The 50353-nt window shown below is 60.6% G+C and carries 49 protein-coding genes; 17 read left to right on the top strand and 32 right to left on the bottom strand.

Going from position 1 to position 50353, the window contains the following annotated elements; translation table 11 throughout:
- The first annotated feature begins 192 nt into the window (after positions 1-192).
- Both HYT87_18900 and HYT87_18895 read left to right on the top strand, forming a co-directional pair.
- Positions 193-2028 carry a hypothetical protein gene (locus HYT87_18900; GenBank protein MBI2061813.1) on the top strand — a complete coding sequence of 612 codons (1836 nt, stop codon included), beginning with the start codon at positions 193-195 and terminating at the stop codon, positions 2026-2028.
- Positions 2029-2046: 18 nt separating this feature from the next.
- Entirely contained in the window at positions 2047-2826 is a 780-nt protein-coding gene (locus HYT87_18895) for a polyprenol monophosphomannose synthase (GenBank protein MBI2061812.1), read from the top strand.
- Here HYT87_18895 and HYT87_18890 read toward each other — a convergent pair.
- A complete protein-coding gene (locus HYT87_18890) occupies positions 2804-2989 on the bottom strand; it encodes a hypothetical protein (protein ID MBI2061811.1) in 186 nt (61 codons plus the stop codon). The genes HYT87_18895 and HYT87_18890 overlap by 23 nt on opposite strands.
- Positions 2982-3497 carry a nucleotidyltransferase gene (locus HYT87_18885; protein ID MBI2061810.1) on the bottom strand — a complete coding sequence of 172 codons (516 nt, stop codon included), beginning with the start codon at positions 3495-3497 and terminating at the stop codon, positions 2982-2984. The genes HYT87_18890 and HYT87_18885 overlap by 8 nt, the downstream gene beginning before the upstream one ends.
- A gap of 122 nt (positions 3498-3619) precedes the next feature.
- Here HYT87_18885 and HYT87_18880 point away from each other — a divergent pair, with 122 nt between their 5' ends.
- Positions 3620-4168 carry a Uma2 family endonuclease gene (locus HYT87_18880; GenBank protein ID MBI2061809.1) on the top strand — a complete coding sequence of 183 codons (549 nt, stop codon included), beginning with the start codon at positions 3620-3622 and terminating at the stop codon, positions 4166-4168.
- Positions 4169-4176: 8 nt separating this feature from the next.
- Here the strand turns inward: HYT87_18880 and HYT87_18875 are convergent, their stop codons facing one another.
- The 7 genes from HYT87_18875 to HYT87_18845 form a co-directional block, all read right to left on the bottom strand.
- The gene (locus HYT87_18875) at positions 4177-4890 is read right to left on the bottom strand and encodes a glycosyltransferase family 2 protein (protein ID MBI2061808.1); all 714 of its coding nucleotides are present in this window, start codon (positions 4888-4890) and stop codon (positions 4177-4179) included.
- Positions 4891-4899: 9 nt separating this feature from the next.
- Entirely contained in the window at positions 4900-6192 is a 1293-nt protein-coding gene (locus tag HYT87_18870) for a glycosyltransferase family 4 protein (GenBank protein MBI2061807.1), read from the bottom strand.
- Positions 6164-7342, bottom strand: coding sequence for a glycosyltransferase family 4 protein (locus HYT87_18865; GenBank protein ID MBI2061806.1), 1179 nt, complete (start codon positions 7340-7342; stop codon positions 6164-6166). The genes HYT87_18870 and HYT87_18865 overlap by 29 nt, the downstream gene beginning before the upstream one ends.
- Positions 7321-8001: a class I SAM-dependent methyltransferase gene (locus tag HYT87_18860; GenBank protein MBI2061805.1), complete on the bottom strand. Its 681-nt coding sequence runs from the start codon at positions 7999-8001 to the stop codon at positions 7321-7323. The genes HYT87_18865 and HYT87_18860 overlap by 22 nt, the downstream gene beginning before the upstream one ends.
- A gap of 271 nt (positions 8002-8272) precedes the next feature.
- Complete coding sequence (rseP, locus tag HYT87_18855; GenBank protein ID MBI2061804.1) at positions 8273-9838, bottom strand: RIP metalloprotease RseP; 1566 nt, start codon at positions 9836-9838, stop codon at positions 8273-8275.
- Positions 9828-10985 (bottom strand): 1-deoxy-D-xylulose-5-phosphate reductoisomerase, encoded by a 1158-nt coding sequence (locus HYT87_18850; protein MBI2061803.1) that lies wholly within the window; start codon positions 10983-10985, stop codon positions 9828-9830. The genes rseP and HYT87_18850 overlap by 11 nt, the downstream gene beginning before the upstream one ends.
- Positions 10982-11704, bottom strand: a complete 723-nt coding sequence (locus HYT87_18845) for an isoprenyl transferase (GenBank protein ID MBI2061802.1) — start codon at positions 11702-11704, stop codon at positions 10982-10984. The genes HYT87_18850 and HYT87_18845 overlap by 4 nt, the downstream gene beginning before the upstream one ends.
- A 68-nt stretch (positions 11705-11772) precedes the next feature.
- On the opposite strand from HYT87_18845, the gene HYT87_18840 reads away from it, so the two are divergent.
- The 5 genes from HYT87_18840 to folK are packed head-to-tail and all read left to right on the top strand — an operon-like array spanning position 11773 to position 16158.
- Positions 11773-12669 carry a diaminopimelate epimerase gene (locus HYT87_18840; GenBank protein ID MBI2061801.1) on the top strand — a complete coding sequence of 299 codons (897 nt, stop codon included), beginning with the start codon at positions 11773-11775 and terminating at the stop codon, positions 12667-12669.
- 4 nt (positions 12670-12673) lie between these two features.
- Positions 12674-13597 carry a 4-hydroxy-tetrahydrodipicolinate synthase gene (locus tag HYT87_18835; GenBank protein ID MBI2061800.1) on the top strand — a complete coding sequence of 308 codons (924 nt, stop codon included), beginning with the start codon at positions 12674-12676 and terminating at the stop codon, positions 13595-13597.
- Positions 13598-13621: 24 nt separating this feature from the next.
- A complete protein-coding gene (locus tag HYT87_18830) occupies positions 13622-14425 on the top strand; it encodes a 4-hydroxy-tetrahydrodipicolinate reductase (GenBank protein ID MBI2061799.1) in 804 nt (267 codons plus the stop codon).
- A complete protein-coding gene (locus tag HYT87_18825) occupies positions 14422-15654 on the top strand; it encodes an LL-diaminopimelate aminotransferase (GenBank protein MBI2061798.1) in 1233 nt (410 codons plus the stop codon). Before HYT87_18830 ends, HYT87_18825 begins: the two co-directional genes overlap by 4 nt.
- A gap of 36 nt (positions 15655-15690) precedes the next feature.
- Positions 15691-16158 carry a 2-amino-4-hydroxy-6-hydroxymethyldihydropteridine diphosphokinase gene (folK, locus tag HYT87_18820; GenBank protein MBI2061797.1) on the top strand — a complete coding sequence of 156 codons (468 nt, stop codon included), beginning with the start codon at positions 15691-15693 and terminating at the stop codon, positions 16156-16158.
- Between the two features lie 357 nt (positions 16159-16515).
- Here folK and tatC read toward each other — a convergent pair whose 3' ends face one another.
- The 7 genes from tatC to HYT87_18785 form a co-directional block, all read right to left on the bottom strand.
- A complete protein-coding gene (gene tatC, locus HYT87_18815) occupies positions 16516-17229 on the bottom strand; it encodes a twin-arginine translocase subunit TatC (protein ID MBI2061796.1) in 714 nt (237 codons plus the stop codon).
- A 57-nt stretch (positions 17230-17286) separates the two neighbouring features.
- Positions 17287-17592, bottom strand: coding sequence for a twin-arginine translocase TatA/TatE family subunit (locus HYT87_18810; GenBank protein MBI2061795.1), 306 nt, complete (start codon positions 17590-17592; stop codon positions 17287-17289).
- A gap of 54 nt (positions 17593-17646) precedes the next feature.
- Complete coding sequence (gene atpC / locus HYT87_18805) at positions 17647-17904, bottom strand: ATP synthase F1 subunit epsilon (GenBank protein MBI2061794.1); 258 nt, start codon at positions 17902-17904, stop codon at positions 17647-17649.
- Positions 17905-17906: 2 nt separating this feature from the next.
- Positions 17907-18497, bottom strand: coding sequence for a Holliday junction branch migration protein RuvA (gene ruvA, locus HYT87_18800; protein MBI2061793.1), 591 nt, complete (start codon positions 18495-18497; stop codon positions 17907-17909).
- On the bottom strand, positions 18494-19006 hold the full coding sequence (gene ruvC, locus HYT87_18795) for a crossover junction endodeoxyribonuclease RuvC (protein MBI2061792.1): 513 nt from the start codon (positions 19004-19006) through the stop codon (positions 18494-18496). The genes ruvA and ruvC overlap by 4 nt, the downstream gene beginning before the upstream one ends.
- Positions 19007-19100: 94 nt before the next feature.
- Positions 19101-19847 (bottom strand): YebC/PmpR family DNA-binding transcriptional regulator, encoded by a 747-nt coding sequence (locus HYT87_18790; GenBank protein ID MBI2061791.1) that lies wholly within the window; start codon positions 19845-19847, stop codon positions 19101-19103.
- Between the two features lie 62 nt (positions 19848-19909).
- The gene (locus tag HYT87_18785; GenBank protein MBI2061790.1) at positions 19910-21199 is read right to left on the bottom strand and encodes an SH3 domain-containing protein; all 1290 of its coding nucleotides are present in this window, start codon (positions 21197-21199) and stop codon (positions 19910-19912) included.
- Positions 21200-21482: 283 nt separating this feature from the next.
- On the opposite strand from HYT87_18785, the gene HYT87_18780 reads away from it, so the two are divergent.
- Complete coding sequence (locus HYT87_18780; protein ID MBI2061789.1) at positions 21483-22346, top strand: hypothetical protein; 864 nt, start codon at positions 21483-21485, stop codon at positions 22344-22346.
- Positions 22324-23733 carry an O-antigen ligase family protein gene (locus HYT87_18775; GenBank protein MBI2061788.1) on the top strand — a complete coding sequence of 470 codons (1410 nt, stop codon included), beginning with the start codon at positions 22324-22326 and terminating at the stop codon, positions 23731-23733. Before HYT87_18780 ends, HYT87_18775 begins: the two co-directional genes overlap by 23 nt.
- 42 nt (positions 23734-23775) lie before the next feature.
- Here the strand turns inward: HYT87_18775 and HYT87_18770 are convergent, their stop codons facing one another.
- Positions 23776-24861: a glycosyltransferase family 9 protein gene (locus HYT87_18770; protein MBI2061787.1), complete on the bottom strand. Its 1086-nt coding sequence runs from the start codon at positions 24859-24861 to the stop codon at positions 23776-23778.
- Between the two features lie 9 nt (positions 24862-24870).
- A complete protein-coding gene (locus tag HYT87_18765; GenBank protein ID MBI2061786.1) occupies positions 24871-26061 on the bottom strand; it encodes a glycosyltransferase in 1191 nt (396 codons plus the stop codon).
- 298 nt (positions 26062-26359) lie between these two features.
- Between HYT87_18765 and HYT87_18760 the strand changes: the two genes are divergently transcribed.
- The 5 genes from HYT87_18760 to HYT87_18740 all read left to right on the top strand — a co-directional run bounded on the left by HYT87_18760 (position 26360) and on the right by HYT87_18740 (position 33091).
- Positions 26360-27634 (top strand): hypothetical protein, encoded by a 1275-nt coding sequence (locus HYT87_18760; GenBank protein MBI2061785.1) that lies wholly within the window; start codon positions 26360-26362, stop codon positions 27632-27634.
- A 110-nt stretch (positions 27635-27744) separates the two neighbouring features.
- Positions 27745-29592 (top strand): asparagine synthase (glutamine-hydrolyzing), encoded by a 1848-nt coding sequence (asnB, locus tag HYT87_18755; GenBank protein ID MBI2061784.1) that lies wholly within the window; start codon positions 27745-27747, stop codon positions 29590-29592.
- Positions 29593-29595: 3 nt separating this feature from the next.
- Positions 29596-30735 carry a glycosyltransferase family 4 protein gene (locus tag HYT87_18750; GenBank protein MBI2061783.1) on the top strand — a complete coding sequence of 380 codons (1140 nt, stop codon included), beginning with the start codon at positions 29596-29598 and terminating at the stop codon, positions 30733-30735.
- On the top strand, positions 30723-31913 hold the full coding sequence (locus HYT87_18745; protein ID MBI2061782.1) for a glycosyltransferase family 4 protein: 1191 nt from the start codon (positions 30723-30725) through the stop codon (positions 31911-31913). The genes HYT87_18750 and HYT87_18745 overlap by 13 nt, the downstream gene beginning before the upstream one ends.
- Complete coding sequence (locus tag HYT87_18740) at positions 31910-33091, top strand: glycosyltransferase family 4 protein (protein ID MBI2061781.1); 1182 nt, start codon at positions 31910-31912, stop codon at positions 33089-33091. The genes HYT87_18745 and HYT87_18740 overlap by 4 nt, the downstream gene beginning before the upstream one ends.
- Before the next feature lie 23 nt (positions 33092-33114).
- Here the strand turns inward: HYT87_18740 and HYT87_18735 are convergent, their stop codons facing one another.
- The 14 genes from HYT87_18735 to HYT87_18670 all read right to left on the bottom strand — a co-directional run bounded on the left by HYT87_18735 (position 33115) and on the right by HYT87_18670 (position 48049).
- Positions 33115-34314: a DegT/DnrJ/EryC1/StrS family aminotransferase gene (locus HYT87_18735; GenBank protein MBI2061780.1), complete on the bottom strand. Its 1200-nt coding sequence runs from the start codon at positions 34312-34314 to the stop codon at positions 33115-33117.
- Positions 34229-35188, bottom strand: coding sequence for a glycosyltransferase family 2 protein (locus HYT87_18730; GenBank protein ID MBI2061779.1), 960 nt, complete (start codon positions 35186-35188; stop codon positions 34229-34231). Before HYT87_18730 ends, HYT87_18735 begins: the two co-directional genes overlap by 86 nt.
- Positions 35185-36186, bottom strand: a complete 1002-nt coding sequence (locus HYT87_18725) for a glycosyltransferase family 2 protein (GenBank protein ID MBI2061778.1) — start codon at positions 36184-36186, stop codon at positions 35185-35187. The genes HYT87_18730 and HYT87_18725 overlap by 4 nt, the downstream gene beginning before the upstream one ends.
- Before the next feature lie 6 nt (positions 36187-36192).
- Positions 36193-37698 carry a cobalamin B12-binding domain-containing protein gene (locus tag HYT87_18720; protein MBI2061777.1) on the bottom strand — a complete coding sequence of 502 codons (1506 nt, stop codon included), beginning with the start codon at positions 37696-37698 and terminating at the stop codon, positions 36193-36195.
- Between the two features lie 11 nt (positions 37699-37709).
- Positions 37710-38882 (bottom strand): DegT/DnrJ/EryC1/StrS family aminotransferase, encoded by a 1173-nt coding sequence (locus HYT87_18715; protein ID MBI2061776.1) that lies wholly within the window; start codon positions 38880-38882, stop codon positions 37710-37712.
- On the bottom strand, positions 38883-39929 hold the full coding sequence (locus HYT87_18710) for an alpha-ketoacid dehydrogenase subunit beta (protein ID MBI2061775.1): 1047 nt from the start codon (positions 39927-39929) through the stop codon (positions 38883-38885).
- Position 39930: 1 nt separating this feature from the next.
- Positions 39931-40881: a thiamine pyrophosphate-dependent dehydrogenase E1 component subunit alpha gene (locus tag HYT87_18705; GenBank protein ID MBI2061774.1), complete on the bottom strand. Its 951-nt coding sequence runs from the start codon at positions 40879-40881 to the stop codon at positions 39931-39933.
- A 38-nt stretch (positions 40882-40919) separates the two neighbouring features.
- A complete protein-coding gene (locus tag HYT87_18700) occupies positions 40920-41855 on the bottom strand; it encodes a GDP-L-fucose synthase (GenBank protein ID MBI2061773.1) in 936 nt (311 codons plus the stop codon).
- A gap of 26 nt (positions 41856-41881) precedes the next feature.
- Positions 41882-42937, bottom strand: a complete 1056-nt coding sequence (locus tag HYT87_18695) for a kinase (GenBank protein ID MBI2061772.1) — start codon at positions 42935-42937, stop codon at positions 41882-41884.
- Positions 42934-43758: a nucleotidyltransferase family protein gene (locus HYT87_18690; GenBank protein MBI2061771.1), complete on the bottom strand. Its 825-nt coding sequence runs from the start codon at positions 43756-43758 to the stop codon at positions 42934-42936. Before HYT87_18690 ends, HYT87_18695 begins: the two co-directional genes overlap by 4 nt.
- 12 nt (positions 43759-43770) lie before the next feature.
- Entirely contained in the window at positions 43771-44709 is a 939-nt protein-coding gene (locus HYT87_18685) for an NAD(P)-dependent oxidoreductase (GenBank protein ID MBI2061770.1), read from the bottom strand.
- Positions 44710-44770: 61 nt separating this feature from the next.
- Positions 44771-45787, bottom strand: a complete 1017-nt coding sequence (locus tag HYT87_18680; GenBank protein ID MBI2061769.1) for a glycosyl transferase — start codon at positions 45785-45787, stop codon at positions 44771-44773.
- A gap of 60 nt (positions 45788-45847) precedes the next feature.
- Positions 45848-46735: a glycosyltransferase family 2 protein gene (locus HYT87_18675; protein ID MBI2061768.1), complete on the bottom strand. Its 888-nt coding sequence runs from the start codon at positions 46733-46735 to the stop codon at positions 45848-45850.
- A gap of 159 nt (positions 46736-46894) precedes the next feature.
- Positions 46895-48049: a glycosyltransferase gene (locus tag HYT87_18670; GenBank protein ID MBI2061767.1), complete on the bottom strand. Its 1155-nt coding sequence runs from the start codon at positions 48047-48049 to the stop codon at positions 46895-46897.
- Between the two features lie 105 nt (positions 48050-48154).
- Here HYT87_18670 and rfbF point away from each other — a divergent pair, with 105 nt between their 5' ends.
- Positions 48155-48928, top strand: coding sequence for a glucose-1-phosphate cytidylyltransferase (gene rfbF, locus HYT87_18665; GenBank protein MBI2061766.1), 774 nt, complete (start codon positions 48155-48157; stop codon positions 48926-48928).
- Positions 48929-49086: 158 nt separating this feature from the next.
- On the top strand, positions 49087-50353 hold a 1267-nt coding region (locus HYT87_18660), incomplete at its 3' end, for a B12-binding domain-containing radical SAM protein (protein MBI2061765.1).

Here is a 50353-nt window from a genome sequence, read left to right as displayed (position 1 = left end):
ACCTGTGCCCTCATCAACCGCGGGCTTCTCAAAATCGAGGGACCGAAACTGTTACCCTTTTTCAAGAGCCAACTGGGACAAAGGCTGTGAGGCCGCACAATCCTGTTCAGCCTTCTCGGCCTCCAATACTGGTCGAAGTGGTCCGACGATGGATTGCGGAGTTCCGCCCTGCTTGGATCGTGTGGTGTCTCCTTGGCCGTCCTTTTGAAACCAACGAATCTCTATCTGGGTATCCCCGTCGCGTGTCTTGTGCTCCAGCGTCTGGGTGGGAGATTTTGGCGGTTTCCGATTGTGTGGATATGTGCAGCCCTCTCAGTCGGTCCGACCGTTCTCTGGTGGCTCCACTGCTATGATTTCCCCATCGCTTTTACGCCGTTTTGGGATTTTGGCCCGGGAGAGGACAAGTGGGGAGGCAGCCGGGTTTGGCTTGGCGATGATTTTGCGTACTTTTGGAAGCATATCCTATTCCACTACGTGATGGTTCCTGCGTCCGGCACTCTCCTCTTTCTTGGATGGTTGAAACTGACGCGCGCCAATGCGGCGGCCCTGGTCGGGTGGACCGTTGGAGTCGTCCTTTTCGCATTCACCATTTCGGAGGGTCTGCTCGGTCACGACTACTACCGGATACCTTTCATTCCCCTCTGCAGCATTTGGATGGGAGCGGGTACGGACGTACTCTGGTCGCGGCGGCGTACTTGGAGTCGCCTGATTCTCCGTGGGGGAGCGGTCGCGATCTGGGTATTTGTGTGGCGACAAAGCAGGCCCCAGATTCGGGGCTACTACGAGCGCGGTGACCCGACTGATTTTCGGCGCCTGGTCGAAATGACCAAGCGCAATACGGAGCCTGACGACCTCATCATCTGGCTCTCTGTGTGGGGGCACCCCGAGCTTTTCTACTATGCGGACCGCCGCGGTTGGAAGATATGGGAGGACTTCCCTGACCCGCCGTCGAGCTTCCTGGCACGAGCACGAAGGAATCTTTACGCCGTTATCAGCGCCTCGCGCCCTGAGGATCTCGAGCGTATTCTCCGAAATTCGGCTCCCGGGCAGGAGCTGATTCGTTTTCCTATGATGGAGCGCGACGGGGCCAACGCCGTCTTTGCGCTCCGATCGAACAAACTTCCACCCCGTACGTCGGGGCCGTTTCAATGGGTGGGGTACGGGGCGGTGTTGTCCGATCCGCTTACCTCGGCACCTTCCGCCTTCCTCTGGAAGGATGGTTACATGCAGGTGATCGCGCTCGGCCCAAACGGCAAGCCGTGGCATGCCTTTCATCAGCCGGGCATGGCCTGGCACTCCAATGGAGAGATCTTGGACGAACGCTTGTACTTTGACCCGGTCGGCTTCCTGCAATCGGATGGATACGTACAGTTTCTCGCGGTCAGCCCGAATTTCAAGCTCTGGCATGCCTATCGCGATGCCCAGTTCCGATGGGACAGCAGGGGCGAGGTCATGAGCCCGCAGGGGCTCTTGACAGCAGGAGTCTCGGGCTACGCGACGAACGACGGTCTCTTGCACGCTTTCCTTCTTGCCAAGGATGAACGGCCAGGACTCTCCCCCGGCGAAGGCCTGTTGAGGGAGGTGTTCAGGGACGCGACATCGAATTGGAGTGATGTCCCCCTCGGGAGAAGCATCCTTCTCTCGTCGGCCGCGAGCGGATTTCTCCACCCCGATGGCTCGACACAGGTCTTGGCGAGGAGTCCAAACGGCAGGCTATGGCACGCATTCAGAGATGGTCGGAACAATTGGCACTGGGTAGGGGAGGTGCTTGAGGACGTACTCACGTCGCGCCCGACGGGATTCATTGGACCGGACGGATTGATCCACGTGGTCGCCTTGGGGACGAGCGGCCGCTTGTGGCACGGCCACCGCGATTCTCAGGGCGCATGGCATTCGAACGGAGAAGTTCTAGCCGAACCACTCGGATCGGCGCCCTCGGCGGTGGTGGCACCCGATGGAATGGTTCACGTTTTTGCGCAGACTCAGGACCATCGACTTTGGGAAGCCGTGATGAGAAGTGTGAAGTAGGCGAGCGCCACCCGGAGCGTGGTACCCAGCTTCTCCTCCAAAGGGCCGTCAGTTCGCCGACAGGCCCTTCTTTCGCTTGCAATCCCGACCTACAACGAGGCTGCGAATTTGGAGGTGCTCCTGGCCGAGATTTTCGGGATCATGGGGTCGGCCGGCATCGAGATCATCGTCGTAGATGATGACTCACCGGACGAAACCTGGCGACTGGCCGAGGACTACGCCAAGAAGGATGCGCGGATCCGGGTGATCCGGCGCCGGTCGGAGCGCGGCCTCAGCGGCGCGGTGGTGGAAGGGTTCCGGCACGCCCGGGGAAACATCCTTGGTGTGATGGACGCGGATTTGTCTCACGACCCAAAGATCCTCCCGGAGATGATCGAACGGATCGAAGCGGGCGCCGACGTGGTGATGGGTTCACGGCGAGTACCCGGGGGCGGCGCCGACGATTGGCCGTTTCACCGTCGGTTGACCTCCAACGTGGCTACCGCCCTCGCCAGGGCGGTGATTTCCGTGAAGCTGATGGACCCAATGAGCGGGTACTTCGTCCTCCGGCGGGAGATCTTCGAACGCGTGAAGGATCGGCTCCGGCCGAAAGGCTACAAAATTCTATTGGAGATCGTGTCGCGCGCCAAACCCAGGCGGGTAGAGGAAGTTCCCTTCGTTTTTCGCGGCCGGACGCAAGGGCACAGCAAGCTGTCGCCCAAAGTCATGATGCATTTCCTCGAAATGCTTTTCGATCTCCGCTTTGGATTCTCCCCCATCGAAGCCTTCCGCCGCTTCAGGACCTGGGGTCGTTCCTGACCCTCAGCTTTGTGCGAGGAGCGGCCGCCCGGATGGCGAGCGTGCAGAAGCGTTTGGCGTCTTCCAACCATTCCAGCCTCTGCTCGTATGTGAGCCTGAGCCAGGCTTCCTGCTGTTCGCGTCGATGACGGGTCCAGCCGTCGTCCCGTTCGCGCTCAGTCATCGGGTGCATTCCTCCGAAGCCTGAAAATCTCTTCCAAAGCGTCGAGATCCGCAAGATCCTGCGGCCTTCCGGCTTCGCGTTTGAGGGTGATCAGATCCTCCAAACCCATCACTTTCAGTGCAACTTTCCCAATCTTCACGGGCACGCCCCGCGAATACGCTGCGTCGAACGGGAATGGTTCCTCCACGAAAAGATCGACCTCCGTGACCGGCATGTCAGGACTCCAGAGCGAGAAAACCCGCAACGACTTCTCCGCGATCCACTGACGCCGTTTACCCGGGTCGGCAAACTCGTCGGCTGACACGGGTAAGCGGGGACGGAAGCCCAGGCCGGCAAGCGCATGGAGGGCCGGGCGCACGTTTCCGGGTTCAAGGTCGATGAAGAGATCCAAGTCTGCCGTGAAGCGAGGGTGTCCGTGCAGGACAACCGCTACCCCTCCGACCACAAGATATCGGACCCGCGCCCGTTCCAGTGCGCCGAAAATGCGAAGGAGATCTCCCTCGGCCACGCTCAAAGATTATCACAGGCTTCACGAAACATCCCGCTTGGGGCCCTAATCCGACATGGCGGCTTCTTGTGTACGGGTCGAAACCTTGAAAACCCGTTGCTGGGGGGTATGATGAGAGTGCGATGAGCGTGATGGCGCAGGTCCGGTTCAACTATGAGGATTACTGCTCGCTTCCGGAGGGCAAGCGGTACGAGATTATCGACGGGGGATTACACATGACACCAGCACCAACAACCAAGCACCAGCACATAGCGAAGAAGATCGCCATGAGCTTCGTTGATCAGGTGGAGAAAACAGGGCAAGGCGTGGTCTTCTTCTCCCCCATCGATGTCTACCTCTCCGATGAAGACGTCGTCCAGCCTGATGTCCTAGCCGTTGAAAAGAATAGAGTGAAGATTATTCAAGAGAAGTATGTTCGCGGGGCCCCGGACATCGTTGTGGAGATCATTTCGCCGGAACACTCTGAGAGGGACAGGGTTGCGAAAAAAAAGCTCTACTTCAAGTACGGCGTCAAGGAGTACTGGATCGTTGACCCGGAGGCGCGGTCGATTGAAGTGTTGGTGTGGGAGAATGCCGGTTACAATCTCAAGGGAAGCTTTACAACCGGCACGGCGAATTCGTCGGTATTTCCTTCCTTGTCAGTCAACCACTCAGATATTTTCGCGAAGTAGTTCTCTTTTCAGTCGAAAAAGCGGAACCAGACCATGCAGAGGAGGTGGATGACGCCGTCCTTCCAGGTGATTTTCTTTCCTTCCGCGTACGTCCGGCCGTAGTAGGAAATCGGGATTTCGTACATCCGGCAACGCCGCTTGGCCACTTTCATCGTGACTTCCGGCTCGAAGGCAAATGTGTCGGAACGGAGTCTAAGACCGCGCAGGAGTTCGCCCCTGAACGCTTTGTATCCCGTCTCCATGTCCCGGAGATTCGTGTTGGTGAGGACGTCCGCCAGGAACGTGAGCAGCCGGTTACCCAGGTAGTGCCAGAAATAGACGACGCGCTGCGGGCCGCCGTGAAAGCGATTGCCGTAGACAACATCGGCCTTGCCGTCGAGGATCGGTGCGATGAGCTTCGGGATCTCGGCCGGGTCGTATTCGAGATCGGCGTCTAGAATGATGACGATGTGGCCTTTGGATTCCGCAATGGCAGTTCGAACGGCGGCGCCTTTTCCTCGATTTTTAGCGTGTCGCAGTACCCGGACCGGGAGGGTATTCTTGGATGACCAAGGCGCAAGCTTCATCGGGGTGGAGTCGGTGGAAGCATCATCCACGACGAGAACCTCCCGCGGGAATCCGAGCTCCACCAAGGCGAGTTTCTCAAGGAGCGCATCCACGGTGTTCTCTTCGTTGTAGACGGGTACGATGATCGTGAGCTTGGGGGAATCGAGAGTGGACATCCGGCGCTTCTATCGCATCGCTGCGGTCTTTTCAAACATGGCGGCGAGTTCCCCCGGCAGATCGTAGTCTGACCATCGCTCCCGCGCCTCTTTCCGGGCGAGTTCGCCAACGCGGGCGCGCCCATCGGCATCGGCAAGAAGTTCTCGGATGGCGCCGCTCAAGGCCGAGGCATCTCCCACGGGGATAACGATGCCCGTACGTCCTGCGCGAATGAGATCCGCCGTCCCGGCGGTGGCCGTCGCAATCACCGCGCGCCCGGCGGCCTGGGCTTCGAGTGTCGATCGCCCGAACCCTTCGTGCCAAGACGGCACCACGCAGACATCGGCCGCCGCGTAGTAGCCTGGGAGTTTTCCGTAGGGCCTCCAGCCGAGGAATTGAACCGAATCTTCGAGACCCCATCGACTTGCAAGCCGCGCGGCTTTCGGAGCGTCCGGTCCACTCCCCACAAAGACCGCTTTGACGGCCGTCTTTTCTTTTGAAAGTTCTCTCATCGATTCGAGAAAAACGTCCCACCCTTTTTCCCAGCTCAACCGTCCGGCAAACAGAATGAGCCCGCAGGTCTTCGACAATCTCCCCAGAAGGCTCTTCCTTGCGCTGCCCCCTGCGCGCGCCGCGAAGAACGGCTCAAGCCCGAATACAAGCGGAATGTAGAGGCAGCGCCTGTCGGGCATGCCCAACGCCCGGCATTGCTCCATCGTGCGGCGGTTGACCACCCGGATGGTTTGGGCACGCTTCAGCACCGTTTTCGCGAGACGATTCTGGACCCGGTTGAGGGCCGCCTCACGCAGATAATACGGGTTGTCCAATTGATCGGAGTGGACCTGGACGTTGAGAGGAACATGGAGCCATTTTGCAAGTGCGAGGCCGGCCCATCCCGCCACAAAGGGGTCCTGCGCGGTGATTACATCGGGTCGAAGTTTTCCGCTCACGGCCCTCCAGCGTGCGAGGGCGGCGGCCGGAAAGGCCAGCGGCGATCCGGGGACCACGGGATGGACGCTCACTTTGGCATCCAAAGCGAATGAAGGTGTGCGCGCACCGGATGCCCCCACAAGAATGTCCATGCGATCGACGCGGCTCGCATAGGCAATGTGTCGCAATTGGACGTCATTCAAATCTCCTCGCTCGGCGAGTCGCGCATCTCGGCTGATCATTAGAACCCGCATTTTGGATCCTTTCCCGAACACATCCATCCAAAGCGCCTCCCCGCCCACACCCTCGCCCTCGAGGGGGGAGGGGAAGGGAGGGGGTGACTTCTCGGGGATGGCCCCTCTTTCATTGGCGGGCGGTCTTTGAATACTCATCCAGGATCTCCGAGCCGTACCGGTGAATGTCGAACCATTTGGCCCGCTCGGCGGCCGCCAGCCCCATTCGAGAGACGAGCTTGGGGCGCCGGATGAGGTCATTGATGCAGCCTGCCAGGGCCTCCGGAGTGGGCTGATCGACGAGGAGGCCCGTCCGGCTCTCCTGCACCGCTTCCTCGATTCCCCAGACGCGAGCCGCGACCACCGGCAATCCGTACGCCATGGCCTCGGCGGCCGCGAGGGGGAAATGTTCGTAGATCGAGGGGAGGACGAATACATCGGCCGTTCGATAGTGCCCGGCCATCCTGAGGGGAGAGGTTTCTCCCGCGAGGCGAACGCGATCGGCGAGGTTCAGCTCCCGAATCAGGCCCTGAAGTTTGATCTCAATTTCTGTGTACCCGCCGCCCACGATATCGAGCGACACGCCGGAGTCCTGAAGAAGCGGAACGGCGCGAATCAGGGCGTCCAGATTCTTGCGTTGGATGAGTCTCGAGACCGTGAGCAGACGGAGGTGCTTGCCGGCATGTGGTTTGTGCGACGGGATCTCGGGAATCACCGCCAGGTTCCGGTGGGTGAAGATCTTCCCTGGAGGGAGCTTGAGGACGGTTTCGAGGAACCGGGTTTGGTCGTTGCTCAGCGACCAAACTTTCCTGCACAAGGAGAGGGCCAGCCGTTCCACTGCAATCAACGCGCGGGCGGGGAACCCTGAATTGTGCAGGGGCTTTTTTCCCGTTGCTGCGCTGATGCTGAATCGGGTCAATCTTTCCCAAGCCAGGTCGCCCGCATGTTTCACAAACACGGGTACGCGGTAGCGCCGGCCCACCAGCCCGGTTACAAACGTGAGGTAGTCCACTCCTGTCTGATGGACCAACAAATCCGGCTTGCGTTCGCGGACCATCCGGCCCAGCGCCGCGGCCGAGGCCGCATACTTCGCGGCCGGGCCGATGCCTGGGTCACGAATGGTCGTGATCTCGATGCCATCCTCCGACCGTTTCGCAGACCGTTCTGCAAAGGTCAGCACGCGGGCGTTCCACCCCCGTTGACGGCAAAGCCGGGCCAGCCGATGGGTTTGGATGGACGGCCCGCCGATCCGCGGAGGGTAGACTCCCGTGACGAAAAGAATATCCATCATGGCCTGACGGCCAGGCACAGCATGTCCCTTGCCAGCGGAGAAGGGCGGCCGTGCCCGGGGCGCGCAAGGGCATTGAGAACCCGGGATCTCCATCGTCCGTCGACTGCCGGCTCATACGGGAGGCTCTCTACACCCATTACTTCGAAGCCTGCCCGGTTCAGCATCTTTTGAAGTGCACGAGGAGAAAAATACTGTAGGTGACCTCCGGGTTCGAGATAGAGCCAGCGGGGTACATTCCGACGAAGGGGGTCGAGAATCGCCAGCTTGAGGCGGGTGTAGGCAAGGGAAGGGGTCTTGATGGCAAGGATCCCGTGTTTTCTCAGGAGCCGGCCCGCACGGTTCAGCGCGCCAATCGGGTCGTCGAGATGTTCGATCACGTCCAACAGGGTGAGGACGTCCACGGAGCCGCTTTTGACGGGTGCGCGATCGAACGTGGTGCTCCAGATCTTGAACCGTCCGTACCGGCGGGCCAGGCGAGCGGTGGGCAGGCTCGGCTCGACCCCCGTCACTTTGAATCCGCGCTCGCGGGCCAACAAAAGAAAACCTCCGACGTGACTGCCGACATCGAGAAGGCTCCCGCCGCGTTTGTGAACTTGTATGCGATCCAGAATCCGGCCATAGACTCCCGACTTGGCCACGTGGAGATGGCCGTCCCTAACATACTTTGACGTGTCCAAAGAATGAGCTTCGCGGAGCCCGCCGGAGCGGCAGAGCCTAAAGGCTCTGCTACAGGCGGCCCCGCTACGGGATCGGAGGGAGCCTCCAGGCATCAGGCCTGAAAGTCCGGGGGGTCTTGGCCAGATATACAGGAGCCGGCAGGACCGACAATCATGGAGGGCAGCTTCATCGCCCTTCCAAAAGATCCGACTCACACCGCCACAGATGAAACACCTCCCCTCCCCCATGGAGATTTGAGATTTCAAATTTGAAATCTCAGAGGCGTAGGAATCACCCTTTGAAGAAGTCGAGAAACCGGCGGAAGAAAGCCGTGAGCGTGTCCCGATCCCGCATGACATCGTTGTAGAACGCGAAGACCATCATGCTGAGAAGAAGTACCAATCCCGCGTGCTGCACGATCTCGAGCGCCCGCAGGCTGAGCGGCCGGCGCCGGATGGCCTCGATGCTGAGGAGGAGCATCTGTCCGCCGTCCAGGAGAGGAATGGGGAACAAATTGATGATGGCGAGACCGACGCTGATAAACGAAAGCATCATGAGATACGGCTTGAGGCCTTCCCGTGCGGAGGACGAGGCGGCCTTGATGATCAGGATCGGACCGCCGATGTTTTTCATGGATACTTTTCCCCGGATGAGATTGGCCATCACCTTCACGTGCAGAATCGTAATCTCGGCCGTCTTCCGGGCGCCGAGCACAAGGCTCTTGAACGGTCCCGATCGGATGACCGCGGTTTCCGGCGCGGCGAGAGAGATCAGCGGCTGAATCCCGATGCGCCCCACGGTCTTGGCGTCGCCCGTCGGTTCCTCGATCCTCGCCGAGGCGACGTCCACGGGAATCTGGAGCTCTTCCCCGCCGCGGAGGAGAGTCAGGCTGATCTTCTTGCCCTCACTTTTCTGAATGTACTCCACGAGTTGGCTCCACCGATAGACAGGGACCTTTCCGAACTCGATGATCTTGTCGTAGGGCTTGATTCCGGCCTTCTCGGCAGGCGAACCGGGCATGACTTGGGCTATGTAGAGCTCCGGTTGTTCGATGCCGGCCATCTCCTGGGCGGTCTTCAGTTGAACCTCCACCGTCTTCCCCTCACGATCCACCGTGACGACCAAGGGGTAGGTTGTGCCGTGGAGAGCGGCGGCAAATTCCTCCCATGTCTTCACTTCGGTTGAGCCGACCTTGGCCGCCCGGTCGCTGTTCCGAAACCCTACGCTCTCCGCCGGAGATCCACGTCGCACCGCCAGGAGCGGTTCGTAGGGATACGGGCTGAGGTGCTTGAACTCATCCACCGGGATGGGGTAGCCGACCCGTTGCCCGCTCCGCTCAACGACAAGCGTGACGTGTCCTTTCTCCGGGACCTTTTCCTCGACCTCCGTCCACGTGCGCACGGGCTGGCCATCCACGTGGCGAATGACGTCGCCCGCGCGGAGGCCCTTCTTGGCCGCGAAGGTCATCGGCTCCACGCGCTGGATTCGAGGAGTAACTTCGGAAACGCCGACCATATACATGAAGCTGAGGGCTACGACAGGGAGAATGAGGTTCCCCACCGGCCCCGCCACGACGATCATGGCCCGTTGGAAAATCGGTTTGTTCAGGTAGCTCCGGGGGTCCTGGTCCTTCTCTTCCGCGGTTTCGCCCTGCATCTTGACGAACCCGCCCAGAGGGAGGGCCGCGACCTGGTACTCCGTTTCCCCGATCTGCTTCCGCCAGAGTGAAGGACCAAACCCGATGGAAAACTTCAGGACTTTCACCCGGAAGAGTTTGGCCACCAGGAAATGGGACAATTCATGTCCGAAGATGACGAGTCCGAGGAGGAGAATCGCTCCGATAATGCTAATGAGCATGGCACATCCCTTGGGCCGTCTCGCGCGCGCGGCGGTCCACTTCAAAAATGTCGCTTACATTTTCAATCCGGCTTCCCGTGACTTTGTCCAGCGTGCCCGAGACGGTGCGCGTGATCGCCGGGAACGGGATTTTGCGATCGAGGAACGCGTGAACGGCGACTTCGTTTGCCGCGTTCATCACCACCTGCGAGCCGTTCCCCGCGCGGAGGACTTCATAGGCCAGCGGAATCGAGGGGAAGCGCTTGGGGTCGGGTTCGAAGAACGTGAGGGACTCCAGCCGCGCGAGGTCCAACCGCGGGAGCGTCATCGGCAATCGGTCCGGCCACGCGAGGGCATAGGCGATGGGCACTTTCATGTCTGGAAGGGCCATCAGAGCGAACGCGGCGGTGTCCACGCACTCCACCACGGCATGAACAATGCTCTGGGGATGCACCAGAACGCGCAGCCGGTCCGCCGCCACATCGAAAAGCCAGCGGGTCTCCACCAGCTCCAGCGCCTTGTTCATCAGCGTGGCGGAATCAATGCTGATTTTTCGACCCATCCGCCAGACGGGGTGCTTCAGCGCCTTCGTGGGCGTAACCCGTGAAAGGCTCTTCAGCGAAGTCCGGAGAAAGGGCCCGCCGGAAGCCGTAATCGTGAGGCTGAGAACCTGGGAGGAGGGCTTCCCATCGATGCACTGAAAGATGGCGTTGTGTTCGCTGTCAATCGGAATAATTCTTGCGCCGGATTCGCGCGCCAGTCGCATGAAGAGCTCTCCTCCCATGACGATGCTTTCCTTGTTGGCCAAGAGAACCGTTTTCCCGGCCTTGACGGCCGCGAGAGTGGGCGGAAGACCGCTCGATCCGGAGATGGCGGAAACGACGACGTCCGCTTCGGCCGAGCCGGCCAGCCGATCCAAGCTACCCTTCCCCGAATCGATGCGACAGGCGAACCCCTTGAGATGCTTCCGCAATTCTTTCTCCGCGGCCGGGGATGGGACCGCGACGATGCCCGGATGGAATTCGCGAACTTGCGCGGCGAGCTTCTCCGGGCTCGATCCGGCGGCCGAGAGGCCGACCACGTCGAATCGATCAGGGTGGCCGCGGATGACGTCGAGCGTCTGGGTTCCGATCGAGCCGGTCGAACCGAGGATGGCAGCTTTTTTCACGCTGTTACCTGTTCGCGCGTCAACCCGAATCGGCGTTCGCGTTTCTCGTAGGCCCGCAGGGCGCCCTTGAATTCTTTTTCCCGGAAGTCCGGCCACAAGGTCTCGGTTACATAGAGCTCCGAATAGGCGGATTGCCAGAGCAGGAAGTTCGAGAGGCGAAGCTCGCCGCTGGTGCGGATGACGAGGTCCGGATCCGGAACGTCCGGCGCGTAGAAGTGGCGCCGGAGGCCGGCCTCGGTGATGGAACTTTTCCCGGCGTTGCCGTTGCGCGCGCGGACCGCCGAGTTGACGGCATCCAGGATTTCCTGTCGCCCGCCGTAGCTGAGGGCGAGAATCAGATCCATTCTTCGATTCCTTCGGGTCGCGCGCATCGTCTTTTCCAACTTCTCCCGCGTCGGGCCCGGCAGTTGATCCAGGCTTCCAATCGCCCGCAACCGGATCTGCTGATCCATCATCTCTTTCAATTCGTCTTCCAGATATTCTCCCAACAATTCCATCAAAGACCGCACCTCGGCCGTCGGCCTTCCCCAGTTCTCGGTGGAGAAGGCGTAGAGGGTCAGATATCGCACGCCAAGCCTTCGGGCGGTTTCAACAATCGCCCGTACGGATCGAGCCCCCTCCCGATGACCTTCCACGCGGTCGAGTTTCCGGGACTGTGCCCACCGACCGTTTCCGTCCATAATAATAGCCACATGCCGTGGCAGCGATTTCCGGGGCATCGATCGATTATAGAGTAAAGGGTGGTCCTCTTGCAATTTCGGGTCCCCGGCGCTAATCGTAAAGGATCATGGGCACGCTTGATTTCCTGAAAATGCAGGGGACGGGAAACGATTTCGTCTTCTTCGACGCCCGTGAGCACAAACTCCCCCATCTTTCCAAACTAGCGGGGGAATTGTGCGACCGCCGGTTCGGTGTCGGGGCGGATCAGATGCTTCTCTTGGAGCGATCCTCCAAGGCGGATTTCCGCATGCGCATTTTCAACGCTGACGGCAGCGAAGTGGAGCAGTGCGGCAACGGTATTCGGTGCCTTGCCCGGTATGTGTGGACGCGGGGACTGTCGAAGAAGAAGGTGCTCTCGGTCGAAACGGGCGCCGGGATCGCTCGTTTGCAACGCGCGGGCAGTCTCGTGGAGGTGGAAATGGGCGAACCCGTATTGGACGGGGAGAGAATCCCCACGCGGGCGCGGGGTCGCGTGGTGAACCGGCCGCTCAAGGTGGAGGACCGCGAATTCCGCGTCACCTGCGTATCGATGGGGAACCCCCACTGCGTAATCTTCGGGAAATCCAATGGCGTCGATCTCGTCGAGCAGTACGGACCTTTGCTTGAACGCCATCCGTTTTTCCCGAAGCGGACAAACGTGGAATTTGTCGACGTGAAGCGGCCGAACCGGCTCCAGGTGGGTGTTTGGGAACGGGGTGCCGGACGAACGCTGTCTTGCGGTACCGGCGCGTGCGCCACGGTGGTGGCCGGCGTGTTGAATGGCAAGACGTCCAGGGATTGCGAAATCGTTCTCCCCGGTGGAACCTTGAGGGTGCGGTGGGATGCACGATCGAATCGGGTATACATGACGGGGCCGGCGGAGGAGGTTTTTGCCGGTCGAATCCCACTCTCCCCGCTATCGCGGGCGTCCTGCCCGCCGAAAAGGTCGAGAGTGCGATCGGCATCACGCCGGATCGAAGTATGAGGACATGACTGCGGTGAGACATTCGGGGCAACGTATTCGCGGCGCGCTCAGCGCCCTTGTGACGCCGTTTTCGGGCGGGAAGATCGACCGCAAGGCCTTCCGCAATCTTCTGGAATTCCAGATCGGGAAAGGAATCGATGGATTCGTTCCGGCGGGAACCACCGGTGAGTCCGCCACGCTAACGTACGAGGAGCATGAGCACATCGTGGAGCTGGCCATCGAAATCAACGCCGGCCGTGTTCCCATCATCGCGGGGACCGGAGCCAACTCCACGCACGAAGCCATCCGGCTGACCAAGTTTGCCGAGCGCGTCAAGGCGGATGCGGCGCTCGTCGTCACGCCCTACTACAACAAGCCGACCCAGGAAGGGCTCGTGCGGCACTACAAGGCGCTCTGCGAAGCGGTTTCCATTCCGATCATTCTGTACAACATTCCGGGCCGGACCGGTCTGAACATGCTTCCCGAAACCGTGGCGCGGATTGCGGAGAACAAAAACGTCATCGGGATCAAAGAGGCCTCGGGAAACATCAAGCAGACGTCGGACATTCTTGCGTTGTGTGGGCAGGATTTCATCGTGCTTTCGGGCGAAGATCCCATCAATTTCCCGCTCTTTTGCCTCGGGGCGGTGGGGACGATATCGGTTCTGAGCAACATTGTGCCGGACGAAGTGTCCGCCATGTGCCGGAACGTGCACACGGGCCAGATCGAAGTGGCCCGGCACGCCCACTACCGGCTGGCTCCGCTGTGCGATGCCCTGTTTGCCGAGACCAATCCCATCGGAGGAAAAGCGGCGCTTGCTATGATGGGTCTTATTCCCCCCGAGCTTCGTCTGCCGATGACACCGATGTCCGCCGCGCGCCGCGAGCGGTTGCGACGGGTGATGGAGGATCTGAAGATCCTTCGCAGGGGTCGCGCCAAGAGCGGCTGATTTTCGCGGGGTTCCCGGCATTCCATGATCCGACTTATCGTGTGCGGCGCCGCAGGGAAAATGGGGCGGCGAATTCTTGCCTTGGCGCTCCAGGACCCCAAGCGCTTTCGAGTCGTCGGTGCCGTCGAGCGCAAGGGACACCCGGACGCCGGCAAGGACATCGGCGCCCTCGCCGGTGTCCCGACCACGGGCCTTGCGCTGTCGGCCGACCTCGGGTCCGTTCTTGGTCCGGCGGCCGTCGTCGTCGATTTCACCCGGCCGGATTCGGCGGTGAACCACGCACGGCTGTGTCGGACCCGAAAGACGCCCATCGTCATCGGGACGACGGGGATCGATGGGCCGCAGCGGCGAGAACTTCAAACCTACGCGCGGGCGATCCCCATTCTCCTCGCCCCGAACATGAGTGCGGGCGTGAACGTCATGTTCAAGCTTGCGGCCGATGCGGCGATACGGCTGGCAGGGTATGACGCGGAGATCGTGGAAACCCATCATCGACACAAAGTGGATGCTCCGAGCGGGACCGCCTTGAGACTGGGGGAAGCCATCGCCGAGTCGCGGGGTGTGGCTTTCGAAAAGGTTGCGCGTTTTGAACGTCACGGTCAGATCGGAGCGCGCCGCGAAGGCGAAATCGGCGTTCAATCGCTCCGGGCAGGCGATGTGGTGGGCGATCATACGGTCCTATTCTCCGGTCCCGGCGAAAGCATCGAGATCACGCACCGGGCCCATTCGCGTGACGTTTTTGCGCACGGCGCCTTGCGGGCGGCGGAGTGGATGGCCGCGAGGAAACCGGGCCTCTATGAAATGGCCGACGTGTTGGGGTTGAAATGAAGAAGAGGACGCAGGGCGCAGGACGCAGGGCGCAAGGTGCAAGACAGAAGGCGCAAGTCGGCCTTCCCGTTTCGAGGGTCGCGAGACGGATTCTTGAATTGCCGCCCTATCTGTTTGCGGAGCTGGATCGGCGGAAGCGGGCGGTGAGTGAGCGCGGGATCGACGTCATCGACCTAGGCGTGGGCGATCCGGACCTGCCGACGCCGGAATCGGTGATCGCCGCCCTGATCCGGGGGGCGAGAAAACCTGAGAATCACCGCTACCCTAGTTACAAAGGGCTTCCATCTTTCCGGCAGGCTGCCGCCGACTGGTACGCCGAACGATTCAGCGTGACGCTCGATCCCGAGGAGGAGGTCGTTTCGCTCATCGGATCCAAGGAGGGCATCGCGCACGCGCCTCTGGCGTTCATCAATCCGGGCGATGCGGGCCTCGTGCCCGACCCGGGCTACCCCGTCTACCGGACATCCATCCTCTTTGCGGGTGGGAAGCCGATCCTCGTTCCCCTTCTGGAGAAGAACCGATTCCTGCCCGATTTGAAAGCCCTGGACCGAACCCTGCCCGCGCGCTGCCGCCTCCTCTTTCTCAACTACCCGAACAATCCCACCGGCGCCGGCGCCTCTCTGGAATTCTTAGAGAATGTAGCCCGCTGGGCCCGAAAGCGAAACGTGATCGTGTGTCATGATGCTGCCTACACGGAAGTCTCCTTCTCGGGCTCGTCCCGACCGGTCAGCTTCCTCCAAGCCAAAGGGGCGAGGGAGGTCGGCATCGAATTCCACTCTCTGTCGAAGACCTGCAACATGACCGGATGGCGGATCGGCTTTGCCGTGGGGAACCCCGAGTTGGTGGGGGCGCTGGGCAAGGTGAAAACGAACATCGACTCCGGGATCTTTCAGGCGGTTCAGGAGGCGGGCATCGAGGCGCTCAGGGTGGCGCCGGAGCACGTGCGATCGATGGCCGGAGTATACGCAGACCGCCTGCGGGTGGTTCAAGAAGGGTTGCGCGCCGCGGGGATCGAGTTTTGCCCGACCGATGGGACGTTCTACGTGTGGGCGCATGTTCCCAAGGGCGAAAGGTCGATGGATTTCGCCGGCCGGGTTCTGGAGAAGACGGGGGTGGTCGTGACGCCGGGAGTCGGTTTTGGCCGGTATGGGGAAGGCTACTTCCGGGTGACGATTACGCAGGATGCGAGGCGCTTGCGTGAAGCCATGGATCGCCTCCGCAGAATTTGAGATTTCAAGTTTGAAATTTGAGATCTAGCGGTCGTGCTGGCAACCGCCTTCATCGGCCTTGGATCGAACCAGGGCGACCGGGAAGCCACGCTGGATCGGGCGTGCAAGGAGCTGAACCGGTTTCCGGGGACGCGGCTTGTTCGGCGCAGCCCCACGATTGAGACCGCGCCCGTAGAGGCCGAGGGTGGGCCGTTCCTGAACGGCGTGGCGGAGATCCAGACCTTTCAGCCTCCGATGAGTCTGATGGCCGGCCTGATGAATATTGAAAAACTGTTCGGGAGAATCCGGCCATCGGTTCGTACGGAACCGCTCTCTCCGGCCCGCCTTCTCGATCTGGATTTGTTGTGGTACGCGGGTATGACTTTGAGTCAACCAGGACTGGAGATCCCCCACCCGCGCATGCGGGGCCGGCGGTTCGTTCTGGAGCCGCTCTACGCCCTCGCTCCGCGGCTCAGGGACCCGGTCACCGGACGTCCGTACGCCGAATTCCTCCAAGAACTGTAGATTTTCGCCTCGAAATCGCCCGGCAGACCCTTCTTTTCCCGGAAAAAGAAAACAGGGGCGGGGCCTCCTGCAGGACGGAGGGCTGAGAATCCTGAGCAGGAGGGAGGGGCAGCCCCACCCCGTGGTACTAGGGAGTGTGATTAATTGCCGAATGGCGGAAAGAAAGAGTAGACGGGAGCGAAGGAACCTGAACGGCCCTGAAAAACCCCTTGAAAATCCCCTGTTCCTCCACTTCTAACTCCTAAGTGGACATTATAGCGGTGGGGATTACATTGTCAAGTCTTTTGTAAAGAAATGTATTTGTTTGTAATTGCTAAATGATTTCAAGACCTTACTACCATATGTAGAGCGTGACTACTAGGTATTGTGGTCCTTGTACAGCATCTTTGCCGCAACAATTCCCATTTCAAAGAGTACGAGCAACGGTATGGCGACCAGCATCATGCTGACCACATCGGGCGGCGTGACGATGGCGGCGAGAACAAAAATCCCGACGATGGCGTAGGAGCGATTCCCCGTAAGCGTCTTTGGGGAGAGGATTCCGATCCAAGCCAGTAGGGCCATGATCAGCGGCGTTTGGAACGTAAGGCCGAATATCAGGGCGAACCACGCCACGAACGACAAATACTCGCCCATGCGCGGCGCGGCCAGGAGTTGCGGGGTGGCAAACGACAGAAAAAATCGGAGGACGAGCGGCAACGCCACATAGTAGGCGAAGGCCACACCCGCGAGAAGGAGTCCTGACGACGCGATGGCAATCGCGAAAAGGGTCTTCTTCTCTTTTCGGTGGAGACCGGGGGCGACGAACGCCCAGAACTGCCAGAACAGGATGGGGCTGACGAGAACGATCCCGGCGGCCACGGAGATCCACACGTAGGTGTTCAGAGCTTCGCCCACGCCCGTGAAGATGATTCCGACTTTCGCTTGGGGAAGGGCCTTGTACAGCGGTTGGGCCAGCCAGTCGAAGAGTTGTTGCGAAAAAGTGAAGGAGGCGAACATGGCCACGCCCACGGCCACGAGGCTGATGATCAGGCGGCGCCGCAGCTCCCCGAGGTGGTCGAGGAACGACATCGACTTGTCGGTCGAGGATTCGCCCCGGGAGAAGAACCGGATGCCGATGGGAGTGAGCTACGCTTTGGGGGTCGCGGGGGGGGGGGACTTCGGTTTGGCGGAAGTGTCCTCGCTCCCTGCGCCCGCGGGTTTTGCCTGGCTTTGCGTGAGGCCCGCGTCCGGGGCCGACGAGCCGATTCGCCATGGGGTCTTTGTGTCGTCCATGCCCGAGAGGATGGTTGACCGCGCGTCATCCGCCGCCTCCCGGAGGTCTTTCAAACCTCTTGAAAGTTTCCGGGCCACCTCGGGCAGGCGTTTGGGACCGAACACGAGAAGGGCTACGATGAAAATGACGACGAGCTCGGAAAACCCGATGCCAAACATCTACGCTCCCTCCGCTTGGCTCATGGGACGGCGAGGGGACGTTCCATGTCTTTCCTACGCCGCGAGGCCCTGGGCGATGATGGTGACCTGGTTGTTCAGGACCTCGAGCACGCCGTGATCCAGGTTGAAGGCCTTGGGCTCTCCGGCGGTGTCCAAGGTGACCGTTCCCTTCCGGAGAGGCGTGACAAAGGCGATGTGATCTTTCAGGATGCAGACGTCCCCCTCGTGGGCCGGCGCGCGAACGCTCCTGACTTCCCCTTCAAACACCGTTCCATGGGTTGCCACGATCCTGCACTTGAGAGTTTCAGCCATGCCTACCTCCGATAGAGATGCCGCAAGGCTTCCCGGAGGAGCTCCTCCACGGGAGCGCTGGGCGATTTTTTCATGACTTCGTAAATCACCGGACTCACCTCCTCCGCTTTATAGCCCAAATTCTTGAGAGCGGAAAGCAGGTCCTCGCGTACGCTCGGCGGTCCGGAGGCTTCGGGGAGGCCCGCGGCCATGCCGTCCACCTTGTCCTTCAGTTCGACGAGGAGTTTTTCGGCCTTCTTGGGGCCCAGGCCCGGCACTCGGCGCAGAGAGGTCTGATCCTTCGCCGCCACGGCCCGCACGAATCCCTGCGGACCGAGAACGGAAAGGATATTGACCGCCAGTCTGGGCCCGATCTCAGGGGTGTTGATGAGGAGGCGGAAGAGGTTCAACTCCTCGCGGGATTGGAAGCCGAACAGTTGGAGGGCGTCTTCGCGCACATGCGTGTGGACGTGGAGCTGGGCCTCCGCGCCCGGCCCGGGAAGCTTCGAATACGTGGTGACGGGAACGGCAATTTCGTACCCCACGCCGCCGACGTCGAGAATGATCCGATCGGGTGTTTTTTCGGCGATCTTTCCGCGGAGAAATCCGATCATGGAGTTGAACCGGCGAGGAGCCTGGCTTTCCGGGCTTGAAGATGGCACAGGGCTAGAGCCATCGCGTCGGCCTCATCGGGTCGCGGCAGATCCGCCAGACTCAGGAGTTGCCGGACCATGAACTGGACCTGTCGTTTCTCGGCCTGGCCGTAGCCCACCACGGATTTCTTCACGGTCAGGGCAGGGTATTCGAACACGTCCAGATTATGCCGCGCGGCGAGGAGCAGAACAACGCCCTTGGCGTAGACCAGTTTCATCATGCTCTGGAGGCCCTTTGCGACGAAGAGGGCTTCGAGGGAGAGGCATTCCGGCCGATGGGCGAGGATTTTCGATTCGAGGGCATCGTGAATGGCCAGGAGACGGCGCGGGAGCGGGGCCTTGGCCGGCGGGGAAATCTCGCCAAAGTCGCGCACAACGAGGCGGCGGCCGGTTTCCACCACAAACGCATATCCGGTGGTCAGGCTGCCGGGGTCGACACCCAGAACGGGAGAAATTATTGGACTGCGCACGGAGAGTGCCGCCAGCACCCTTCGACAAGCTCAGGGTGAGCGGCCTTCTTCCGCTCGTGCTGAGCGCCGTCGAAGCATGAGCGGAAGAAGCGCGTCAGGCCGCTTTTTCGAGGATCTCGTCGGGGATGTCGAAATTCGCGTAGACGTTCTGGACGTCGTCGTGCTCTTCAAGCGTGGACATGAACTTGACGAACTTCTCCGCCTCCATGCCCGCGAGCGGAACGGTGTTCTTGGGGATCATGGAAATCTGAGCGATCGTCGGTTTCAGGTTCTTTTCCTCGAAGAGTTTGCGCAATTTTTCGAATTCGTTCGGTGGGGATGTAACGGTGACGTCGTTCCCATCCTCTTTCACGTCATCCGCACCGGCGTCAAGGGCCATGTCCAGGAGTTTCTCAGGGTCCACTGCACTCCGGTCGAAGGTGAAGACCGCCTTCTTATCGAAGACCCAAGAGACGCATCCCGATTCGCCCAGATTTCCGCCGAGCTTGGTAAACAGATTTCGGAGGTCGGCCACGGCGCGTTTTCGGTTGTCCGTGACCACATGGACCAGAACAGCCACGCCTCCCGGACCATATCCCTCGAATACGGCCTCTTCCAGTGCGAAACCTTCGTCGCCACCCGTGGCTTTCAAAATGGCCCGTTCGACGTTGTCGTTCGGCATGTTCGCTTCGCGCGCCTTGGTGATGGCGAGACGGAGCGAGGCGTTCATTTCGGGATCGGGTATGCCGTTCCGGGCGGCCACCATGATTTCGCGGATGAGCTTGGTATAGATTTTGCCCTTCTGGGCGTCTGCCTTGCCCTTTTTGTGCTTAACTTTGCTCCACTTATTATGACCGGACATCGGCTTGGATTATAGCCGCTCGACGCGCTGTGTCAATGCGGCCTGTGGGGATTAAATCCCGCCTACGAAGAGGGTCCGATGAGCCGGAGCGTCCGCTTGGCGTCTTCGGGATAATTCAGGGCCTGGTAGGCGGAGGCGATTTTCCGGAGGGCCTCCTTTCGAAGTTCAAGATGAGTCATTCCGGTGACGATGCCCAGAAAGGAGTCGACGGATTTTTTCAGTACCGGTCGCTCGTTCGTCCGGATCCCGGCGGTTTCACGCAGGTCCTCGAGGAGGATTTCGACGCCGGTTTCCTTTCCCTTGACCGTGGCCCGTCCGTCGAAGACATCCCGGAAGACTTCCAAGGTCGCGGTGAAGTTGCAGCGATCGGCGGAAGAGCAGACCTGCTGTCGGCGAACGATGGCCCGTTCGAGCAGGGCGGCGGGCGCCACACTGCTTTGCGGGAAGCTCCGGAGCACGGATTCGAAATCGCTTCCATCGTATAGGGTTTGTCCCTTGTTCGGCAGGGTGCGAAAAAGGGCGGGGTGTGTGTCCACGTATGTTTTTGCATCCTCGTCCCGGTGGACATTGTGAAGCTTGGCGAGCGCGGCGCGCGCAAGTCCGAGGTAATAATAGGCCCGGCCCGTGTGTGAGGAATCGGGATAAACTTCCACCCATTTTTCGAGGAGCTGCGCTCCTTCCAGGACCGCGGCTTTCGAGGGGATTTCAAGTTGTGTCCCCACACGCCGGCAGCCGGCCTCCACCAGGGCCTGCGCACCTCCGAGATAGGTTTCGGGCCGGATCAAGCCTACGCCCAGCGAGACCATCGGCGCGATGACCCAGCCTTCACGTCCGTCCGGAGTGTGGATGTTGTACCAGTAGTCTTGGACCTTGAGGACTTCGATCCGCTGCCCCTGGACGAGAGTGAATTTGACGGAGGACGGATCGAGGACCGGGCGGCTTCGGACGTTTACCCGCGGGCGGAGGACTACGCCGCGGCTCTGGAGAACGTCCGGCAGATCGGTGGCCCGTTCGGGTGGCAATCCGGCTGGGCCCGGGGAGGGCTCCAGTTCAGCGGCCGGAGTGCTTTGCGGAAGCGGGGATGGAGAAACTGTGGGGGCGTGTGCTCCGACATATTCCTGGCGCACCCAGCCGACGAGGGATTCCTTACGAACTTGGAGCCAGCCCTCCCGGTGTTCCAGAACCTCGATCGTTTGGCCGGCGATCAGACGTCCGATGACGTTTGAAGCCTCGATGGCGGGTGAGCTGCGCACATTCACGCTTCGCGCGGTGATGACTCCCTGCTCGGCGCAGACCTCGCCGGCCCAGAAAACGAGAGTTGCAACGAAGAGAGCCCTCTTTAGACCTTCCATTTGTCGCCCCGTCGAGATCGTATCGGAGCGCAAGGAATCAATCAAGTTCCCGGCCACCCCCTGCATCCGGGGGCAAGAGGGAGCACCTGTAGGTGCTCCCCTACGAGGAGGCAAGGACAAGAGGGAGCATCTGAAGATGCTCCCCTACGAATCGGCATTCTGTCAGAGGCTCTGGGTCGGACCCCTCCGGACACGGGCCTTCGCCGACTAAAACAAGTTGCGACTCCGCGGGGTCATGGCTATACTCCTGCCGCCATTTGATGCCGGCCATGCACCAACGAAGATGAACGCTGAGAAGGAATCATTCGATTTATCCGGCTACCTTCATGCCCTCTCCGGGGAAAAAGTAAGGCTTATCCTTTGCGGGGTCATTGCGTGTGGAGTCGCACTGGCATTGTCCTGGGTACTGCCCAAGACCTACGAGACGCACTTTACTCTGCGTCTCGGTCGCGTTTGGTTCGAGGGCAGTCAGGGGGGGTCCTACAACCGCGCCATCCTCTCTGAATCGGCTCCGGAACTGGCAGAAATTATTACGAGTCCGGCTTTTCTGAAAGGAATAGCTACCGATCTGAAATTGAAGGGCGACGTCAATACCTTGAAGAAACGCATTCGTCCCATCCGTCCGGAGCATTCGGATCTCGAAAGGATGGCCGTATTCACCGTTGGCGTCCGAGGCCCGACTCCGGAAGAATCCCTCCGCCTCGCTGAAGCCATTGCGGAACGGACCATCGAGCGGCACAACAACGAGTATCGCGATGTTCTCGCGATCCGCAAGAACTGGGAGTCCGATTTCGCCGGACAGATCACCTCGGCCGAGAGTGAACTGGCCGATCTCAAGCGAACCTTGGCGGAATACCGCAGATCCGGAAAAACCGACTCCGCGATGGTGGCCCTCAACGTCGACATGGAAAGCAGGCAATCCTTGGTGTCAAAACTGCGCGAGAAATTCCGCCAAGTGCAGCTGGAGAATTCCGAATTCATGAGCCGCCGGTCTCAAATCGTGAGCCCTCCCTACCGGCCTGAAAAACCCATCAAACCCGATCTTCGGCTCAACGCCGGGATGGGGCTGGTGGCGGGGCTCTTCCTCTATCTCGCTTACATTTTCGTCAGGGAAGCCGTTCGAGTTGGCTCCATCCCCCGGCCGTAGGCGTCGGACCGCCGTTACCATCGTCCTTGGAACCGTTGCGGGGGTGTTCTACCCGTTTGTAACGCTTTTTCTGCCCGTCCTTGCCGTGCTCGGGTGGCTCCTTGCCTCCGAGTTCACGGCCATGGCCCTGTTCGTATTGGGGTTGCCCTTGGATCAATTCCTGACGCGGGACGTGGGTGGGTTTACGGTGCGGCTCTCACACATCGCCGGATTGGTTCTCGCTTCGCGACTCATCCTGAATCGGTTGGCTCGCAGGGGAGATGCCTACCGGCTGCCGGAGCCAGATCTGTTCGCCCCTTTGCTGGCATTTGGAGCTGTCCTCACGTTGAGTCTCATCTCCACTTTCAACCTCAAGAAGAGCGTCGGCTATCTTGGCTGGTTTTGCTTCGACCTGCTGGTCATTCTGCCGGGGGTCTTCACGTTCGTTCGAACCCCGGGACGCGTCTATTGGATCACGAAGGTGTTCCTGGCCTCCCAAGTCATGGCCGCGGTCTACGGCCTCGCTCAGGTTGTGGCCTACACGGCCGGGGGAATCGAGCTGCCTTTCCTCGCGCAGAAATTTGGAGGGTGGCCGCGGCTCAACGCTTTCCACTACGAACCGCAATACTACGCCTTCTTCAGCATCCAAGCCCTCTCCATCCTGGCGTACCTCTGGGTCAAGGGTCGCTCCCCGTTTGGTCGCTGGACCGTTCCCCTGTTGCTCGGATTTCTCACCCTCACGACCTTTCTATCCACCTCCCGTTCCGGGTGGCTGGCCCTGTGCCTCCTCGTCATGTTCGTGTGGGTCCGATCCCCGCTCCTGGCTTTCAAGCGGTGGGGTGTCCTGCTGCTCCTGGCGGCCGCGGTGGCCGCCGGCACCGCGACGTTTCCGGAGAGGTTCCAGAATGCGCTTCTCCGGTTGGGATCCGCCGCCTTCGATCCGACGGAACCGTATTCTTCCGCGCCTCGCCTTCAAACCGTAAGGGAAGGGGCCCGGATCATCAGGGAGAATCCGTTTTTCGGCGTGGGGATTGGGAACTATGGCGGCTATCTGGCCGGAGAACTGTGGGCGAAGAACATCGGCGAGGGGAATCGTGAAAAAGAGTGGCACCGACTGGTGCCCGCGAACATGTGGATTGAGACGCTATCCGAGACGGGGATCATCGGCACCGGCTTCTTTCTCCTTTTCCTTCTTTTCCTGTTCCTCAAGATGGGTGATGCGGCGCGACGCGCGCGTGATGAGGGCCTTGCCGACCTGATTCGCGGATATCGTCTGGCATTGTTCATGACGTTTTTCGTCATGTACCAATTCGCCCAAACCCTTTACAGGCTGGATACGTGGTTTCTGATCGGTGTGTCGGTTGCGCTGTGCCGCGACCGGGACGGGGGCGGCACCTGCATCCGCTGACCGCGGCCAAGGAGGGCCGCATGATGAGGCACGTGCCGGGTCTCAGACCGGAAGACGGCGCCCGCCCTCCTGCCGGTTCCCCGGCGCGAGAAGGAAGCCTCTCACCTTCTCCCACACCTCCTCGGGTGTGATCCGGCGCAGGCACGCCACGTCAATCGGACAGGCGGGGAATCTCCCGTCCCGATAGCAGGGGCAACAGGCGAGCCCTTCGGGCTTCCACAGGTGGATGCTGCCGTCGTTCAGGGGAAACTTCTCCCTGGGATCGGTCGGTCCGAATAACGAAACGACCGGGACCTCCACGGCTGCCGCGAGGTGCATGGGACCGCTGTCGTTCGCCACCACTACTCTGCACTGTTTCATCATCGTGGCCAGTTGGGGAAGATCAGTCTTTCCGAACAGGCGGTGGACTCTGGGCGGCTTCCCTTCAAACGTTCCCGCAAGGAACCGGTCGCTCTCCGCGCCGAAAACCAGAACTTCCGAATCCGATCGCTCGACGATCAAGTCTACGAGCCTTCCATAGAACTCAACGGGCCAGCGGCGGGTGTCCATGATTTCGCGAATGTTTCGGGCCCCGCCGGGCGCGATCCCGACAAGCTCTCTTCCCGGTGGAACTCCATTCCTGGTCAGGAGATCCTCCGCCCGATCAGGCGTGCCTGGATGATAGTCCATGTGGATTCCGTCGGACGGCACGCCTGCCGTCTCCAGGACGCCCAAGTACTGCCGAACATGGTGCGCGCCGTCCGTAGGCCGGAACCGCCCGGTGAGGAACAATCCTTCCCCGCCCCGATCGAACCCATACCTCCTGTGAATGCCGCCCAGGAGTGCGAGGAGATTGAATCTCCAGTCCCGGTGGAGCACGAACACCCGGTCGAACTTCCTCCTGCGGATTTCCAGGGTGAGACGGAGGGTGAGGGCCAGGCGATCGGTCCGACCACCCCGATAGAGGATCCGATCGTCGATTTCCCACAGCTCATCCACGGCCGGGTTCCGTTCCAGCGCCACTCGGCTGGATCGCCCCACCATGACGGTCAATCGACCTCCGGGATCCGACTTCTTCAAAGCGCGCAGGGCAGGAGTGGACATGAGGATATCCCCTATGGCGCCGATCTTGACAACAAGGGTCTGCAAGGCCCGTGGTCAGACTTGGATGGCGGCAGGGTGTGGGCCCTGCCCGTGCGCCCGAAGCGCTTCGACATGCTGCGAATACAGCTCCTTCAGACGCCGGCCGAGCGTTATCTTGAAAGCGTCGCGGGAGAAAGATTCCGCATGACGACGGATCTGTAGGGGATCGAAGGCCTCCCTCCTCGTTTCGAACAGCGCGAGAGCGTCGACCAGGGATTCGACCGTCTGTTCTTGAAAGTGTACGGCCGTCGGGGGGCCTGCGGACCCCGGCCCATCGAGTGGACGCGTCGTTTCGAGGATTCCCCCTTTTGCATAGGCCAAGACCGGCTTCCCACAAGCCATCGCTTCGAGCGGGACGATTCCGTAGTCCTCCTCGCCTGGAAAAACCAGCGCTTCACAACCGCGAAGGAGATCCACGACTTCCCGGTCGTCGGGTTGCGGTACCAGCCGGATGGTGGGACCGGACAGTTTTCTGAGCCTGCGTTCGTCCTGCCCCCCCCCCGCCACAATCAGGCGGCGCCCCATGCGATTGAACGCTTCGATCGCCAGGTCGACCCGTTTGTAGGGGGCGAAGGCGCCGAGGGCGAGATAATACCCGTCGGATTTGGTCGAAACGCCGAAACGGGAGAGATCCACGGGCGGGTGGATCACCTCCGCATGCCGTCCGTAGTACCTCCGTATCCTAAGGGCCACGTGCCCGGAGATACCGATCAGATGATCCACACGCGCGGTCGAGGCCACGTCCCACATCCTCAGGTAGTTGGCGACGAAGGGCATGACATAGGCGGCCAGCCCGCCGGACCCGGCGCCGCACCCTCCGCTGCCATCCTTGGCGCTCCGGGTACGGCCAGCCTTCCCGGCGCCGAAATAGTGCTCGTAGGCGTCCCAGACGTATCTCATTGGGGTAAGGACGAAGGAAACATGGCATGCACCCGGTGCGGGGATGATTCCTTTGGCCACGCAATGACTGTTGCTGATGACCAGATCATACCCGTTCAAATTGAACCGTTCGACGGCGGTGGGGAAAAGAGGCAGGCAGTGGCGGTAATACTGGGCCACTCGGGGGAACCGTTGGACGAACGACGTTTCGATCCGCCTCTCTTCGATCACCTTGGATACCGAGCCTTTCACGTGAACCAATGTGAAAAGGTCTGCGCGTGGATACAATTCGCACAACACCTCGAGGACCTTCTCTCCCCCGCGCATACCGGTGAGCCAGTCGTGTACAAGTGCCACCCTGGGCTCCTTCGAATCGATCAGGGTGGTTGCGGACCCGATTGACGACTTGTCGGATCGGACGTCTTCCGGACTACGGGGGTTGCCACGAGAGGCCGGTATCGCCTCCGGATTCTTTGGGGATGATGCGGGGGAAGATGCGGACATGTTCGCGCGCATTATACCAAACATGGCGCCCAACGGAGCTCTCCCGGAAGGTGGGAGCATGGTCGATAGGGCCGGACGGAGGCCTTGAACAGGGAACGGTTTTGTGGGATATGGAGGCGTCATGGTTGAACCCCGAACCCCTCGCAAGGAGGAACTGTCCGAAGTGGATTTCAAATTCTTCGACTACCTCATGATTCTTTGGCGGGCCAAGTGGATTTTCGTGCTGGTGATGGCGGGGGCGACGGCGGTGACCGTCGTGCGAACAAAGCGGATACCCAGGTATTACGAAGCCACGTGTTCGTTGGTCATCATGGAGTCCGAGTCCATGTCGGGGGGGGAGAGTGCGTCAGGCAAAGGCTCGGGCGGCGGCATGAGCAGGGGGGGGCCGGGGGGTCTTTCCCTGAGCGCCGATCTCTACCGGGAGCTCGCCACAAGCAACCGGGTGATGATGGAAATCGTGAAGGGCCTCCAACTCGATCAGCCGCCCTATAACTACTCGGCGGACAGTCTGAAGTCGATGATCCGGTTCAGCAAGGGGGGAGGGGACCGTCTGTTCTACGTGACCGCCAGCTCCCCGGACCCGGTTCTCGCGCAGAAGATGGCCAACTTCATGGGGCAGGCCCTTGTCAATACATCCCGCGAGATCAAGGCCAGTCGCTATGCAACCATGCAGGAATCTTTGGAGGCCGCACTTGCGACGGTGACGGCCAAGATGGACGAGACCGCCGGCCGGTTGGATGCCATCGAGAAGAAGTTCAGCGTGGCGACCCGAAAGTCCGATTTCGAAGAGACTAAAATCATTCTCGAAGGCACCGCCAGGGAGCTGAGCAAGCTCGGGCACGATATCGCCGAAACCAGTGGCAGGCTGGAGAGCATAAGAGGAAATCTGTCGGCCTTTCCGACCCAGGTAGGAGGACAGGGACCCGCCGTGCGGCCGTCCGGTTCGTCCGGAGGCGGATCGGGAGACCGGGAGATCAATGAGACCTACCTGGGCGCTTTGGGATCGAAGATCAAGCTGGAGGAGACGTTGAGCGGTCTCAGCGCCAAGCGAAAGGAACTCATTGAGAACCGCGTGCAGACCGCCGCCAAGATGCGCCAACTCGAATCGGAAATCACACGGGTAGAGCGGCAATTGGGGATGATCAAACTTCAGTACGAAGTCCTTTCCGACAGCTACCAGGCGATCGGCCGCAAGCTGGAAGAGACGCGTGTGCTGGCGGCCGCGGATATCGTGCCGGGGGTGATCGTGATCGATCCGGCGCCCCTTCCGGGCGCTCAAGTGGGGCCCGACCTGCGAAAGAACATCACTCGCGCAAACCTCTTCGCATTTGGGCTGTCGGCCTTCGGCATCTTGGCTTTCCAGATCCTCAGGAAGAAAACAACTGCCTCCGCCTGACCGCGACAATCCGAAGCCTGCGCTCGACGGCGGAAACCCCGGTTCAAAGCTGATTCCCTCCAAGGGCGCTTGTTGCCCTTCGGAGAGATTGATACCGTAGCCCCAACTCGATGTGCGGTATTGCGGGACTCGTTTCGACGGCTCCGGTTGACCCGGAAGCCGTGAAGGCCATGCAAGGAACTCTGCGTCATCGCGGGCCCGACGACGAGGGATTCTACATTTCGGCGGACAAACGCGCGGCGCTGGCGCATCGGCGGCTTTCGATCATCGACCTCTCGGCCGCGGGCCGCCAACCCATGGAAGCTCCCGAAGGACGACAGCAGGGCACTTACAACGGCGAAGTCTACAACTTCCAAGCCTTGCGCCGGAACTTGGAAGCCTCCGGGGTGGAGTTCCGTTCCAAGACGGATACGGAGACCGTGCTTGCCGGTCTATCCCGAAGGGGGGTCCGCAGTTTGGACGAACTTCGGGGCATGTTCGCGCTGGGTGTGTGGAGTGAGAGAAATCACGAGCTATTTCTAGCGCGCGACCGTCTGGGAAAGAAACCGCTGTACACCGCCTCCAACGGAAAATCACTCGCCTTTGCATCCGAACTCAAGGCACTCGTCCGGGGGGGGGTGGTCGAGCGATGCCTCGATCCGGAGGCGCTCCTCAGTTTTCTCCGATTCGGCTCGGTTTACGAGGGGAGAACGATCTGGAAAGGAGCCCGACTTCTCCAGGCCTCTTCCTGGATGCGCTGGAGGGGCGGCAAGACGGAGTCCGGTTCCTATTGGCCTAACTCGCTCCGCGCCATTGATCCCATGTCCTACCGGGAAGCCCTGGATCGGCTGCGTTCGCTCCTCGTTGAGTCCACCCGGCTTCGATTGGTCAGCGATGTTCCCGTGGGAGTTTTCCTCAGCGGAGGAATCGATTCCACGGCGATTGTAGCTTTGCTCCGGATGGCCGGTTGCCCGACGATTCGCACCTTTACCGCGGGGTTCTCGGAAAAGGGATTTGACGAAAGCAGCGCGGCCCGGCGCACGGCGGAGGCGTTCGGCACGGAGCACACGTCGCGAACGTTCAGCGCCGACGAAGTGTGGGACGAAATCCCCCGGATCGTTGGCGCCATGGACCAGCCCACCATCGACGGCGTGAACACCTACTTTATCTCGAAGGTGGCGAGGGAGGGCGGAGTGAAGGTGGCGCTCTCCGGACTGGGATCGGACGAGCTATTCGGCGGCTATCCATCCTTCAGAATGGTGCCTCGATTGCTGAAGGGATCGAGATTCGCCCATGCCTTTCCTGGGGGAGAGCGTCTGGGAAGGTTTCTTCTGCGTCTTCCCATCGTGCCGGCCTCGTACCGCAAGGCGGAGATCCTTCTGGACGGACAGCCGATGGTTCATCGAGCCTACGAGGCCGTGCGCGGGCTCTTCCCTCCGGAGGCCGTAAGGAATCTTTTCCCATCCGCCCCGGATACGCAGGACTCGATCCCGACGCCGGCCGAAATCGAAGGGGCATCCCTCATGGACGCCATCTCGTGGCTGGAACTCCGAGGCTACATGCTGAACCAACTTCTGCGGGACACCGATCTGATGAGCATGGCGCATTCCCTCGAGGTCCGTTGCCCGTTTCTGGACCATCTCCTCGTGGAGTGGATGCTGGGTCTGCCCGAAGGATGGAAATCGCTCGCGCCTCCCAAGAAGCTTCTCCTGGATGCGCTGGAAGGGAAGATACCGGCGTCCATCACGCGTCGACCGAAGAGGGGATTCTTCTTTCCCATCGCCGTCTGGATGAAAGGCCCATGGCAGAAGCGAATTGAAGAAATCCTGCTTTCACCACATCCGGGCCTGACGTGGCTGAATCAGGAGGCCTTATCCGGCCTTTGGCGCCGATTTCTCCAAGACCGGGAACCGTGGGCGCGGGTATGGGCCATGGTGATCCTGCGGCTCTGGGTGGACCGGACTGCAGCCACCCTTTGAAGCGTGAGAATTCTTTTTCTTTTTGGGGAAATCTCGGAAGGTTCCGGCGGGATCCAGGGCTACTCGCGCCATCTTCTGAAAGCCGTCTGCGCATCGCCGGTCGTTCTCGATGCGGAGGTTCTGTTGCTCCGGGGTTCACCCGGAATCACGGCTCTCCTGACACCCCCCGCCTCGCAGGGTCGAATCCGGATCAGGGCGGGCGGCCCTCGCCCCTCCGGACTGTCCAAAGTCCGATGGGCGACGCTGGCGCTGGGGCAGGCGGTGTTCCACCGACCGGATGCGGTGTGGTGCGGCCATGTCAACTTCCTGCCGGTCGCCCTCACTCTGCATTACGGGTTGCGGCTTCCGTTTATCCTTGAGACGCACGCCTGGGAGCTGGCCCTTGCCCCGCGCGGGATCTTGTCCCGCGGGATCCGACGGGCGCGCATGATCCATGCGGCCAGCCGGTTTACGAAGGATTTGATCCTATCCATCCAGCCGGTTGACGCCTCGAAGATCCGCGTCCTGCCTCGTCCTGCGGATTTCAACACTTTCACGCCGGGGCCGGCGCCTCCCGAACTTCTTGAGCGCCTCCATCTCAGCGGAAAGAGAGTCCTGTTGACGGTTGGGCGATTGGCGTCCACCGAACGATACAAAGGACATGCCGAGGTCATACATGCCGTGAAGATCCTCGCGCCGAAATTCACCGACCTGCGCTACGTCATCGTCGGCGAGGGCGATGATCGCGCGAGACTCGAGCGAGCGGCGCAGGAGGACGGCGTTCGGGACCGGGTCGTGTTTGCGGGTCCGGCCGGGCCCGATGAGTGCGTCGGGTACTACCGGGCCTGCGACGTCTTCGTGATGCCGAGCCGGTTCGAAGGGTTCGGCATCGTCTACCTCGAAGCCCTCGCCTGCGGGAAACCGGTCATTGCCGGGAATGGGGATGGATCTCGTGATGCCCTGCTGGATGGGAGATTGGGGCTTCTCGTCAACCCCCTGTCACCGCCCGAAATTGCGGCAGCGATTGAATCGATCCTGGACAAGCGAGTGGGGTCTTCGCTCACCGATCCGGCCGTCCTGCGTGAAACCGCCCGGGAGAATTTCTCTTTCGAAGTGTTCGGTGAGAGGGTCAAGGAAAATCTCGCGTATCTATGGCCCAATTGAGAGTCGCCTACATCGTCCAGCATCCGGTCCAATACCATGCTCCTTTCTTCCGTCGACTGGCCGCGCGCAGGGAGATCCGGCTCACGGTTCTCTACTGCGAGAACTTCGGGCCGTCTTCCGGCTTCGACGCCGACTTCCGGTCGAAGTTCAAGTGGGATGTTCCTCTCCTGGGAGGTTACGACCACGAATTCCTACGGAACGTGTCCCCCCTTCCGTTTGTTCCCTCGCGGGCGTTTTTCTGGCGGCTGATCAATCCCGGCGTCATCCCTCCGATTGTCCGCGGATCGTTCGACGTGGTGGCCATCCACGGCTATGCGATTTCAACCTATTGGCTGGCCTTTCTCGCCGCCCGCCTGCGCGGAGTTCCCGTCGTGTTGGCGGGCGAGAGTGTGTGGTTGCCCGCGAATGAAAGGCCCAAGGGGGGCATTCGTGAACGTCTCCTGCGCGCGCTCTGCTCCCGGGCCGGCGCATGCGCCGCCATCGGCACGTCGAGCCGGCGGTTTTACGAGGCTCATGGCGTCCCGCGCGATCGAATTTTTCTTGCGCCCTATGCCGTGGACAACGACTTCTTCATCCGCGAAGCCGCGAGGCGGCGCCGGGAGCGGGCGGCGGCGTTGAGCCGTTGGAATCTTCCCCCGGATCGGCCGATGGTGATGTTTTCGGGAAAACTCATCGAACGAAAACGTCCGGGCGACGTCTTGGAGGCGTTGGACCGGTGCGGTCTGGATGTGAGTCTGCTTGTTGTAGGTGACGGGCCCTTGCGCGAAGACCTCCGGCGACGAGTGGCGAACCTCAATCGTGTCCATGCTGTCTTCACCGGATTCCAGAATCAATCGGCCATGCCGGGCCTCTATGCGTTGGCGGACGTCTTCGTCATGCCTTCGGGGCCCGGGGAGACCTTCGGCCTGGCCGTGAATGAAGCGATGTGCGCCGGGCTGCCGGTGATTGCCAGCGATCGGGTTCCGTGCGCCGAGGATCTGGTCGAAGCCGGCGCGAACGGTTTCGTTTACCCTGCGGGTCATGTCGAATTGCTGGGGGGCTATCTGAAACGTCTCCTCAGGGACTCAAAGCTCCGGCGGTCGATGGGGAAGGCTTCGCTGGGGAAGATTCGGTCTTGGAACCATCGTCGAAGCGCGGACGGTTTCGTTCAGGCCGTGCTTCACGCCTTCCATTCATGAAGATCCTTCTTGCCGCATCCAGCAAGTTTCATGCGTTCCACTTGGCGAGCCAACTCGACCGGCGTGGGCACCTTGGGCTTTTCCTGACCTCGTTCTACTCGCGGGCGAGCGGGATCCTGTGGAAGTGGGTGCGGCGGGTGGACGCCGAGGCCATCACGCCGTCACGAGTCCGTATCATGCCTTGGGTGGAGGCCACACGGGGTCTGGACCGTCTCCCCCGTGCGGCGAAGAGAGCCTTGGGGATGGACTACACCGACTATTGGTATCACCCCCGCCATTTCCTATTCGACCTGTGGGTCAGCCGGTTCGTCGACCGCACCTACGACTTGGTCGTCGGCTGGGCGGAGCATTCGCTTTTCACGATGCGGAAGGCGCACCGACTGGGCATCCCCTTCGTTCTCTACTCTGGAACGGCTCACAACGGATATCGGTGGCCGCTCCTGACGGAGGAGTTTGCGAAGTGGGGGTTGGATCACAAGCTTCCGCCCCAGGTTCTTGCGCGCTCCTTGAAGGAATACGATGCGGCGAAACATCTGTCCGTGGTTTCGAGCTATGCCGAACGAACGTTTTCGGAGCGTGGTTTCGCGGCGAACGCCATCATTCGGGTTGTTCCCGGAGTGGATGCAACGCGGTTCCGATCTCATCCCAAGTCGGATTCCGTGTTTCGAATGATTTATGCCGGACTGATGAGGGCCGGGAAGGGGATCCCGTATCTCCTGGAGGCGTGGAGGAAGATCCGCCCGAAATCAGCGGAATTGTGGTTGATTGGGAGCGTCTACGACGAAATGCGTCCCGTGCTGGAACGATACCGAAACCATTTCATCTACAAACCTCGCGTTCCGCAAGCCGAGTTGCCCGGTCTCCTGTCCCAGGCCGATGTCTTCGCCCTGCCCACTCTGGACGAGGGGTTTGCCGCCGTGCAGCTTCAAGCCATGTCATGCGGTCTTCCACTTCTGACCACCACGAACAGCGGGGGTGAGGATGTTGTCTGCGAAGGCCGGGAAGGGTTCGTTGTCCCGATTCGGGATTCCGATGCCCTCGCCGAGAAGATCGATTGGTTTGCCACACACCCCGATGAAACGCGACGCATGGGTCGTTCAGCGGCGCGAGCGGCGGCCGGGTTCACGTGGGATCGCTACGGCGATCGAATCGTCGCCTCCTACGGCGCGTTGATCTGAGGTAGGCCGGAGCCCCGCGCGGGTCAGCCGAGGAGAGCGGCGACGACGCGGTGCGCATCTTCATCGGAAAGATGTGGATGCATGGGCAGGCTCAGAATGTCTCCGCAGGCTTGCTCGGTGTTGGCGAGCCCGTTTCCGCCCATCGCAATGCGGTCGCGATAGGCAGGCTGCAGGTGGATGGGCACCGGATAATGGACGAGGGTGCCGATGCCCTCTCGGGAAAGCCGTTCACGAAGCTCATCCCTCCGGTCGGTCCGGATGACGTACTGGTGGAAGACATGGGTGCTCTTCGGCTGGGATTCAGGCAGGCCGAACTGGGAACCTTCGAGTCGCCGGCGGTACAGGGAGGCGACGGCCCGCCGACGGTCATTTTCCCTATCGAGGAGGCCGAGTTTGACCCGGAGCACGGCGGCTTGGATTTCGTCAAGCCGGCTGTTCATCCCTTGAATGGAGCTTACGTAGCGTTCTTTCCAGCCGTATTCCCGGAGCAGGCGGGCGCGATCGGCCACGGTCCCCTGGTTGGTGACGATGGCTCCGGCGTCTCCGAGGGCGCCGAGGTTCTTGGTCGGATAAAAGCTGAACACGGCCGCATCCCCCCACGTTCCGGTTCTCCGGCCTTCGATCTCCGCCCCGTGGGATTGGGAGCAGTCTTCAATGACCTTCAAACCGTGTTGGCGCGAGAGGGATAGGATTTCCGGGAGCGCCGCGGGCCGGCCGTAGAGATGGACGGGGACTACCGCCTTCGCCCCGCGGGTTGTTTTCAGCGCGGCCTCGAGGGCCTTCGGGTCCATCGTGTACGAGTGGGGATCGATATCCACGAGCAGGGGTGTCGCGCCGGCGAGCTCGATGGCGGCCACCGTGGCCACGGCTGTGTGCGAGACGGTAATGACGCGATCACCCCTTCCAACCTCGAGGGCACGGAGGGCGAGGTGGAGGGCCTCCGTACCGCTTCCGACGCCGATGGCGTGGCGTGCTCCGAGATAGGCGGCAAATTCGTTCTCGAACCTCTCCACTTCCGGGCCGAGAATATACCGCCCCTCGTTCACGACCCGGTGGAGAGCCCGGTCGATTTCCGCCTTGTGGGCGAGGTAGCAGGCGCGCGGATCGGCGGGGAGGATTTTCGATTTCAAGGGATTTTCAGAGAGACGGAGGGTCAAGCCCGATCGTGCTCTCGATGATGTATCGGGGCCGGTCGCGGACTTCAGTGAGGACACGTCCGACATAGAGGGCGACGAGGCCCAGAAGGGCGACCTGAATCCCCGTGAGGAGCAGGAGGCAGCATACGATGATGGACCAGGCCGCGGGATCACCGCCGACCATCACGAGCCGGACGATGGCGGCCAGATGGATCAAGCCGGCCAGAAACAAGACTCCGCCGGAAATGAGCGGCAGGTGCAACGGGAGATTGGAAAAGGAAGCCAGCGCGGCGAGGAACACTTTGATCGGCTCCCCACCGAACAGAGACCGCTGGGTCTTCCCGGCATAGCGTTTCTCCCTGTGGTAGTGGACCTGCGCATGCCTGAATCCCACCCAGCTCACCATCCCCCGGAAATAGGGGTCTTTCTCTCCCAGCTTCCCGAATTCGGCGACGACCTTGCGTGAAAGCAGTTTGAAATCACCCGAATCGACCGGTAGGTCGATCGTGGAGGCCCACCGAAGCGTTCGGTAGGCGAGTTTCGTCAGGGCCATCTTCGCCATCGGCTCGCCCTCGCGGGAGAGCCGGGTGGTGTAGACGACGTCCGCCCCTTCCCTCCACCGCTTGACCATGTCAGGGATGACCTCCGGCGGGTCTTGAAGATCGGCATCCATGATGATGACCGCGTCTCCCCGCGCGTGGTTGAGGCCGGCGAAGAGACACTCGTAGACGCCGAAACGACGCGACATGGTGATCACCTTGATGTGGGGATCTTCATGGTGTCTTTCCGCCAGAAGATCCAGGGAGCCGTCGGTCGACGCATCGTTCACGAAGATCAGCTCGTAATGGGGCGTGAGGGGATCGAGGGCCGCCTCGACTCTTCGAATCAGCTCAGGGATGACGGCCTGCTCATTGCGGAATGAGAAGACCACCGAGAGGGAGAACGGCGATGGGTCCCTCATGGAGAGGGCGCGACGCTGCTGTCGATGTTGATCGTGCTTTCCACGATGAAGGCGGGCCGGCCGCGAACGTCATGGTAGACCCGGCCGAGGTAGAGACCGAGGGTTCCGATACCCACGAGTTGAATGCCGCCGAGAAAGGTCAGGCTGAGGGCCAAGCCTGCCGAGCCGGGCCAAGGGTGGCCCATGAGGACTCCGATCCCCAAAACAAGGAGGGCCAGAAGCGCGCCGGTACAGACCGCCGCTCCCAAGAACAGAAAAAGGACGAGCGGAAGGATGGAAAAGGACGTAATGCCCCTCAGGAGCATTCCGGAGGGACCGTTCAGCGTGGCCAAGTCCCTCAGCAGATACCGGAAGATGGAGAAATGGGTCACTCCGCCTGCCCGGGCCAGCCGTTCATACTCCACCGAAACCTGTTTGTATCCAATCCAGGGGATGAGGCCGCGCAGGTAGGGATGTCGCTCCTTAAGTGACAGGAGATGGTCACGCACCCGACGGGAAATCAGTTTGAAGTCCCCGGTTTCGCTCTCGATGCGCTGCTCCACGGAAACGGAGCGAATCAACCGGTAGGCGACTTTCGTGAGGAAGAGTTTGTATCGGGGCTCCCCCTCCCGGATGGTGCGCACGGTGTTCACCACCTCGGCCCCTCCCCGCCAGGCCTCAATCAACTTGGGGATGACCTCGGGAGGATCTTGGAGATCCGCATCCATGTAGACGACCGCGTCACCGGCGGCATACGTCATGCCCGCCAGGACGCATTCGGATACCCCGCAGCGGCGGGCCATGTTGATGACTTTGATGCGATGATCGGTGGTGGTCCGGTCCCTCAGAATTTCCGCGGAGCGATCCGTGGACGTGTCATTGACGAAGATGAGTTCGTGATCCACGCGCTGGGCTTCCAGGACGGTCGTGAGGCGGTAGACCAGTTCGGGAAGGACATCCTCTTCGTTCCGGAACGAGAGGACAATGGAAACGAGCGGGACGTCGGCGTTGCGCCGCATCTGGATCTAGGCAAACCTGCGGACGAGTTTGTGCGCGGCCATGGAGTGAATATGTTCGACGGCCGCCGAACCGAATTTGCGGCTCACCATGTCCAGATACTTTGGATTCTGGAAGTACGCATGGAACGCGTGGTCGCGGAAACGGAGGACCTCCGACGCAGAGAGGTGCTTCGTCGGCAGCGGGAGTGAGTCCTCGGCGTGCTGGGAGTACCCCGACCATTTCTCCGGCAGCGGCCACTTCTCCTGAAGGGCTGTTTTGTAGAGTTGGGATCCGGGATAGGCCATGGCGGCGTAGAAGTTTCCGAATTCGCAATTGAGTTCCATCGCCAGGTCGAGCGTCTCCTGCATGCTCTTCAGATCGTCCTCCGGGAGGCCGAAGATGTAGTTCCCGATGACATGAATCCCGGCGTCCCACACTTTATTGAGGGTTTCGAAGATGTCTTCCTGATCATAGCCTTTGCGCGCCTCATCCCGCACGCGCTCGTTGGCCGATTCTATGCCGAACGCCAGCCAATGGATTCCGGCCTTCTTCAGTTTCTCGACCATCCCATCCCGCACAGTGTCCACGCGGGCGTAGGCCCAGATATTCAGGTTGAGGCCGCGTTCGATCATCATGTCGCAGATCGGTTCCACGTGCTTCTTGTTGAGAACAAACATTTCGTCGGCGAACTTGACGTGTTGCACACCGTAGTCCTTTGCCAACAGTTCCAGTTGGTCGACGACGGTCTTGGGGCTCCAATAGCGATAGGTATTGGTGGAATCCTTGTACCCGAGGAACTTCTCGCCGCTCTTGAAGGGGGCCTGGATGCAGCAGAACGTGCAGTGATAGGGGCATCCGAGCGTGGTATAGACGGAGGCGTAGGGCTGCCGGGAGGGATGCCCGAGGGCGTGCCAGTTGTGGGCCCGGTACTTCTTCATCGGGAGGAGGTCCCAGGCAATTCCCGGCATCTCGGCATCCAGCTCTTGGATCAGGGGAGAGGGCGGTCCCCACCGCAATTCAGCGTTGTCCCGGTAAAGGAGGCCGGCAACTTTGCCGAGGTTCGGCGATACGGATTTGAGCGCCTCCAGGAGGGAAGACAGGGTGGCCGGGCCTTCACCGCTCGAAACGAAATCGGCGGCGCTATCTTTCAGTGTTTGTTCAGGGAGCGCGGCGACATGACCGCCGACCAGCAGAAGTTTCTGTTCCGGGGTTCTCTGCTTGATCGCCGCGGCCAGATCGAGGGCCTCGGACATGTTTTGCGTGGAGGCGGAGGGCTGGTGGCCGTACACCACAATGGCCACGAGAAGGGGAGCGGCGTCCGCGACCGCCCCTGCCGCCTGTTCCGGCGAAAGGCCCTCGGCCTCGGTATCGATCAGCGAGACGCTGTATCCTTTCCGCCGCACGTAGGTGGCCATCAGGCCCGCCCAGACCGGCGGCTCGACGGACGACAGCTTCCGGCCCAAGACTTGGTAGATTCGCTGCCGGTTTCCCGGATGAATGAGGAGGAGATCGAGTTGCGGCTTTTTGGCCACCGGCAGACTTCCTAGTGTCGCCCGGTTAAGACCGTATCGCAGATGAAGTGGATGTCTTCGGGCTCGAGAAGCGGGTGATTGGGGAGCTGGAAGCAGGTGGCGGCGATCCGATCGGACACCGGAAGCTTGAGCGCGCCGAGCCGATCCTTCCAAAACGGCTGGCGGGACATGTTGCCGCCGCCGAGGGGCCGCGTCTCGATCTGATTCTGCCGGAGGCGCGCGGCGATCTCATCGCGTTTCTTCGGCGAGGGCGCCAGAGCGACGAACGAGATGCTGCATATCTCCGCGCGATCGTTCTTTTGGCAATGGAATCCGGGCGCTTTCGTGAACCGGCTTTGGTAGATCTTGTGGTTCGCGACGCGGCACTGGATGACGTGCTCCGTGCGCCGGAGCTGGCACAGGCCGAGTCTCGCGTTCAGGTCCGTAGACCGGACATTGAATCCGGGGAGGTAGAACGTGAACGGCCGATTGAATTCCATCACTTTGTACTTGCGGGCCAGCTTCCGTTCGGTCTCCGGCGAAAGATCTTTGGCCCAGCCGTGGCTCCGAATTTGGAGGAGGATGTCGTAAAGATCGTCCCGATCGGTGCAGACCATGCCGCCTTCAATCGTGGAGAGGTGGTGCCCATAGAAGAGCGAGAACGTGCTCATGTCGCCAAACGTTCCCACCATGCGGCCGTCGTAACGGGATCCGAAGGCCGCGCAGGTATCTTCGAGGAGCGCGAAGCCGTATTTCTTCTTCAAGGCGAGGAGGCGGTCCATTTTGTTCGGAACCCCCAGGACGTGGACGGCGGTGACGGCCGTGGGACGGTATTTCTTCAGGAGGTTTTCGAGTGAGTCCATGTCCAGCCCGAAGTCTTCCTCATCCGCATCGCACATGATGGGCTGGAAGCCGAGCTGGAGGGCCGGAGCGACGCTGGTGGGCCAGCTTACAGCAGGAACGATGACCCGGTGGTTCTTGTGTTTCTTCGAAACGAGGAAAGCGTAGTACATGAGGAGGTTCGCCGAGGAGCCGGAATTGACGTAGACGGCGTGCTTGGTCCCAAGCCATTTCGCCCATTCGCGTTCGAACTCTTTGACCAGCGGCCCCTGGCTCAGCCAGGGCCGGGTGTTCAGCCAGGCGATGAGTTCCTGGATGTCGGCATGGGGAATGGTTTGATCCGCGAGAAGATATTTTTTCACCATCTAGAAGGGTCCTTTGAATTGTACGATTTCCGGCGCCTCCACGTAAGTGGGGGACCACGTTTTCTTGTTGTCATGGACCATCGAGTAGGCGGTCGAGGCGATGGTCTGCCCATTCGGGTAGAACAAGTTTTCAAGATTCTTCGTCGTGGGGCAGTTGACGGGCGCATAGCCCATGCGCTGGACCTGGAGCTTGTGCGATCCGCCCAGGCGTTCGACTACGCGGGCGGCGATTTCGGCGCTGGCCCCACACGCGGTCCATGCCGTGTCGACGACGAGCATCCGCCCGGTTTTTTTCACGGATTCGGCGATCGTGTCCATGTCGAGGGGGCTGAGCGAAATGGGATCGATGACCTCCGCGCCGATCCCGACCTCCTGGAGCGACCGTTGCGCCCGCAGACATTCGACCGCCATGTAGGAAATGCCGACCACGGTGATGTCCGTTCCCTGCGTCAGTACGCGCGCCTTTCCGAAGGGCACCGTGTAGACGCCATCCGGAACGGGCCCCTTCTGGTAGTGAAGAAGCCGGTGTTCGACGAACATGACGGGGTTATCATCGCGGATGCTTTCGATCAGGCAGCCTTTCGCGTCGTGCGGCGTGCTGGGAGCGACGACCTTGAGGCCCGGGCAGTGCATGAAGAACGAGTGGATGGCCTGCGAGTGCTGCGCCCCCTGGCCCCAACTCCGCCCGATGATCATGCGGATGACGAGGGGCACTTTAACCGTGCCGCCGTACATATAGCGGCTTTTGGCCGCGACGTTGACGATCTGGTTCAGAGCCAGGATGACAAAGTCCATCCGGATGTGGACGTGGATGGGCCTCATGCCGGCGAGGGCTGCCCCTATGGCCATGCCTGTGAGTCCATCTTCCGAAAGGGGGGTGTCGAAGACGCGGTCGGGCCCGTACTTCTGCAGGAGGCCGCGGGTGGTGCCGTAGAGCCCCTTGAAATCCGGGACGCCGATCCCGAAGACGAAGACGGCAGGGTCACGCGTCATTTCAAGATCGGTGGCCTCCAGCAGGGCGTCGGCGTAGGTGATCGTCCGGTCCATTTCAGGCGCCCGCCAGGAGATCCGTGTACAATTGCTCGTCAGACGGGAAAGGGCTTTGCTCGGCGAAGTCGAATGCTTCTCGGATTTCTGAATCCACCTTCCGTTCAATCTCCTTTCGGACGCCGGCCTCCAGTTTTTCCCCCATCCTCCTGACAGGATCGTTCTCAAACCAGGGTTCGGCCTCGTTCCGTCCGCGGTAGCCGGCCTGGAAGTCCTCATTCGGGCCGACATGCTCTTTCCAGCGATACGTCATGCACTCGAAGAAGCGGGGCCCACTATGCGTGCGGCGCATCTCATCGGCAGCCGCCTTGACGCGCTCGTAAAGTTTATCGACGTTGTTGTTCTCAATGCGTTCGGCGGGAATTCCGTAACCCTCCAGTCGTCTGTAGATGGGGACCGGAGGTTGGCGGTCGCGGATCGGCGTGTGGACGGCGTAGAGATTGTTCTCGCAGATAAAGATCACGGGAATTTGCCTGAGCGCGGCAAAGTTGGCGCTCTCATGAAAGGCGCCCTCCTCGATGGCGCCATCGCCGAAGAAACTGACGACGACCCGGTTCTCCTTCCGCACCTTCATGGCGAACGCGTAGCCCACGGCTTGGGGGATGGTGGTGGCCACGACCGCGGAGGCGCCCATGACGCCCACGGACACGTCCACGAGGTGCATCGATCCGCCCTTGCCCTTGGTGCAGCCCGTGGCCTTTCCGTACAACTCGGCGGCCATCCGCCGGAGGTCGCCGCCCTTGGCCAGATAAAACGCATGGCCGCGGTAGGTTCCGAACACGACGTCCTCTTTTTGGAGCGCCTCGCAGACGCCGACGGAGACGGCTTCCTGGCCGATGGAGAGGTGAACGGGGCTCTTGATCTTGTCCGTCGGATACACGCGCGCGACTTCCTCTTCCACGCGGCGGATCCGGTACAGCGATCGGTAGAATCTGGCTTCTAGTTTTTCCATGCTTTACACCGCAACCCAGTATTTCACGCCACTCTTCGCTATGCGAGCGCGCCGGTCTTCAGAAACCACTGATACGTTTCTTCAAGGGCCCGGCGCAGGGGCACCCGGGGCTGCCATCCCAATTGTTTCAAGACGGTGGAATCCAGCGCCTTGAAGGGCATGCCGTCCGGCCGGGACGTATCGTACCTCAGTTGGCCGGTGAAACCTACAACGTCCCGGACCCTTTCCGCAAGTTCGCGGATGGAGAGTTCCGTCCCCCCGCCCAGATTGATGGGGTCTCCACCCGCGTAGCTGTTCATGACGTGGATGCAGGCGTCGGCAAGGTCGTCGGCAAAGATGAATTCGCGCCGGGGATTCCCCGTACCCCAGATCTCCACGCTGGGCTCTCCGCGCGCTTTGGCCCGGTGCATCTTGATCAGGAGCGCCGGAACCACGTGGGAGCCTTCCGGATCGGAATCGTCTCCTGGCCCGAAGGCGTCGGCGGGAACGGCCGGGATGAAACGGACGCCGTACTGCTTGCGGTAAGCCCGGCACATGGCGAGACCGGCGATCTTGGCCACGGCGTAGGCTTCATTGGTCGGTTCCAGCGGGCCCGTGAGGATCGATTCGACTTTCATCGGCTGGGGGCAGTGCTTGGGATACGAGCAGGAGCTGGCGAGGTAGAGGAGATTCTTCACGCCGTGGCGATAGGCGCCGTCGATGACGTTGAATTCGACGAGAAGGTTGTCGCGGATGAAATCGGCCGGCCGATCCTGATTGGCGCGGATTCCGCCGGAAATTCCCGCGGCCAGAAACACGTATTCGGGTTTTTCCCGGTCGAGGAAGCGGTCCAATCCTGCGGCATCCCGACCGTTGGGTGCCTGACCCGGCGTGCCAACGACCTTCTTGAATCCCTCGTGTTCCAATCGCCGGAGGATGGCCCCGCCGATCAGCGTTTCCCCGCCCGCAACGAAGATCCTGCATGACTTCTGCATGTCCGCTACCGAACCGGTGATGATGCCTAGGACCCCAGTTCCTTGAAGGCCCGAATGGACTGATGGTTGCGCGCCCGGTCCTCCGCGGAGTAGTCCACCTCCACGTCGTAGAAGATGATCTGGCTGCCCGAGTACTCGAATTTGAACGGCACGTGGATGAGCCCCTTGAGGGCCTCTCGAATACGCGAATGGGTGCGGGGTGCGGCGAAGAGAAGCATGAATCCGCCTCCACCGGCTCCCGTCAATTTGCCGCCGAGGGCGCCCGCCGACCGTGCGGCCTCGTAAATCTTCTCCACTTCCGAATTGGACACCTTGGAGCTGAGGCTTCGCTTGGCCTTCCAGCCTTCATGGAGGAGTTTTCCGAAACCGTCCAGTTCTCCCGATCCGTTCAGGATCCCGATGGCTTCATCCACCATGCCGGCGAGCAGCCGCAATTGTTTCTCCTTGGCCTCGATGTCCTGGACGTACGTTTTCGCCACCTTGGCCGCGGTCCGCCGGATCCCGGAATAAAAGAGCATGAGATGGGCGTTCAGCTCCTGGATTCGATCGGGGGGCAGTGTCATCGGTTTCAGGACGACGTCGCCGTTTTGCAGGAAAGAGATGTGGTTGAACCCACCGTGCGCGGCGAGCACTTGGTCCTGAGAACCCACCGTTTCCTTGAGGACCTCCTGCTCAATGTGGATGCTTTCGAGAGCCAGTTGATGCTTCGTGGCGATCTGTCCCTTGAGGGCGTACAGCGCGTGGAGCAGTCCCACCGTGAAGGCCGAGCTGGAACCCATCCCTCCCCGCGCGGGCAGGTCGCCGTCGTGCTGAATTCCCACGCCGCGATCGATCTGGAGGTGATCGAGAATGGCGCGCACGGCCGGATGCGTGATGTCCTCCTTCGTGGCGGTATTTTCCATGCGGGACCAGACGACACGGTATCGATGTTCGAAGAAGGGTGGGAAGTAGCGGACCATGAGGTAGCAGAACTTGTCGATCGTGGTGGCGAGGACGGCGCCACCGTGTTGTCGATACCACGCGGGATAGTCGGTTCCTCCCCCGAAGAACGAGATTCGATAAGGAGTGCGGCTGATAATCAAGGGTTGTCTCCACCCCCACCCTTGCCCTCTCCCATCCAGGGGGAGGGGGTATTTTTTTCCCCTTCCCCCCTTGAGGGGGAAGGGGAGGATGGGGGGTGATGAACGGTTGCTGATTCTGTGCAAGATGGGTCCCTGAAGAACTCCGAAGCGACGGCGTACGAATCCGGTGTTCCGATGTCCAGAAACCGGCCTTCCAGTCGGAAGCCGAAAAGTTGCTCCCTCGTCCACAGAGGAAACATCTCCGTCTCGATGGAGACGGCCCGTCCCTCCGGGATCGTGGCGAGCAGTTTTCGGCTGAGGACATAGATTCCGGCACTGATCCAGCCCGGTCCCTCGTGGCCGCCTTTCTCGTCGAAGCGGATGACCCGGTCCTGGGCGTCGGTCCTCACGAGGCCGAATCTGCCGGCATCCGGGACTTGGACCAAAGCCAGCGTGCCGTCGGCGTGTTTCCGTTGATGCCATTCGACCAGATCCTGAAGATCCGCCTGGCAGTATGAATCTCCGTTGAGGGCCAGGATGGGATCGGACTCGGCAAGAGGGAGCGCATGGCGCAGGGCGCCGGCCGTTCCGAGGGGTTGGGTTTCATGGGAGTAGGAAAGCTGGACGGCGCCGAATCGATCCCCAAGGCTGGATCGAACCTGATCGCCCTTATGCCCGGTGCAGAGGACGGCATGGCGGACTCCGGCGCGGCCGATTTGATCGAGGAGGACGGCAAGAAAGGGCCGGCCATCGACTTCTGCCAATACTTTCTGCCGGTCCGGCACGACCGGTTGGAGGCGCTTCCCCAGCCCGCCGGCGAGAATCATGGCGGTCAGATCCATTCCTCGTTTCGGCTAGACGTTCTTGAATTCACCGCGTCCCATCATCCGATAGCCCTTGATCAGTTCGCGGATGCCGTCGTCGAGCGACCGCCTGGCCTCGAACCCCGCCTCGCGCAAGCGTTGGTTGGAGACGATGTAATTCCGCTTGTCGGGATCGCTGCCCACATTGGAGAAGTGGATGTAGAAGTTGGGGACGTGTTGTTTGATCCGTAGCGCCAATTCCTCCTTGGAAAGATTCGCCGAGTCCAACCCCACGTTGAAGGGGCGTCCCGTCATGCGCGAAGAGTTTTCGATGCAGTAGACGAAGCAATCCGCCACATCTCGGATGTGAACGTAGTTCCGCTTGAACTCTTTTTCGAAAATGACGAGGTAGCCGTCCGTGACCGCGGCGTAGACGAAATGATTGACGAGGAGGTCGAGCCGAAAACGGGGGGACATGCCGAAGACGGTGGCCAGCCGCAAGGTGACGGCGTTCTTGGAATTCAGGAGATCCTTTTCGGCGTCGGATTTGGTTCGGCCGTAGAGCGAGATCGGTTCGAGCGGTGTTTCCTCGGTGCAGTGGATGTCCCCGGACTGAGTGCCGTAGCCGCTGTTGGTGGTGGGATAGACGACGAGCTGCTGAGGGCTTCGGAGCTTGTTAAGGGTGCGCACGGCTTCCAGGTTGACGTCGGCGGCGAGTCGCGGGTCGCGGTCGCACGCCGGCGCGCCCACGATGGCGGCCAACGGAATAAGGACATCGGCCTTGGGGATCAGTTTTTCCAGAGTTTTCCGGTCGCGAACGTCTCCGTAGATGAAATCGAATTGAGGATGGGCACAGAAGTGGAAGAGGCTGTGTTGCCCATACATAAGGTTGTCCAGCACGGTGACGCGATATCCCCCCTGGAGCAGGCGTTCGCAGAGGATGGAGCCGAGATAGCCGGCGCCACCGGTGATGAATACGTGTCCTGCCATGGTCGTTGGGATATACATCATAGAGATGCGGGGGTAAGATTTCTAGTGGAGCGGCGTTCGACTAACGTACGAGGATCAGATCTCCGGCGAGGACTCCTTTCGCATGTCGGAGTAATGTTTTCAGAGCCACGGGGAGGCTGACGCCCCCGGACCCGGCGCTGACGGTCGAGAGATCGGCCTGTCCCCGTGCGGAGGCCGAGAGGGCTTGGGTATGAGCCTCGAGGGGCGCCTGACGGGCCGCTTCCTGCAAGGCCCGGATGTAGTTTCGATACAGGGCGCGAAGGGGTCCATGGTTGAGATGGAGGTGGTAGCGGCCTAACTGTGGATCGTAGATTCTGCCCGCGAGATGCTTCAGACCGTGAAAATGAAAGAAGAGGAGGGGGTCGCCGTCCACCAACGGTGCGGTACCGTCCATGTTGAGGTTTGACCCTCCCACATTCCATGGCGCCACGTTGGCCCCCTTGTGCTGGAGCACCACGACGCCATCGAACCGGCTCGGCCAATCGTCCAGATATTTCTGGTCGGCGAAACGGTTCGGCTCCGGGCGGTCGTAGCACCACTCCATGCAGCGAGCGCTCCACCAACGGAGGCATTCGAGGGCCCGCTCATCCTTCCTGAACGAGAGCCAGCCGACGTTGTAGATTCCGTAGGCTTCAAGTCCTTTCAGATGGGGGGGGAACCGGTGGCCGATGATCCCGATGGAGCCTTTCCCCATTTCCTCGAACAGCGGGGCCGGATCGGAATAGAAAAAAAGGTCTGCATCCAGGTAGGTGAGCAGGTCCACCTCCGGCTCGGTGGACAGGATGTAATAGGGGAGGAAAGGCGAGCATGTGAAATAGTACTCGACCGGCGACCGGCTCTTCTTGACTTCGAGCAGCTCAGGATGGCTTCGCTCCAGGGTGTCCAGCGCGATCGGCCGTATTTCGGGAGGGGCGTATTTCGAGAGAAGGTCGAAACTGGGCGTATCCATGCAGAGGGTCCACAATTGGAACGGCGGGCAGACTCTCTTGAGGGATTGATGCAGCGCGAGCGCCCGGGCGAGATACCGGTGATCGAAGTAGGTGCAGAAATGGAGCATAGGGGTCAAGTCTTGACTTGAGACAACTTGGTTGAGCGGTCGTCCGATAGCCGTATCAATTCAAGACTTGACCCCAAGCCCATCCAGCCACACGCCCGGCTCGGTCATGCACTTTTTGCGATGGTGAAAGATTCTTCCCATTCTGAGCGAAACCACCCCCAGGGTGAGAGCAGACACGGCAAATTTCCGTGGGTTCAGGTAGAGAACAGCGGAGACGAATTCGGTCATACAAACCCTCAGCAAACTTAGGTAGTGCAGAAAGAACGATCCCCCCGGCTTCTTGAGATGGGCGACCCACTCGCCGTAGCAGGAGCGGTAGCTTCTTCGAAAGCTCATATGGGTGGCGGGGGTTTCGGAAGAGTGACTCCCGTGCCAATGGCCTATCGTTGCGCGCGGCGTGATCCCGATCTTGAAGCCGTGATGGATGATCCGATTGCACAGATCATCGTCTTCTCCGTAGATGGGGTGGAAAAGGGGATCAAAACCGCCCACCTTCTCGAGGGCGGTCCGGGTCATGAGCCAAGCTGCGGCGGGCGTAAAGGAGATCGGATAGAGGTCTCTAGCCCTCCCAAGGTAGAGGTCGGAAAAGAAATCCGCCAGACCCGCGCGATGTAGGAAGAATCCGAAAAGCGTGTCGATACGGGTGCTTTCGTAATTGAGATGGATCGGGCTGATGATCCCGTAATCGTCATTCGATGATGCCAAGCGGATGAGCGTTCCGATGGTGTCTGCCGGAACCTGGGTATCGACGTTCAATACGAAGACATATCGAGCGCCCAACTCCAAGGCCCGCGCGAATCCGATATTGTTCCCGCCTCCGAAGCCGGTATTCACGGGCTGCGCGAGCAACTCGACTTGGGGAAACTTTTCCGCAATGGTCTTCGGCGTCCCGTCCGTCGAGTTATTGTCTACGACGATGACGTGTGTGGGGTGCCGGCTACCGAGCAATCCCGTGAGGCACGGCTCGATCCAGCGACCCCCGTCTAACAGAATGCCGATTCGTAGGGGAGCATCTTCAGATGCTCCCTCTTGTCGGGAGGGTCTGAAGACCCTCCCCTACGCATTCTGTTAGACGCACTAAGTCAAGCTCTGCCCGCAGTTCGCGATTCAAATGAGGCATCTCACGAGCTGTCCAAGCGTTTGCGGCCGAAGAAGGATCCCCGCGTGTAGCCGTGAGGCTTCCCGAAGAAGCCGCAGGGCCGGGCGCCGCCGGCCGCGGTCCCTCTGCTGGGCCGCGAGATCCAGCAGGAAATCGGCTGTGCCTTTCCGAGCCCACGCTTCCGGGTCCGCGATGCCGGCTTCTGGAAACCGGCCGGCCAAACCGCGGTGGAGAGCCAGACAGGCGCCGATGGCATCGGCCTGGTTCGAACGCTGGAATCCGTTCAGGCTTGTCCAGGCGCCCAGCGCTTCAATCTGCGAAGGCGTGAGGAGGGAATCTTCCCAGGCCTTGGACCAATACTCTTTCAAGAAGTCTGTGGTTCCTTTCGCGCCGTTCCACACGATGAAATAGAAGATGGCCGTGCGGTAGGCATCCGGTGCAAGTCGCCGGATCGAATCCGGGAGATCACGTTGCGCAAACAAGCGGTCCATCACGAGCTTGCCTTCCTCATGGTAGCGGGTGTTGATTTCGGACCGCTTGGTGCCCGGGTGGTCCCTGTAGACGGACAGCACCTTTGGGAGATAGTGGAACTTGAAGCGGTAGCCGGCGAGCAACCAGACCTGATAGTCCATGGCGTACCTCAGGCTCGCGTCGAGGGGGCCGATCGATTCCATGACCTTCCTGCGCATGAAAGCGGACGGCTGGACCATGAAGGGGCCTTTGCCCGTGATATGTCCTTCGAGCGTGAAGGGGCCGGATCGGGTGACGCCTCTCCGGTTCCCATCCTCGTCGATCGTGATCGCGTCGCCGTGAATGATTCCGACCTCCGGATCGGAGCTGAAGCCTTCAGCCACGGCGCGGAGCGCCCCGGGAAGGAGGAAGTCATCCGAATTCAGCCACATTAGGAATTCCCCCTTGGCCCGGGCGAACCCCTTGTTGATGGCATCCGTTTGCCCTCCATCGGGTTCCGAGACCCAATACGCCAATCGGTCTTGGTAGCGGCGGATGACATCGACGGTTCCATCCTTCGAGCCGCCGTCCAGGACCATGTACTCGACGTGGGGATAGTCCTGTTCCAAGACCGAACGGATTGTTTCCTCGACGAATCGCCCGTGGTTTTTGGAAGGAGTAACAATCGAAATCAGGGGAGTGTCGGGTCCCATCGGTTTGCGAGGCCAGTGTAAGCGCCCCCCGTGTGACTTTCAACCGGCCGTCGCGTTGACTTTTCAGAGCCTGCATGTGAAAGAAAGGCTGAACGGTTACGAAACATGAAAGTTGTCATCTTGTGCGGTGGGCTCGGAACTCGCTTGCGTGAAGAGACCGAGTTCCGGCCCAAACCCCTTGTGGAGATCGGAGGGCGGCCCATCCTATGGCACATCATGAAGCTGTACGCCCACAAGGGGTTCCGGGAGTTCGTTCTTTGCCTGGGCTACCGGGGCAGCATGATCAAGGAGTACTTCCTCAACTACGAGGCCATGAACAACGATTTCTCAATCCGCTTGGGACATACGGAAGACGTGCAGTTCCTTGGGGCCCACGATGAACAGGATTTCCGGGTGACTCTGGCCGACACCGGTTCGACCGTGGAAACAGGGGAGCGGGTGAAGAAGATTGAGAAATACATCGATGAGGATGAATTTATGTTGACCTACGGAGATGGTCTGGCCGATCTTGATCTGGAGGCCCTGTTGGATTTTCATCGGCGGAGCGGCCGGATCGGGACGGTGACGATCGTCCGACCCCCTTCGCGCTGGGGCGTGGTTGAGCTCGGGGAGCAGGACCGTGTCAGACGCTTCCAGGAGAAGCCGCAGTTGGAGGGGTGGGTGAGCGCAGGATTTTTCGTCTTCGGGAAGAAGATCTTCGACTATCTTGACGGCGGCGTCGCGCTTGAACGGGAGCCCCTGAGGCGCCTTGCGGAGGACGGACAGTTGGCGGCGTATCGCCATAGCGGATTTTTTCAGGCGATGGATACCCACCGGGATTACCTCCTCCTCAATGACATCTGGGCCCGAGGGCAAGCGCCTTGGAAGACATGGGCGTAATGAGGAAAACGAGGACCCCTGTGGATGGGTCCGCTCGGAGAGGGACGTCAGGGCGCGAGAAAACTCAGGGGAAGGCCGTTCACCCGGAAGGTAGGCACCTTCGGTGATCTGGCCGCGGTAAGCTTCTACGGGGTTTTCGCGTCCCAACGAAGCCCGACATGATCCTGATAAACTCATCTCCCAAAGACGCGGCCAAAGTCTTCCAGCGATTCCTTCCCATATCCGTACCCATTGGGGTAGGTTTTCTGATCTCAGCTTTGGAACGCGCAGGTATCCGGGCCGCATGCCTGGACGAGCAGGTCGAGGACCATGTGCTGGACCGTGTCGCGGAACACGTCAAGACAATGGAAAAGCCATATATATTCGGGTTCAGCGTGCTGACAGCCGCCTTGAAGAACGCGGTGATACTCTCGAAACAGCTCAGGCAACTCTATCCGGATTCAAAGATCGTATTCGGCGGCATTCACCCCACGGCTCTTCCCGACGAGGTGCTGGCGTATGATCATATCGACGCCGTGATTAGGCGTGAAGGGGAACGCCCGCTTGCTGAATTCTACAGACACGTCAAAGCTGGAACAGACATTTCGAGCATCGATGGCCTTTCCTACAAGAAGAACGGTGCGATCATTCACAACAAGATGTCCCCGGCCATGAAGGACCTGAGCGCCGAACCTCCCTTCCCCTACCATCTGTTCACGAACAAAAGATACGATCTCGGCTTCATCATGAGCTCGCGGGGATGTCCCTACGACTGCATTTTTTGCAGCAACAGGATCACCACGGGCAAGAAATACCGTTACAGGCCTGCGGACATTCTCGTTCAAGAACTTGAGGAGCTCTACACCAAGTACGGCAAGAGGTCCGTTACTTTCTTGGACGACAATTTCCTGGTCAGCAAACCACGGATATACAGACTGATCAACGAGATTCGGGCCAAAGGCCTGCATGAAAAGATGAACTTCACTTTCCAGGCGCGCGGGGACAATGCGGACGAGAAACTGATGCGGGACCTCTTTGACGTGGGGTTCCACAGCGTCTTTTTCGGCATGGAGACCGCCAATCCGGAGATGATGAAGACCATCAAGAAGCGCGAGACGGTCGAAGACTGCGTCAACGCCGTCCAGATCGCAAGGAAGATCGGCTATCACGTCAGCGCGACGTTTATCTACGCCCTGCCGGGTGACACGCACAAGGACAGAATGGACTGCGTCACACTCAGCAACGATCTGAAGATCGACTTGGTCCGCTACAATAACGCCACTCCCTATCCCGGGACGGAACTGTATGAGATCGCCAAATGCCAGGGCAGGCTTTTCATCCAGGGCATCTACGAGAACTTCATTTCCACCTCCACGTTCACCGAATCGCCTTTCAAGCCCGTCCCCTTTTCATATGTCCCGCCGGGCAATACGGAAGAAGAGATCC

This window comes from Nitrospirota bacterium (assembly GCA_016180645.1).
Taxonomy (GTDB): Bacteria; JACPQY01; JACPQY01; order JACPQY01; family JACPQY01; genus JACPAV01.
Note: the sequence above shows the minus strand (reverse complement) of the source record. Positions and strands in the feature narration are given on the sequence as shown.

Excerpts from the sequence above, each read along its gene's own strand:
- HYT87_18890 (MBI2061811.1), bottom strand. The coding sequence starts at position 2,989 with ATGACTGAGCGCGAACGGGACGACGGCTGGACCCGTCATCGACGCGAA.
- HYT87_18880 (MBI2061809.1), top strand. The coding sequence starts at position 3,620 with ATGAGCGTGATGGCGCAGGTCCGGTTCAACTATGAGGATTACTGCTCG.
- HYT87_18875 (MBI2061808.1), bottom strand. The coding sequence starts at position 4,890 with ATGTCCACTCTCGATTCCCCCAAGCTCACGATCATCGTACCCGTCTAC.
- HYT87_18870 (MBI2061807.1), bottom strand. The coding sequence starts at position 6,192 with ATGAGTATTCAAAGACCGCCCGCCAATGAAAGAGGGGCCATCCCCGAG.
- rseP (MBI2061804.1), bottom strand. The coding sequence starts at position 9,838 with ATGCTCATTAGCATTATCGGAGCGATTCTCCTCCTCGGACTCGTCATC.
- HYT87_18845 (MBI2061802.1), bottom strand. The coding sequence starts at position 11,704 with ATGCCCCGGAAATCGCTGCCACGGCATGTGGCTATTATTATGGACGGA.
- HYT87_18840 (MBI2061801.1), top strand. The coding sequence starts at position 11,773 with ATGGGCACGCTTGATTTCCTGAAAATGCAGGGGACGGGAAACGATTTC.
- HYT87_18835 (MBI2061800.1), top strand. The coding sequence starts at position 12,674 with ATGACTGCGGTGAGACATTCGGGGCAACGTATTCGCGGCGCGCTCAGC.
- HYT87_18830 (MBI2061799.1), top strand. The coding sequence starts at position 13,622 with ATGATCCGACTTATCGTGTGCGGCGCCGCAGGGAAAATGGGGCGGCGA.
- HYT87_18825 (MBI2061798.1), top strand. The coding sequence starts at position 14,422 with ATGAAGAAGAGGACGCAGGGCGCAGGACGCAGGGCGCAAGGTGCAAGA.
- tatC (MBI2061796.1), bottom strand. The coding sequence starts at position 17,229 with ATGTCGTTCCTCGACCACCTCGGGGAGCTGCGGCGCCGCCTGATCATC.
- HYT87_18810 (MBI2061795.1), bottom strand. The coding sequence starts at position 17,592 with ATGTTTGGCATCGGGTTTTCCGAGCTCGTCGTCATTTTCATCGTAGCC.
- atpC (MBI2061794.1), bottom strand. The coding sequence starts at position 17,904 with ATGGCTGAAACTCTCAAGTGCAGGATCGTGGCAACCCATGGAACGGTG.
- ruvA (MBI2061793.1), bottom strand. The coding sequence starts at position 18,497 with ATGATCGGATTTCTCCGCGGAAAGATCGCCGAAAAAACACCCGATCGG.
- HYT87_18790 (MBI2061791.1), bottom strand. The coding sequence starts at position 19,847 with ATGTCCGGTCATAATAAGTGGAGCAAAGTTAAGCACAAAAAGGGCAAG.
- HYT87_18785 (MBI2061790.1), bottom strand. The coding sequence starts at position 21,199 with ATGGAAGGTCTAAAGAGGGCTCTCTTCGTTGCAACTCTCGTTTTCTGG.
- HYT87_18780 (MBI2061789.1), top strand. The coding sequence starts at position 21,483 with ATGAACGCTGAGAAGGAATCATTCGATTTATCCGGCTACCTTCATGCC.
- HYT87_18765 (MBI2061786.1), bottom strand. The coding sequence starts at position 26,061 with ATGCGCGGGGGAGAGAAGGTCCTCGAGGTGTTGTGCGAATTGTATCCA.
- HYT87_18760 (MBI2061785.1), top strand. The coding sequence starts at position 26,360 with ATGGTTGAACCCCGAACCCCTCGCAAGGAGGAACTGTCCGAAGTGGAT.
- asnB (MBI2061784.1), top strand. The coding sequence starts at position 27,745 with ATGTGCGGTATTGCGGGACTCGTTTCGACGGCTCCGGTTGACCCGGAA.
- HYT87_18745 (MBI2061782.1), top strand. The coding sequence starts at position 30,723 with ATGGCCCAATTGAGAGTCGCCTACATCGTCCAGCATCCGGTCCAATAC.
- HYT87_18740 (MBI2061781.1), top strand. The coding sequence starts at position 31,910 with ATGAAGATCCTTCTTGCCGCATCCAGCAAGTTTCATGCGTTCCACTTG.
- HYT87_18735 (MBI2061780.1), bottom strand. The coding sequence starts at position 34,314 with ATGTCGGACGTGTCCTCACTGAAGTCCGCGACCGGCCCCGATACATCA.
- HYT87_18730 (MBI2061779.1), bottom strand. The coding sequence starts at position 35,188 with ATGAGGGACCCATCGCCGTTCTCCCTCTCGGTGGTCTTCTCATTCCGC.
- HYT87_18725 (MBI2061778.1), bottom strand. The coding sequence starts at position 36,186 with ATGCGGCGCAACGCCGACGTCCCGCTCGTTTCCATTGTCCTCTCGTTC.
- HYT87_18715 (MBI2061776.1), bottom strand. The coding sequence starts at position 38,882 with ATGGTGAAAAAATATCTTCTCGCGGATCAAACCATTCCCCATGCCGAC.
- HYT87_18710 (MBI2061775.1), bottom strand. The coding sequence starts at position 39,929 with ATGGACCGGACGATCACCTACGCCGACGCCCTGCTGGAGGCCACCGAT.
- HYT87_18705 (MBI2061774.1), bottom strand. The coding sequence starts at position 40,881 with ATGGAAAAACTAGAAGCCAGATTCTACCGATCGCTGTACCGGATCCGC.
- HYT87_18700 (MBI2061773.1), bottom strand. The coding sequence starts at position 41,855 with ATGCAGAAGTCATGCAGGATCTTCGTTGCGGGCGGGGAAACGCTGATC.
- HYT87_18690 (MBI2061771.1), bottom strand. The coding sequence starts at position 43,758 with ATGGATCTGACCGCCATGATTCTCGCCGGCGGGCTGGGGAAGCGCCTC.
- HYT87_18685 (MBI2061770.1), bottom strand. The coding sequence starts at position 44,709 with ATGGCAGGACACGTATTCATCACCGGTGGCGCCGGCTATCTCGGCTCC.
- HYT87_18680 (MBI2061769.1), bottom strand. The coding sequence starts at position 45,787 with ATGCTCCATTTCTGCACCTACTTCGATCACCGGTATCTCGCCCGGGCG.
- HYT87_18670 (MBI2061767.1), bottom strand. The coding sequence starts at position 48,049 with ATGGGACCCGACACTCCCCTGATTTCGATTGTTACTCCTTCCAAAAAC.
- rfbF (MBI2061766.1), top strand. The coding sequence starts at position 48,155 with ATGAAAGTTGTCATCTTGTGCGGTGGGCTCGGAACTCGCTTGCGTGAA.